Annotated in this window: 56 protein-coding genes and 1 other RNA gene (2 of these 57 cut by a window edge); 26 read left to right on the forward strand and 31 right to left on the reverse strand. The window is 66.1% G+C overall.

Annotated features, from left to right (window positions below; all coding sequences use genetic code 11):
• Both LC407_RS04590 and LC407_RS04595 read left to right on the forward strand, forming a co-directional pair.
• Positions 1-344, forward strand: partial view of an SDR family oxidoreductase gene (locus LC407_RS04590; protein ID WP_025878844.1) — the 3' end only. The gene continues 394 nt to the left of window position 1, outside the view; only the last 344 of its 738 coding nucleotides appear in the window; its start codon lies beyond the left edge, outside the window; the stop codon is at positions 342-344.
• Entirely contained in the window at positions 338-1,759 is a 1,422-nt protein-coding gene (locus LC407_RS04595) for an efflux transporter outer membrane subunit (protein WP_223482259.1), read from the forward strand. The genes LC407_RS04590 and LC407_RS04595 overlap by 7 nt, the downstream gene beginning before the upstream one ends.
• Before the next feature lie 41 nt (positions 1,760-1,800).
• On the opposite strand, the gene LC407_RS04600 is transcribed toward LC407_RS04595, so the two are convergent.
• Positions 1,801-2,178, reverse strand: a complete 378-nt coding sequence (locus LC407_RS04600; RefSeq protein WP_033830848.1) for a VOC family protein — start codon at positions 2,176-2,178, stop codon at positions 1,801-1,803.
• A gap of 141 nt (positions 2,179-2,319) precedes the next feature.
• Between LC407_RS04600 and LC407_RS04605 the strand changes: the two genes are divergently transcribed.
• Positions 2,320-2,583 carry a hypothetical protein gene (locus tag LC407_RS04605; protein WP_025878847.1) on the forward strand — a complete coding sequence of 88 codons (264 nt, stop codon included), beginning with the start codon at positions 2,320-2,322 and terminating at the stop codon, positions 2,581-2,583.
• An 18-nt stretch (positions 2,584-2,601) separates the two neighbouring features.
• Here the strand turns inward: LC407_RS04605 and LC407_RS04610 are convergent, their stop codons facing one another.
• The 11 genes from LC407_RS04610 to ssrA all read right to left on the reverse strand — a co-directional run bounded on the left by LC407_RS04610 (position 2,602) and on the right by ssrA (position 10,795).
• On the reverse strand, positions 2,602-3,456 hold the full coding sequence (locus tag LC407_RS04610; RefSeq protein ID WP_223482260.1) for an endonuclease/exonuclease/phosphatase family protein: 855 nt from the start codon (positions 3,454-3,456) through the stop codon (positions 2,602-2,604).
• Positions 3,457-3,591: 135 nt separating this feature from the next.
• On the reverse strand, positions 3,592-3,834 hold the full coding sequence (locus tag LC407_RS04615) for a hypothetical protein (protein ID WP_080149122.1): 243 nt from the start codon (positions 3,832-3,834) through the stop codon (positions 3,592-3,594).
• A 41-nt stretch (positions 3,835-3,875) separates the two neighbouring features.
• Positions 3,876-4,106: a hypothetical protein gene (locus LC407_RS04620; protein WP_080149121.1), complete on the reverse strand. Its 231-nt coding sequence runs from the start codon at positions 4,104-4,106 to the stop codon at positions 3,876-3,878.
• 88 nt (positions 4,107-4,194) lie between these two features.
• On the reverse strand, positions 4,195-4,899 hold the full coding sequence (locus LC407_RS04625) for a PA1136 family autoinducer-binding transcriptional regulator (RefSeq protein WP_025878851.1): 705 nt from the start codon (positions 4,897-4,899) through the stop codon (positions 4,195-4,197).
• 5 nt (positions 4,900-4,904) lie between these two features.
• Positions 4,905-5,777, reverse strand: a complete 873-nt coding sequence (hchA, locus tag LC407_RS04630; RefSeq protein WP_223482261.1) for a glyoxalase III HchA — start codon at positions 5,775-5,777, stop codon at positions 4,905-4,907.
• A gap of 78 nt (positions 5,778-5,855) precedes the next feature.
• Positions 5,856-6,836 (reverse strand): hypothetical protein, encoded by a 981-nt coding sequence (locus LC407_RS04635; protein ID WP_223482262.1) that lies wholly within the window; start codon positions 6,834-6,836, stop codon positions 5,856-5,858.
• Between the two features lie 65 nt (positions 6,837-6,901).
• The gene (locus tag LC407_RS04640; protein ID WP_223482263.1) at positions 6,902-8,905 is read right to left on the reverse strand and encodes an alpha/beta hydrolase; all 2,004 of its coding nucleotides are present in this window, start codon (positions 8,903-8,905) and stop codon (positions 6,902-6,904) included.
• A 116-nt stretch (positions 8,906-9,021) separates the two neighbouring features.
• Entirely contained in the window at positions 9,022-9,489 is a 468-nt protein-coding gene (locus tag LC407_RS04645) for a hypothetical protein (protein ID WP_223482264.1), read from the reverse strand.
• Between the two features lie 92 nt (positions 9,490-9,581).
• Positions 9,582-9,905, reverse strand: a complete 324-nt coding sequence (locus tag LC407_RS04650) for a HEAT repeat domain-containing protein (protein ID WP_132825360.1) — start codon at positions 9,903-9,905, stop codon at positions 9,582-9,584.
• 24 nt (positions 9,906-9,929) lie between these two features.
• Positions 9,930-10,283, reverse strand: coding sequence for a TM2 domain-containing protein (locus LC407_RS04655; protein WP_223482674.1), 354 nt, complete (start codon positions 10,281-10,283; stop codon positions 9,930-9,932).
• A gap of 119 nt (positions 10,284-10,402) precedes the next feature.
• Positions 10,403-10,795: a transfer-messenger RNA gene (gene ssrA / locus LC407_RS04660) on the reverse strand.
• 163 nt (positions 10,796-10,958) lie between these two features.
• On the opposite strand from ssrA, the gene LC407_RS04665 reads away from it, so the two are divergent.
• Both LC407_RS04665 and LC407_RS04670 read left to right on the forward strand, forming a co-directional pair.
• Positions 10,959-11,390 carry a GNAT family N-acetyltransferase gene (locus tag LC407_RS04665; protein ID WP_025878858.1) on the forward strand — a complete coding sequence of 144 codons (432 nt, stop codon included), beginning with the start codon at positions 10,959-10,961 and terminating at the stop codon, positions 11,388-11,390.
• A 141-nt stretch (positions 11,391-11,531) separates the two neighbouring features.
• On the forward strand, positions 11,532-12,104 hold the full coding sequence (locus LC407_RS04670) for a hypothetical protein (protein WP_223482265.1): 573 nt from the start codon (positions 11,532-11,534) through the stop codon (positions 12,102-12,104).
• A gap of 117 nt (positions 12,105-12,221) precedes the next feature.
• Here the strand turns inward: LC407_RS04670 and smpB are convergent, their stop codons facing one another.
• Positions 12,222-12,725, reverse strand: coding sequence for an SsrA-binding protein SmpB (smpB, locus tag LC407_RS04675; protein WP_025878861.1), 504 nt, complete (start codon positions 12,723-12,725; stop codon positions 12,222-12,224).
• A gap of 57 nt (positions 12,726-12,782) precedes the next feature.
• On the opposite strand from smpB, the gene LC407_RS04680 reads away from it, so the two are divergent.
• Positions 12,783-13,208 (forward strand): type II toxin-antitoxin system RatA family toxin, encoded by a 426-nt coding sequence (locus tag LC407_RS04680; RefSeq protein ID WP_080149115.1) that lies wholly within the window; start codon positions 12,783-12,785, stop codon positions 13,206-13,208.
• A gap of 3 nt (positions 13,209-13,211) precedes the next feature.
• Entirely contained in the window at positions 13,212-13,469 is a 258-nt protein-coding gene (locus LC407_RS04685; RefSeq protein ID WP_080149114.1) for an RnfH family protein, read from the forward strand.
• A gap of 35 nt (positions 13,470-13,504) precedes the next feature.
• On the opposite strand, the gene bamE is transcribed toward LC407_RS04685, so the two are convergent.
• Positions 13,505-13,900: an outer membrane protein assembly factor BamE gene (gene bamE / locus LC407_RS04690; RefSeq protein WP_049468453.1), complete on the reverse strand. Its 396-nt coding sequence runs from the start codon at positions 13,898-13,900 to the stop codon at positions 13,505-13,507.
• A 103-nt stretch (positions 13,901-14,003) separates the two neighbouring features.
• Here bamE and fur point away from each other — a divergent pair, with 103 nt between their 5' ends.
• The gene (fur, locus tag LC407_RS04695) at positions 14,004-14,411 is read left to right on the forward strand and encodes a ferric iron uptake transcriptional regulator (RefSeq protein ID WP_025878865.1); all 408 of its coding nucleotides are present in this window, start codon (positions 14,004-14,006) and stop codon (positions 14,409-14,411) included.
• A gap of 63 nt (positions 14,412-14,474) precedes the next feature.
• Here the strand turns inward: fur and LC407_RS04700 are convergent, their stop codons facing one another.
• Positions 14,475-15,725, reverse strand: a complete 1,251-nt coding sequence (locus LC407_RS04700; RefSeq protein WP_223482266.1) for an SGNH/GDSL hydrolase family protein — start codon at positions 15,723-15,725, stop codon at positions 14,475-14,477.
• A gap of 97 nt (positions 15,726-15,822) precedes the next feature.
• Between LC407_RS04700 and LC407_RS04705 the strand changes: the two genes are divergently transcribed.
• Complete coding sequence (locus tag LC407_RS04705; protein ID WP_025878867.1) at positions 15,823-16,740, forward strand: LysR family transcriptional regulator; 918 nt, start codon at positions 15,823-15,825, stop codon at positions 16,738-16,740.
• Between the two features lie 203 nt (positions 16,741-16,943).
• On the opposite strand, the gene recN is transcribed toward LC407_RS04705, so the two are convergent.
• Positions 16,944-18,605, reverse strand: a complete 1,662-nt coding sequence (recN, locus tag LC407_RS04710) for a DNA repair protein RecN (protein ID WP_059063844.1) — start codon at positions 18,603-18,605, stop codon at positions 16,944-16,946.
• Positions 18,606-18,720: 115 nt separating this feature from the next.
• Between recN and hrcA the strand changes: the two genes are divergently transcribed.
• The 4 genes from hrcA (at position 18,721) to dnaJ (ending at position 23,781) form a co-directional block, all read left to right on the forward strand.
• Positions 18,721-19,785 carry a heat-inducible transcriptional repressor HrcA gene (hrcA, locus tag LC407_RS04715; RefSeq protein WP_025878869.1) on the forward strand — a complete coding sequence of 355 codons (1,065 nt, stop codon included), beginning with the start codon at positions 18,721-18,723 and terminating at the stop codon, positions 19,783-19,785.
• 63 nt (positions 19,786-19,848) lie between these two features.
• On the forward strand, positions 19,849-20,364 hold the full coding sequence (grpE, locus tag LC407_RS04720; protein WP_025878870.1) for a nucleotide exchange factor GrpE: 516 nt from the start codon (positions 19,849-19,851) through the stop codon (positions 20,362-20,364).
• Positions 20,365-20,567: 203 nt separating this feature from the next.
• Positions 20,568-22,493 carry a molecular chaperone DnaK gene (dnaK, locus tag LC407_RS04725; RefSeq protein WP_025878871.1) on the forward strand — a complete coding sequence of 642 codons (1,926 nt, stop codon included), beginning with the start codon at positions 20,568-20,570 and terminating at the stop codon, positions 22,491-22,493.
• 154 nt (positions 22,494-22,647) lie between these two features.
• Positions 22,648-23,781 (forward strand): molecular chaperone DnaJ, encoded by a 1,134-nt coding sequence (dnaJ, locus tag LC407_RS04730; protein WP_025878872.1) that lies wholly within the window; start codon positions 22,648-22,650, stop codon positions 23,779-23,781.
• Between the two features lie 99 nt (positions 23,782-23,880).
• Here dnaJ and LC407_RS04735 read toward each other — a convergent pair whose 3' ends face one another.
• Positions 23,881-24,678: a helix-turn-helix transcriptional regulator gene (locus tag LC407_RS04735; protein WP_033830869.1), complete on the reverse strand. Its 798-nt coding sequence runs from the start codon at positions 24,676-24,678 to the stop codon at positions 23,881-23,883.
• Positions 24,679-24,751: 73 nt separating this feature from the next.
• On the opposite strand from LC407_RS04735, the gene LC407_RS04740 reads away from it, so the two are divergent.
• The 3 genes from LC407_RS04740 to LC407_RS04750 all read left to right on the forward strand — a co-directional run bounded on the left by LC407_RS04740 (position 24,752) and on the right by LC407_RS04750 (position 28,568).
• Positions 24,752-25,951, forward strand: coding sequence for an MFS transporter (locus LC407_RS04740; RefSeq protein WP_134832383.1), 1,200 nt, complete (start codon positions 24,752-24,754; stop codon positions 25,949-25,951).
• Positions 25,952-26,538: 587 nt separating this feature from the next.
• A complete protein-coding gene (pdxY, locus tag LC407_RS04745; RefSeq protein WP_180831289.1) occupies positions 26,539-27,447 on the forward strand; it encodes a pyridoxal kinase in 909 nt (302 codons plus the stop codon).
• Entirely contained in the window at positions 27,444-28,568 is a 1,125-nt protein-coding gene (locus tag LC407_RS04750; RefSeq protein WP_223482267.1) for a prephenate dehydrogenase, read from the forward strand. Before pdxY ends, LC407_RS04750 begins: the two co-directional genes overlap by 4 nt.
• A 168-nt stretch (positions 28,569-28,736) precedes the next feature.
• On the opposite strand, the gene LC407_RS04755 is transcribed toward LC407_RS04750, so the two are convergent.
• The 5 genes from LC407_RS04755 to LC407_RS04775 all read right to left on the reverse strand — a co-directional run bounded on the left by LC407_RS04755 (position 28,737) and on the right by LC407_RS04775 (position 32,900).
• Positions 28,737-28,931, reverse strand: a complete 195-nt coding sequence (locus LC407_RS04755; RefSeq protein ID WP_025875144.1) for a hypothetical protein — start codon at positions 28,929-28,931, stop codon at positions 28,737-28,739.
• Between the two features lie 68 nt (positions 28,932-28,999).
• Positions 29,000-30,778, reverse strand: a complete 1,779-nt coding sequence (locus tag LC407_RS04760) for an ABC transporter transmembrane domain-containing protein (RefSeq protein WP_223482268.1) — start codon at positions 30,776-30,778, stop codon at positions 29,000-29,002.
• Entirely contained in the window at positions 30,771-31,367 is a 597-nt protein-coding gene (locus LC407_RS04765) for a YigZ family protein (protein WP_223482269.1), read from the reverse strand. The genes LC407_RS04760 and LC407_RS04765 overlap by 8 nt, the downstream gene beginning before the upstream one ends.
• Positions 31,368-31,401: 34 nt before the next feature.
• On the reverse strand, positions 31,402-32,385 hold the full coding sequence (locus LC407_RS04770) for a hypothetical protein (protein ID WP_223482270.1): 984 nt from the start codon (positions 32,383-32,385) through the stop codon (positions 31,402-31,404).
• On the reverse strand, positions 32,382-32,900 hold the full coding sequence (locus LC407_RS04775) for an RNA polymerase sigma factor (RefSeq protein WP_229291374.1): 519 nt from the start codon (positions 32,898-32,900) through the stop codon (positions 32,382-32,384). Before LC407_RS04775 ends, LC407_RS04770 begins: the two co-directional genes overlap by 4 nt.
• 247 nt (positions 32,901-33,147) lie before the next feature.
• On the opposite strand from LC407_RS04775, the gene LC407_RS04780 reads away from it, so the two are divergent.
• Positions 33,148-35,994, forward strand: a complete 2,847-nt coding sequence (locus tag LC407_RS04780) for an EAL domain-containing protein (RefSeq protein ID WP_223482271.1) — start codon at positions 33,148-33,150, stop codon at positions 35,992-35,994.
• Positions 35,995-36,013: 19 nt separating this feature from the next.
• On the opposite strand, the gene LC407_RS04785 is transcribed toward LC407_RS04780, so the two are convergent.
• Together LC407_RS04785 and LC407_RS04790 are read right to left on the reverse strand one after the other, a co-directional pair.
• Complete coding sequence (locus LC407_RS04785; protein WP_025875132.1) at positions 36,014-36,607, reverse strand: TIGR00730 family Rossman fold protein; 594 nt, start codon at positions 36,605-36,607, stop codon at positions 36,014-36,016.
• Between the two features lie 194 nt (positions 36,608-36,801).
• Positions 36,802-38,298, reverse strand: a complete 1,497-nt coding sequence (locus LC407_RS04790) for an aminotransferase class III-fold pyridoxal phosphate-dependent enzyme (protein ID WP_223482272.1) — start codon at positions 38,296-38,298, stop codon at positions 36,802-36,804.
• A 210-nt stretch (positions 38,299-38,508) separates the two neighbouring features.
• Here LC407_RS04790 and queA point away from each other — a divergent pair, with 210 nt between their 5' ends.
• On the forward strand, positions 38,509-39,576 hold the full coding sequence (gene queA, locus LC407_RS04795; RefSeq protein WP_033830878.1) for a tRNA preQ1(34) S-adenosylmethionine ribosyltransferase-isomerase QueA: 1,068 nt from the start codon (positions 38,509-38,511) through the stop codon (positions 39,574-39,576).
• A 107-nt stretch (positions 39,577-39,683) separates the two neighbouring features.
• Here the strand turns inward: queA and LC407_RS04800 are convergent, their stop codons facing one another.
• Both LC407_RS04800 and LC407_RS04805 read right to left on the reverse strand, forming a co-directional pair.
• Entirely contained in the window at positions 39,684-40,025 is a 342-nt protein-coding gene (locus LC407_RS04800; protein ID WP_223482273.1) for a hypothetical protein, read from the reverse strand.
• Positions 40,022-41,095: a type VI immunity family protein gene (locus LC407_RS04805; protein ID WP_223482274.1), complete on the reverse strand. Its 1,074-nt coding sequence runs from the start codon at positions 41,093-41,095 to the stop codon at positions 40,022-40,024. The genes LC407_RS04800 and LC407_RS04805 overlap by 4 nt, the downstream gene beginning before the upstream one ends.
• A 165-nt stretch (positions 41,096-41,260) precedes the next feature.
• On the opposite strand from LC407_RS04805, the gene tgt reads away from it, so the two are divergent.
• The 5 genes from tgt to fabV all read left to right on the forward strand — a co-directional run bounded on the left by tgt (position 41,261) and on the right by fabV (position 47,716).
• Positions 41,261-42,391, forward strand: a complete 1,131-nt coding sequence (gene tgt / locus LC407_RS04810; RefSeq protein WP_025875126.1) for a tRNA guanosine(34) transglycosylase Tgt — start codon at positions 41,261-41,263, stop codon at positions 42,389-42,391.
• Between the two features lie 136 nt (positions 42,392-42,527).
• Complete coding sequence (gene yajC / locus LC407_RS04815; protein ID WP_025875124.1) at positions 42,528-42,872, forward strand: preprotein translocase subunit YajC; 345 nt, start codon at positions 42,528-42,530, stop codon at positions 42,870-42,872.
• 61 nt (positions 42,873-42,933) lie between these two features.
• A complete protein-coding gene (gene secD / locus LC407_RS04820; protein ID WP_059063857.1) occupies positions 42,934-44,790 on the forward strand; it encodes a protein translocase subunit SecD in 1,857 nt (618 codons plus the stop codon).
• Between the two features lie 15 nt (positions 44,791-44,805).
• Positions 44,806-45,786, forward strand: coding sequence for a protein translocase subunit SecF (secF, locus tag LC407_RS04825; RefSeq protein WP_025875120.1), 981 nt, complete (start codon positions 44,806-44,808; stop codon positions 45,784-45,786).
• Between the two features lie 670 nt (positions 45,787-46,456).
• The gene (fabV, locus tag LC407_RS04830; protein WP_025875119.1) at positions 46,457-47,716 is read left to right on the forward strand and encodes an enoyl-ACP reductase FabV; all 1,260 of its coding nucleotides are present in this window, start codon (positions 46,457-46,459) and stop codon (positions 47,714-47,716) included.
• Between the two features lie 118 nt (positions 47,717-47,834).
• Here fabV and LC407_RS04835 read toward each other — a convergent pair whose 3' ends face one another.
• The 3 genes from LC407_RS04835 to LC407_RS04845 all read right to left on the reverse strand — a co-directional run bounded on the left by LC407_RS04835 (position 47,835) and on the right by LC407_RS04845 (position 51,725).
• Positions 47,835-49,904: an EAL domain-containing protein gene (locus LC407_RS04835; RefSeq protein ID WP_032977927.1), complete on the reverse strand. Its 2,070-nt coding sequence runs from the start codon at positions 49,902-49,904 to the stop codon at positions 47,835-47,837.
• A 91-nt stretch (positions 49,905-49,995) separates the two neighbouring features.
• Positions 49,996-51,180, reverse strand: coding sequence for an NAD(P)/FAD-dependent oxidoreductase (locus tag LC407_RS04840; RefSeq protein WP_105163884.1), 1,185 nt, complete (start codon positions 51,178-51,180; stop codon positions 49,996-49,998).
• On the reverse strand, positions 51,177-51,725 hold the full coding sequence (locus LC407_RS04845; RefSeq protein WP_025875114.1) for a YaeQ family protein: 549 nt from the start codon (positions 51,723-51,725) through the stop codon (positions 51,177-51,179). The genes LC407_RS04840 and LC407_RS04845 overlap by 4 nt, the downstream gene beginning before the upstream one ends.
• Before the next feature lie 180 nt (positions 51,726-51,905).
• On the opposite strand from LC407_RS04845, the gene LC407_RS04850 reads away from it, so the two are divergent.
• Complete coding sequence (locus LC407_RS04850) at positions 51,906-52,775, forward strand: pseudouridine synthase (RefSeq protein WP_223482275.1); 870 nt, start codon at positions 51,906-51,908, stop codon at positions 52,773-52,775.
• 13 nt (positions 52,776-52,788) lie between these two features.
• On the opposite strand, the gene LC407_RS04855 is transcribed toward LC407_RS04850, so the two are convergent.
• Positions 52,789-53,277 (reverse strand): YaiI/YqxD family protein, encoded by a 489-nt coding sequence (locus tag LC407_RS04855; protein WP_025875110.1) that lies wholly within the window; start codon positions 53,275-53,277, stop codon positions 52,789-52,791.
• Positions 53,278-53,581: 304 nt separating this feature from the next.
• Here LC407_RS04855 and LC407_RS04860 point away from each other — a divergent pair, with 304 nt between their 5' ends.
• Complete coding sequence (locus tag LC407_RS04860; RefSeq protein WP_025875108.1) at positions 53,582-53,791, forward strand: cold-shock protein; 210 nt, start codon at positions 53,582-53,584, stop codon at positions 53,789-53,791.
• A gap of 78 nt (positions 53,792-53,869) precedes the next feature.
• Here the strand turns inward: LC407_RS04860 and LC407_RS04865 are convergent, their stop codons facing one another.
• Positions 53,870-54,289, reverse strand: coding sequence for a hypothetical protein (locus tag LC407_RS04865; RefSeq protein WP_025875106.1), 420 nt, complete (start codon positions 54,287-54,289; stop codon positions 53,870-53,872).
• 91 nt (positions 54,290-54,380) lie between these two features.
• Here LC407_RS04865 and LC407_RS04870 point away from each other — a divergent pair, with 91 nt between their 5' ends.
• Positions 54,381-55,059 carry the 5' portion of a glutathione S-transferase gene (locus tag LC407_RS04870; protein ID WP_025875105.1) on the forward strand. The gene runs 11 nt beyond the window's last position, so 679 of the gene's 690 nt are visible here — the first part of the coding sequence; its start codon is at positions 54,381-54,383; the stop codon falls past the right edge of the window.

The raw sequence follows: 55,059 nt of genomic DNA on the forward strand, positions 1-55,059 counted from the left end.
TCAAGCAGGCCAAGTCCGGCCGCATCGTCAACGTCTCCAGCATGCTCGGCTCGCAGACCCTGCATGCCGATCCGACCTCGGGCATCTACGACTTCAAGATCCCGGCCTACAACGCGTCCAAGGCCGCGGTGAACAGCTGGACCCTGGCCCTGGCCCATGAACTGCGCAGTACGCCGATCAAGGTCAACACCGTGCACCCCGGCTACGTGAAAACCGATATGAACGGTGGCAACGGCGAGATCGAAATCGCCGAGGGCGCGCGTTCCAGCGTGCAGATGGCGCTGATCGGCGAGTCCGGCGCCAGCGGCAGCTTCACCTACCTGGGCGAGGTGCTGCCATGGTGATCCGCACCCTGGCGATGGCCGTCTCCAGCCTGGTGCTGGCGGGCTGTGTCAGCGTCGGCCCCAACTACAAGGCACCGGTGCAGGAGCCCGTCGTCCTGCAGGGTGCACAGCAGCCGGTCTTCAGCACCGCCTCGCCGGTGGCCAGCTGGTGGGCGCAGTTCGATGACCCCGTGCTTGAAGAACTGGTGCACGGCGCGCTGTCGGACAACCTGGACCTGCGCGTGGCTGTCGCCCGTGTCAGCCAGGCCCGTGCCGTGTTTGTCGAGAGCCGCTTCGACCAGGCGCCACACGTTACCGCTGGCGGCAGCTACGACCGCCGCAAGCAACCCGATCCGCAGCTGGGTGGGCAGCGGGTGTTCAGTGAAAGCTACCAGCTCGGCTTCGATGCGGGCTGGGAGCTGGATCTGTTCGGCCGCAAGCGCCGTGCTGCAGAGGCTGCGCGTGCCGACCTGGACGCCGAGCAGGCCAACCTTGCCGACGCGCAGGTGCTGATCGCTGCCGAAGTGGCACGCAACTACTTCGAGTTGCGTGGCACCCAGAAGCGCATCGCGGTGGCCCAGCGCACCCTGGTCAACCTGCGCGATACGCAGCGGCTGACCGAGGCGCGCTGGGAACTGGGTGCCGGCAGCGAGCTGGACGTGCAGAGCAGCCGCGCACGGTTGAAAGCCATCGAGGCCGACATCCCCCTGTTGGAAGTGGCCGAGACGCAGTCGCGCAACCGGTTGGCTGTCCTGCTTGGCCAGCGCCCGGAAGTGCTGACCGCCATGCTGGCGCCGCACGAAGTGCCGGCGTTTGCCAAGGCACTGCCGCTGGGTGACACCCGCGAACTGCTGCGCCAGCGTGCCGACGTGCGCGTGGCCGAGCGTCGCCTGGCTGCCGCCACCGCGCGTGTCGGCGTGGCCACGGCCGATCTGTTCCCGCGGTTGTCGCTGTCCGGCTTCGTCGGCTTCCTTGGCGGCGATGCCAGTGGCCTGGTCAACGGCAACAACAAGGCATGGTCGCTGACCCCGTCGTTGAGCTGGGCGGCATTCGACTTCGGTACGGTCAGGGCACGCCTGCGTGCCAGCAAGGCCGAGGCCGAGGGCGTGGCCGCGCAGTACGAACAGGCGGTGCTGCTGGCGCTGGAGGACACCGAAAACGCGTTGACCCGCTACTCCAAGCAGCAGGCACGGTTGGCCATCGTTGTCGAGCAGGCGCAGGCGGCGCGGCGTGCCGAATCGCTGGCGCAGATCCGCTACCGCGAAGGGTCGGAGGACTTCCTGACCCTGCTGGACGCGCAGCGCACGCAACTGGTGGCCGATGATGCACTGGCGGCCGCCGAATCAGAGGTCAATGTCAGTGTCGTGGGTGTGTACAAGGCACTTGGTGGCTGGGGCCAGTCACCGCAGGCGCCGAGCGTGGCGCAGGCGCGCTGATCAACGGGGGACGGAAGCATCTGCTTCCGTCCCTTTTTTCATCACGGCCAGTGGTTGGCCGGAGCATCGTGATCACGCATGCGCACGATGCAGAATCGATGGCCGGTGGGCGCTTCCATCACCCACCAGCGTTTGACGAAACCGACCCGGCGGGCACCGAGTTTTTCCAGCCTTTCGGCTTCGGCGTCGATGTCGTCGCTTTCGATATCCAGATGCACCCGCGACGGGTGATCGACCCGCTGCACCTCCACGTTCAATCCCGCCGGCGCGCCCGTCAGATCGGCATACTCTGCGTCGCCTTCAGCACGGGCGGGCTCGGCCTGCAGGCCCAGCGCTGCGGCCCAGAAGCGCGCGCTGTCTGCGGCGGGTGTGTCCTGGCAATCGATGATGAACCCGGCCAGTCGGCTGCGATGGGTCATGCGTTGTCTCCGCTCAACGAGGATGCTGGCAGGGTAGCGCGTGGGCCGCCGTGGACGTTCTCGCCGCTGTGACGTTTCTGACTCTGCCGGAAGTGCCGCCCGCCGTGTAACTAGTGGGGAAAAACCACGGGAGGACAGGACATGGGTGAACAGAAGCAATCGGCGCAACGGACGCTGCTCGGTGATCCCGGCCTGCCGGGGGCCGGGCTGTCGGTCGGCGTGGTGGTGTTATTGGTACTGGCAGCGATGGCCGCGGTGATCGGCTTCGTGCGCCTGCCCGATTCAATGCTGGGTGTTGGCCTTGTCGGCATTGCGGTGTTCCTTGCCGTCGGCGCGCGCATCTGCCAGGCGCGCGACCAGCACCAGGCGCTGTACCGCCTGCTGGGCAAGCGACCGTCGCCGTAGCGAGGGTCGCTGCATTGTTCAGTGCTTCGGCCAGTCCAGCTCAACCACCAGCGGGAAGTGGTCGGAGGGCAGTACGCCGTCGATGCGGCGGTCATCGGTCAGGAAGCTGCGCGCGTGGAAGCCACGTACCAGCACCCAGTCCAGCTCGGCGGTCGCCGTTCCTGTGAAGTTGTGGAAGGTCAGGCGCGGACCCCGCGGCGACTTGACCTGGCGACGGGTGTCCTGAAGTACCCGGGTGAAGGCCTGATAGGTGCCGCCGCCGGGCTCGCTGTTGAAATCACCGGTCAGTACCACCGGCAGGTCGGAAGGCAGCGCGGCCACGCGCGTGGCAATCAGTTCGGCTCCCTTGATCCGACGCGGCTCGTCCTCGTCGCGGTAGGGAAGGTGGGTGTTCATGAAGTAGAAGCGACGGCCATCATCCAGGCGGCGGAACACGGCCCAGGTGACCATGCGCGGGAACAGGTTGCCCCAGCTGATGCTGCCTGCGACCTCGGGCGTATCGGACAGCCAGAAATTGCCTGACTCTTCCACCGCCAGCACCTTGCTGTCGTAGAACACGCCCATGTGTTCGTCGCCACTGCCACCGCGGCGGCCTTCGCCGAACCAGCGATAGTCGGGCAGGTGTTCGGCCAGGTAATTGGCCTGCTCCAGCACCAGCTCCTGGGTGCCGATCACCGCCGGGTGCGCCTGCTGGATCACCTTGACCATGGCATCGCGGCGGTCTTCCCAGCGCTTGCCAGGGTCGGTGTCGGCAGGCGTGCGTACGTTGAAGGACATCACCTTCAACGGCGCGGGCGATGCTGCCCAGCTGGCGGCGGGCAGTGCAAAAGCCAGAAGTGCGCAGAGCGCGGACGTGCGGAAGCGAGACAACATCGTGGAATCCCTCCATTCCATGAAAGCGGTTTCATGGAGGATGCCATGGAAGGCAAGTGCAGCGGTATGCCGGGATGGGCGGCTGCAAGGGCCGGGCGGACGGCGTGCGACCGCCCGGCTGATGCCGCTGGGCGATCAGGGGTCGTACATCATCCCGTTCTCGTCGCGGTTGTAGTGGTCGCTGGCCACGCGGGTGCCATCGTCATAGACCACGTACAGCGTGCAACGCTGGTGGATGCCGAAGCCGGCCCGGAAGGGCACGCACTCTTCCTGCAGCCCGACTTCTTCGGCGGCATTTGCCGGCGCTGAAGGCACCAGCGCGGCAAGCGCAACTACTGCAGCGAAGGAAAAAGCGGTCATTCGATTGTGCAACGTCATTGATCACACTCCTTGTAGTCGTAGTCGGTGTTCAATCCAGATCAGTCCGCCGGGAGGTACCACTGACCGTTCTGGTCGATCCAGTACACCCAGGTATAGGGATTTCCGTTCTCGTCGATGTCGTGGATCTCGCACCGCTGGTGATAGTGGGGGCCCATTTTCACTGGTACGCAGATGGCACCGCCCGAGGGGTCTGCGTGGGCGTCTCCCATCGCCGCCAAGCTGCCGACTACCAACACCAATGCGGCCATCGAGGCCAGTTGCAGTTTCATAAGCATCATCCTTGCTTTCTGCAATCGCGCACATGCGCCTGGCCTGTTTAACATGCGTCCGCAGTAGCCGGAAGTGCCGCGCCTGCGCTCAGTCCCCGATCTCACCGCGCCGGCTGGCCGCGCGCACTGCCTGCGCCGTGGTCGCCACGCCGAGCCGCTGGCGTGCTCTGCGCAGGTGGTTTTCCACCGTGCGTGTGGACAGCCCCAAAGTCGCAGCAATATCGGCCTGGCGACGACCAGCGGCAACCCAGCGCAGGACCTCACGCTCGCGGGCGCTGAGGGTGCCGGCAGGCACAACCGCCGGGGCGACAGACAGCCGATGCGCCATACGGAAGGCGGCGGTGCCAATCAGCTCCAGCAGCAACCGTGCCGATGGAGATGCGTCGATCGTGCGTCCTCCCCAGCTGACCGCCCCTTCCAGGCCGGTCGCACCGAACACCGGCACCTGCAGGCCGTGCAGTCCTTCGCCGCGCGGTTGCCGCACGACCTGATAGCGCTCGCCGCGCACGCCCTGCTGCTTGCTCCAGAAGAACGGCGCATCGCTGTCCAGCACATGGCGATTGACCGGGCACGCATGCAGGTAGTGCGCCACGCCACTGCTGGCGCCCTCGCCGAACCAATCGCCATCGATCCAGTACAGGCGCTGCGCGCCTCGGTCCAGATCGGTGCCGGTAGCGAACATCAGCGTGCGGTCATAACCCAGCGGCGCACCGACGCCGCGCAGTACGGTACCGATGGCTGCCAGCGAACGTGCACGTTCCAGCACCAGCAATGACTGCACGACGGTATCCATGCCGGTCAGCGTGCAGCCAACGCATCCAGCAGGGTGCGCGCAGCCAGCTTGCCCAGCGCATTGCCCGCCAGCGGGCTGTCGCCGGTCAACAGCAGGCGGTCCTGCATCACGCTGCCATCGATGCCCTCGTTGACGATCTGCACGCCCTGCTGGGCCAGGCGCTCACCGAAGAACCACGGCAGTTGACCAGGCATGTAGCCGATATCCGGGGTCTGCCGGTCCATCGCATCGGGGAAGGCGCAGATCCGATGACCGCGGAACAATGAACCGCCACCGGCTTCATCCACGCCAGCCGCCAGCAGCGCGGCAGGGCCGTGACAGAGGGTGATGATGTGACGTTGATTGTCCACCGCCCACTGCAGGGTGGCCTTCACCGCGCGGCTTTCCGGCAGGCCGATCAACGCACCGTGACCGCCGGGAATGAACACCGCGGCATAGTCCGAACCGGCATCGAGGGTGGCCGCCACGTCGTCCAGGTGCAGAGGCTGGCGGAAGCGGGGTTCGTAGTGTTCGTACAGGCCGCCGATCTCGCGGTCTTCGCGTGGGAACGCCCACCATTCAAACTTCACCGGGTTGCCCGACAGCGTCGCCACGTCGATCCCGAAGCCGGCCTTGTGCAGGTGATACATCGGAAGCAGCGTCTCCACCGGATGGTTGCCGGTCGAGAACAGGTGGCCGTTGGCGGTCGGCAGATAGCGTTCGTCGGCGGCGATCATCAGCACTTTCCAGCGTCCGTCACGGCGGGCATCGGGATAGTCCGCGCCGGACAGATCGGTGGTTGCCGAAGTGAACTGGGACAGCGAGTACGGCGACGGGAAAAACGCATCGCGCTCGGCCGGATCGGGGCTGGGCTGACGGCTGGGCTCTGACGTGTTCATGCGGACCTCCTGCGGAAGAGAGTGGTCACCTTAGCCAGAGCGATGCGTACGCACGATGAGGGATTTCCCCCAATGCGATCAGGCAGGGTGCGCTTGCTGAACCCGCTGGTAGGCGTCGTCCAGCATTGCCAGGAAAGCCTGTCGCTGCGCGGCATCAAGCACCACCGCGCGTTCGAACGCATCCACGCTCGCACTCCAGTCCGCCAGTGTGTCGTCGTTGTAGAGGGCCTGATGCCGTTCCCATGCTCCGCCTGCCTTCAGGTACAGCCACTTGTCGAACAGGTGCAGCGGGCTGCCGTTGTCCAGTCGCAGGGGGCGGGTGGTCCTGGTGTGGGCCAGCACGCTGCGCAGCGCAGGTGAATCGTGAAGCTGGCCTGCCCAGACGTGGTTGCCAAGATGTTGCTCGGCAAAGTGCAGGATCGCTTGGTGATCATCCTCCAACCCGGCCTCGTAGAGTGCCTGCGGCACCCGCAGGTGCCGGCGATCGAACAGCCACTTCAGTACCAGCGTTGCCGCCTGCGGGGTGGTGTTGTGTTCATTGCCAGGGTCGAAATCATGATGGCCGATGAACTCGCGGTCCTCATGCAGATTGAGCTGGATGGTGTCCACGCGCTGCCTGCGCTTGCAGAACCAGAGCTTGATGTCGACGTCCCCGGTAAGCGGCTTTTCAAAGTAGGCGGTGTCGCCGAATTCTTCCAAACGGCCGTTGAAGTACGCCAGGCAGTCCTGGAGCGTGGCTGATGGCTGCACGTATCCGTCCCAGAAGCCGTCGGGCTTTGGCGGATTGCCCTTGGGCCGGCGACTGAACAGGGTGGCGGACTTGAAGTGGCTCAGCAGGCTGCCACGCGCTCCGACGGTGGGCGGATAGAAGCGATCATTGATGATGTCGAAGGCAAAGTAGAACTCCATGTCGTGGAGCTTGTCCTTGACCGATTTCTGCCCCTGGTTCGCGCTGATCGTGGTCGGGGGCTTGCCGATACCGTGCTGCGCGAACCAGGCCTGCAGATGAGCATCCGAGCCCTTGCTGCCGAGCAGCTCGACCAGTGTTGAGATATGCATTCCATTGCCTCGTTGTCGGTGGCCCGGACGGGAAAGCGCGGGCCATGGTTGCTGTAAGTCGTGCGCTACTTCGCCGGCAGAGGATGAGCCTCCATGTCCTCATGCAGGATGCGGCGAAGTTCGACGATGGCCGGCGTGGCTTCCTGCACGCTGTGACCGGACACGATCACCTTTTCCGAGACGGCCTTCGGCAGATGCGAGCTCCAGTAGGGAACCAGTCCATCGTCGGTCTTTTCAAGCGGGCCTTCGGTCTGGGTCCGCGCGATGATCGAGTGGTAACGCACCTTCGGCGATATCGGCAGATCGGCCACGGCCTTGACGAAGGCATCGTCCTTGTCCAGGTTCTGGATGCTGTTCATCTGGTAGCCGTGCTTGTCATCGTTGCGCTCGACCTTGCCGTCGTTTGCCAATGTCGCGACATCCTCCAGCACGGTCAGCGGCAGGCGCACGAAGCGGCCGAGCCAGCGCCCCAGGCGCGTGCCGGCAACATCGGTGCCGCGATGGGGGGTAGCGATGAACACCACCCGTGAGATCTCCGGTTCCGGCTGGAATGTCAGCACCGGCGCGCCCTTCGTACGCAGCAGTTCGCGCTGCGCCGGAGTCATCTGCGCAGTCGCCAGCAGGGTGTCGACCAGATGGTCGCCGGAGGAGGACACCATCAGCCGCGAAATCACCCCGCCCATGCTGTGCGCGACCACCACCATGTCGTGCGATGCGAGCGCCTTGCCGGTTGGGTCGAAGTGCTGCAGTGCCTCATGCAGGATCCGCCGGATCTCATCGTGGCTGAGGGCGATCGGCATGTTGGTCGGGTAGTAGAACTGCCAGATCTGGAAGTCGCCGCGGATCTCATCGTCACGCATCAGTTCGTTGGCCACGTTGACCCACGCCTCCGGGCTGCTGGCCAGGCCATGGATCATCAGCAGCACGCGGCGGTCCGGATCGTACGGCTGCATCATGAACAGATGCGGCTTGTCGATGCCGCCCTTGCCGCCGAACAGCGTACGCAGCGATTGCCGGCTGAAGTTGGAGCGGGCCAGCCACAGCGCGTAACCGGCGGTGAAGTTCGCCGCCAGTGGCACCTGTTCGCCGTGCAGTTCCACCACCGCTACCTGGTAGGGGTCGTGGATCTCCAGTTCCGGCTCGTCGTCGTGCAGCACTTCCCACAGGTTGTTGCCGGAAAAACGCAGCAGCACGGTCATCGACGGCGACGGCATCTCGCTCCAGTCGCGCTCGGCCGTCGTTGCGGTACCAGCGGCGGCGGCCGCCAGGCCGGTGCTGGCCGGGTCTGCCATCACCGCCACCAGTTCGGCGCCGAAGCCATCGCGGCGATGCACGCTGCGCAGGGTGCCGGTGAAGGACATCGATGCGGCCGGTACCAGTTCCAGCGGCTCGCGGGTGTCCGCTGCCGGGCCATCGTCGGCAGGCGCCAGTACGAAGGTCCAGCGTCCCAGCTGGAACCGCCCGTTGTCGTTGCGCACCTGCTTGCTCGAATAGGCTTCGAACAGCAGCACGGCTGATTCCTGCACGGCCAGGTTGTAGTAGTCGCGCACCTGGGTCTGGCGGTCTTCGAAGCCACGCTGGTTGGCGGTGCGTTCGGTGAAGAACAGATATGCATAGGATTGCCGCGCGATCTGCATCCACGCATCCAGGCGCGGCTGGAAGGTCGGGTCAGGCGGGGCGGTCGCGGCCTTGCTGCGGGCCACCGACGCCGACTCGCGCTTCGGCGCCGGCATCGTCATCGCGTACTGCACCCACAGTTCGGCCAGCGCCGAGCGCTTGTCCTCCTCGCGGACGACGATGCTGCCCTCCATCGCCTCGATGCAGGGCAGGCCGGGTTTGGCACAGGCGCCCTCGTCCAGGCCGGCCACGCGCAGGGTCTCCATGGTGGCCGCGCTGAGCTTGCCGCTGGTGAGAATGTCACCGCGCTTGAGCGCGATGTACTGTCCTGGCGTGACCGTGCCCACCTGCACCGATGGGCCGAACTGGCGCAGCGTCGCGCACCCGCTCAGGGCGAGCAGGGCAACGAGGACGAAGGTGGTGCGGATGACGCCGATGCCTGTTCTTTCCATGTGAACTCCCTGCGCTGGCGCCACTCTAGCGGCAGGCGTGTCAACGCGGAAGCAGGCCTGCGGCAGCGCCGGACCGTGCCCGGCGAACCCCGCCTGTCAGCCGGTCTCCCCGCAGATCATCCCTCGATCAGGCAGGTCACCGCAGCCGAATAACCTTCGTAGTCGTCACCGGCACCCACATGCAGCGTGTGCGTGGCATCAATCTTCTTGAGGTAGGAAGGCGCTTCGGTTTCGGCCGCGTCGTTGACCGTCGTCACTCCCCAGGATCGGGCCAAACGCTGGTGATCGACGCCCTGCAGATACACATGCAGGCTCTTGTAGGGCTTGGAAATGCTCACATCCGCGCTGGCTACGGTGCCTCCGAACAGCGCCACCGGCTTGCCCTTGGGCTCGAACACGCTGCCGGGGTCGCGGCTCAGGCCGGCGGCATGGAATGCCTGCTCCACCTGCGCTTCGGTGAAATCGGAACCCGCCTTGCAGGCCAGCAGGGCTTCCAGCGCGGCGGTGCTGGTTGCCGGAGGTGCGGCAACAGCGGCGGTTGTCAAGGCCAGGCCCAGCATCAGGGCGATAAGCGGCTTGTTCATTGCAGATCCTTCTGTATGTCGCGGAGCAGCGTAGGCGCCGGCACCAAGTCCGGGAAGACAGGCTGAAGTGTGGGGCAGGGCAGCGTTGTCGGCTAGGCCCCCTCGCTGGGCTGCCAAGGGATTCCCCGATCAAGGGCATCCAAGGCCAGTTGCGCCCACTGGCGGACCTCTTCCAACGGATGCTGCAGCTCAGCCCGCAGGGTCGGGCTGACCGTGCTGTCGCCTGATTCGCCGAGCAGTTCCAGCAGCTTTCCGCGCGAGTAACCATCATCCACCGCCGGCAGCCGGGCAAGCAGGTGGGGCACCGCAATGGCCGCGGCCGGGCGGGGACCCCAGTAGGCGTCTTCATAGGTTGCCGGATCCTGATCCAGGATCTGGTCGAGCCAAGAGACAACGTCGATTCTGTCGAGATCCATGGCGGCCCCTCCCGTAGCCAAGGATTACACCATCTGCACGCCAGAGGCGTCGGTTTCCACTGTGATCATTTCCACCAGCGCCCATAGGCCGGTGAACAGCACGCCGATCAAGAGCCAGCCCAACAACAGCGTGATCAGTAGTTGGCAGATCGCGCGACCGTGGTAACCGGCGTAGAAGTTGTGGACGCCGAAAATGCCCAGGAACAAGGCGAGCAGGATGTAGATGGCACGGTTCCTGGCGATAGGCGGGGATTGCGATACCGGTGCCGCATAGACAGCGTCGATTGGCTGCTGAGTGGCCGGTGGGGCAGCTGCATCGCAGGTCGGGCAGATCGCCGTATCGCTGCGTGCCTTGCAGTTGCATTCGGAGCTGTTCATCAACGCCACGGTGCTTCTCCTTGTCGAGGCAGCGGTTCTGGACCTGATGCGGCCAACAAAAAAGCCAGACCCCAATCGACGGGAGATCTGGCTTTTCGTGCCCCGAAGGGCGGTACAAATGGTGGAGGTGGGCGGAATTGAACCGCCGTCCGAAGGCACTCCATCCCCAGCACTACATGCTTAGCTCACCGTTGAATCTCATCCCCGAGCAGCACGGTGTGCAAAGCGCACCCGGGAACCAGCCTGTTGTGTTCTTGTGCCGGACTGACAGGCAGCCGCCCAGCGCGATTCCATGATAATGACTCTACGCTGCGAGCATGGACACAAGCAGTTTCGAGGCTCCGCCTAAGTCGGCAGAAGGTCACGCACCGCAGTTTTTAGGCTGCGAGAGCGACCGGAGCGTAGTTGTCGTCGTTGGCAACTAGAGTTTTGCAGCTGGATTTACGAGGAAAGCTACCCCCTCGGCATGCGCCAGGCGACTTCACAACCCCCGTCGAAACCAATGCACCCCCGGTTTCTTCAAGTTCTGCAAGGTACGAGGCCTGTTCCGTGTCGCCACGGTCAGTACCTGCCCAACGCTGCGCATGCTACGCCAAAAAACCTGAACAGTCACCCGCTTCCGCAGGTCGCTTGCTAGCATCGGCGGTTCCGATAGTCGCCCAGGGAATGGAACGCATGCAGCTCGAAATCGCCGTGACCGACGCCCCCAGCCCGCAAGCACTGGAGTTGATTGCCGATGGCCTGGATCAGTTCAATCTGCAGGCGGCCGGCCATGCCGATCGACGCACCTTGGCCGTGCTGGCCACCGATCCGGCCAGCGGCGAAGTGGTGGGTGGCTTGAGCGGGCGCACCTCGCTGGGCCTGTTGTTCATCGACCTGTTCTACCTGCCGCCCGCACAGCGGGGTAATGGCCTGGGGTCGCAGATGCTTGCCGCTGCCGAAGAGGAAGCGCGCCGGCGCGGCTGCCGTTCCGCCGTGCTCTACACCATCAGCTTCCAGGCGCCGGACTTCTATGTGAAGCATGGCTGGACCGTATTCGGCCAGGTCCCGTGCGATCCACCGGGGACCAGTCGCGTGTTCCTCAGCAAGGATCTCCGCGCGGCGTGAATGGCAGGCGTCGGCCGGTCGCCACGTCAATCCGCAACATGTTGTAGAGCGTCCGTCATAGCGGATTGCTAACGTCGTGGGCACGAATTTGCGACACACTGGCTACGACCATTCCAGCCAGGACAGATACGGAGACGGCCGGTGACCGAAGCAATGCAACAGCGCAGCCTGCGTCAGCTGGTTGGCCCGGTAGGGGCCGATTACCAGCGGCGGGCACTGCCGCCCGGCTGGGTCTGGGCGGTGCTGGCGGTGTTGTTGGCTGCAACCTGGGCAACCGAGTTGCCGGCCACGGCTGCAGCTGCGCTGATCGCCAGTGCGGTGGTGGTGCATTGGCCTCGGCGTGGCCGCTTCCATTGGCTGGGCTGGCGGCTGCCGGCCCTGGCGGTACTGGCCGCACTCCTGTGGGGTCCGGATGTGCTGTCACAGTGGTTCGAACATGGCCTGGCCTTGACCCTGATGTCGCTGGCCAGTCTCAGTATTGGCGTGCACGTGTGGCAGTCGCGGCAACTGGCGCGGCAGCTGCAGGCCTCCGCCGACGCGCTGGACGACGCCCAGTTGCTGGCCCTGCTGCCCGTCGACGCCGCGCGGCTGGCGCAGCAGTGGCGTGCCGGTGATGATCGCCATGCCCCGGAGTTGTCGGTGGTGATGCACCTGGCGGTGATGCACGCGGCGCTGTCACCGCGTCTGTGCGGGCAGGGCATGCTGGCGGGTTGATTGGTCTTTCGCAGTGCCCGACGCGCGCGCAGATCTTGGACCTGATCAGGCTTGATCGAAGTCGCAATGAAAGCAGCCGAGCATGGCTCGGCTCCATACGAAGGCGGCTAGGCGTCCTTACGCGTCGCGGTTGCCGCGACGCATTACCCGCTGCTTCTCGATCGCCCAGTCACGATCCTTGGCGGCATCGCGCTTGTCGTGGGTCTGCTTGCCCTTGGCCAGCGCCACTTCCAGCTTGATCTTGTTCTTGCTCCAGTACATGGCGGTGGGCACGATCGTGTAGCCATCACGCTCGACCTTGCCAACCAGCTTGTCGATCTCGCTCCGGTGCAGCAGCAGCTTGCGCTCGCGCCGGTCGTTGGCCACCACGTGGGTGGAGGCCTGGATCAGCGGGGTGATCTGCGCGCCGATCAGGAAGATCTCGCCGTCCTTCACATAGGCGTAGGCGTCGACGATGTTGCCGCGGCCAGCGCGGATCGACTTCACTTCCCAGCCCTGCAGGGCCAGGCCGGCTTCGAAGCGGTCTTCGATGTGGTACTCGTGACGGGCACGCTTGTTCAACGCGATGGTCTTGTTGGCCGTCGCGCTCTTTGCTTTATCCTTGCCGGTGTTCTTGCTCATTTCCGTATTGTCTCCGATTCGGGCCCGCCCGGTCGATTGCCGAAGCGTCCTGTATTCATGCCTACTATCCGCCGCAGTGCCCTGGTCGAACATTCGGCCGCGCGCATGTTCGATCTGGTCAACGACGTCCAGGCCTATCCGCGCCGCTTCCGCTGGTGCTCCGACGCCCGCATCCTCGAGCAGGGCGAAGACCGGCTGGTCGCTCGCCTGGACCTGGGCCTGGGTTCGTTCAGCACCTGGTTCCAGACCGAAAACACCCTGCAACGCCCGCACAGCATCGACATGCAGCTGCGCGAGGGGCCGTTCAAGCAACTGCACGGCCGCTGGGAATTCCATGCCCTGGCCGAAGATGCCTGCAAGGTCACCCTCACCCTGGACTTCGAGCCGAGTTCACGCCTGCTGGGTCCGGCGCTGGCCATCGGCTTCCAGGGATTGGCCGATCGCATGGTCAACGATTTCGTCCGCGTCGCCGACGAGGACTGAACGATGATCGAGGTCGAGGTCGTGCTGGCTTGGCCACAGCGGGTGCTGTCGCGCCGGTTGCAGCTGGACGAAGGGACGACCGTGGCTGATGCGATAGCAACGGCCGGGCTCGAAGGCAGTGCCGACTGTCCGGCCGCCGCCGTGCATGGCGTACTGGCGCGACCGCAGCAGGTGCTGCTGGATGGCGATCGTGTCGAGCTGCTGCGCGTGCTGCAGGCCGACCCCAAGGACAACCGCCGGCGTCGCGCGCGCGGCGGGTGATTCCCAGGCCCGTCCCGGAGGACGGGCAGGGTGGCTCAGCGGCCGCCCTTCTTCTTCTTGTCCTTCGGCAGATTGCGGCCGAACTGGCGCACGGTCTGCTGGGCAAGGGCCTTGTCGTTGGCCGGGAAGTAATCGCCTTCCCAACGGGTGACCACATCATTTTCGAAGTACACGACGAAATTCTTCACGTCGGTACGGCCCAGGCGGTTCACGCGCTCGGTCGAGGTGTAGTCCCAGCGCTGGGCGTGGAACGGGTCCGGCACAGAGGGGGTGCCCAGCAGGGCGTTGACCTGCTGCTTGCTCTGCCCGACCTGCAGCTTGGCCACGGCATCTTCCCGGATCAGGTTGCCCTGGTAGATGGGTTGCTTGTAGATGATGCCGCACCCGGTGGTGGACAAGGCGACGGCGGCGACCAACAGGAGATTGCGCATCGGGACTGGCGGTTGGGGAAATCAATCCGATGATACACTCCCGGCGTGCCACCGCGACCCAATCCGAGGCAGCTGGCGCTAAATCGCCAATGAACGGAGACCTATGGAAACCCACGACCTGCGTAAAGTCGGCCTGAAGGTGACCCATCCGCGGATGCGGATCCTGGCGCTGCTCGAGCAGCGCAATGCCCAGCACCACATGACCGCCGAAGACATCTACCGCCAGCTGCTGGAGCATGGCGACGAGATCGGTCTGGCCACGGTGTACCGGGTGCTGACCCAGTTCGAGGCCGCCGGCCTCGTGCTCAAGCACAATTTCGAAGGCGGCCAGGCCGTCTACGAACTCGACCGCGGCGGCCACCACGACCACATGGTCGATGTGGACAGCGGCAAGATCATCGAGTTCGAAAGTACCGAGATCGAAGACCTGCAGCGCAAGATCGCGGCCGATCACGGCTACGAGCTGGAAGAGCACTCGCTGGTGCTGTACGTGCGCAAGAAGCGCAAGTAATCCCCGCAGCCAGCTGATTGCGACGAAACCCCGGGCATGCCCGGGGTTTTTGTTTGTCTGGCCTCAGCGTCGCGGTAGATCCACGCCCTGCGTGGATGGCCCCATCAGGACGTCCAGATCCACCGCCTCGGCCATCGCCCGGTTCCCCGCATCGCCCGGGTGCAGGTGGTCACCGGAGTCGTAGGCAGCCGCCATCCTTGAGGGATCGGCCGGATCGCGCAGGGCCGCGTCGAGGTCGATCACCGCGTCGAACGGGCTGTCCGTGCGCAGCCAGGCGTTGAGCTGCTGGCGCAGGGCGTCCTTGTCCGCGGCGTAGTAGTCGTCCAACGGGGTGCCGGGCAGGGCGCCGGCAAACGGGGTCAGGGTCGTGCCGAGGATGCGCAGGCCGCGTGCGTGGGCGCGCTGGGCCAGGTCGCGGTAGCCGGCCTGCAGCTCGGCCAGGCTGGGCCGGGCCTGCGCTCGGGCAAAGGCCGTGCCCGGCCAGCTGATGTCGTTGATGCCGATCAGCACGATCACACTGGCGACACCGGGCTGGTCGAGCACGTCACGCTGGAAACGCTTGCGGGCCGATTCGCCCATGCCATCGCGCAGCAGGCGACCGCCGGATATGCCGGCATTGACCACCGCTACACCTTCTGGTGCCAGCCGCGCGGCGAGGTGATCGGTCCAGCGCTGGTCCTGGTCGAGGCTGGCGGTGGCGCCATCGGTGATTGAATCGCCGATCACCACCACGCTGCGCGCGATGGCCGGGGCCTCGACGTCGATAGCCGACAGGAGCAGGCGGGCCGTGGTGCTGCTGGCGTCCCGCAGCGCGGGCCCTTGATGCTGGTCGCCCGGCGCAATCCAACTGATCTGCCGTCCTTCCCAATGGAAGGTCTGCAGCGGCGTGCGGTCGGGCAGGTAAACGCTGACCTGCACCGCCTGCCGATCAGCGGTGGGAAGGGGGAGCGGATCGCTCAGGCGGTCCTGCCCGGGCGCAATCACGACCCCGGGCTGGCCGTCGAAGCGCAGCGGCTGCGGCGTGTCCCCCGTATGGGCGGCGATGCTGGCAGCGCCGATCCGCAAAGGTTGGGTGCCGTATACATTGCTCAGCCGGACCCGCAGGCGCGACCCGCCCAGGCTGACGCGAGCGCTCTGGCGAAAGGTCTGGTCCTGCAGTTGGCCGGGAATGAGGGTAGGAAACAGGAAATCGCCGCCCCACACCGGCTGCGGGCTGGCTTGCCAGCTGGCCACCCAGTGCGGGGCAGGTGACGCGGCGGCGGCGCCGGACAGGGCAAGCAGGGCGGTAGAGGTCAGTTGGCTCAGGCGATTCATCGGGATGACCCGGTGGGAGGGACGGTCATGGTGCGTCCAGGGTCATCTGTGAACTAGACTGCGCATGGACAATCATCTGTGAATCGAATTCATTAGCATGGCACGCACCGACATCAACCGATCCGGCGAACTGGAAGTGTTCGTACGGGTGATCGAAACCGGCGGCTTTTCCGCCGCCGCCCGCAGCCTGGAGATGACACCGTCGGCGGTCAGCAAGCTGGTTGCGCGGCTGGAACAACGGCTGGGCACGCGTCTGCTGCAGCGCTCCACCCGCCAGTTGCAGCTGACCCCGGAGGGCTGCGCGTTCTATGAGCGCGGCCTGCGGGTGCTGGCCGATCTGGAAGAGGCCGAACGCTGTGCCAGCGCCCACGCCGAGCCGCGCGGGCGGCTGCGGGTCAATGCCAACGTGCCGTTCGGCCAGCATTTCCTGCTGCCGCTGCTACCGGAATTCCTGCAGCGTCATCCGCAGGTCGGTGTGGACCTGACGCTGACCGACGAGGTGATCGATCTGCTGGAGCAGCGCACGGACGTGGCGGTGCGGGCCGGTCCGTTGAAGAGTTCCAGCCTGGTCGCGCGCCGGCTGGGGGCGACGCGGATGATGATCGTGGCGGCACCGGCCTATGCGGCACGACACGGACTGCCGGCCAATGCCGATGCGCTGCTGGCGCACAACCGGTTGGATATCGGCCATGCACGGTCGGTGCAGGGCTGGCCGCTGCTGCAGGATGGCCAGCAGCAGCGGGTACTGCCGAGCGGAAATGCGCGCGCCAGCAATGGCGACGCGCTGCGTCAGCTGGTGCTGGGTGGGCTGGGCCTGGCCCGGCTGGCGGCGTTCCAGGTGCAGGCCGACATCGCGGCAGGCCGGTTGCTGCCGGTGCTGGAGGACGCCAACCCGGGCGACCTGGAAGAGGTGCACGCGGTGTTCCTGGGGCAGGGGGGCTACCTGCCGCTGCGGGTGCGCGCGTTCCTTGATTTCCTGGTGGAGAACGTCGACCTGACGCAGCCGCGGGGGTAGTGCCGGCCGCTGGCCGGCAGCGTCATGACCTTCGTCCACGTGCGTCGGGTTGCCGGCCAGCGGCCGGCACTACCAGGTCCTCGTCCACGTGCGTCGGGTTGCCGGCCAGCGGCCGGCACTACCAGGCGTCAGGCCTGCAGTAGATCCACGCCATGCGTGGATGAATGCCCGCGATTCACGCGCGCCAACAGGCGTGCAGGGGCCTACACCTGCAGCAGCTTGCGCGCGGCGGCGCGGGCTTCCTTGCTCACTTCCACGCCACCCAGCATGCGCGCCAGCTCTTCCTCGCGGGCCTTTGCGTCGAGCTTCTCCACCGCGCTCTGGGTCATGCCTTCCACCGGTGCCTTGCTGACCCGGTAATGGGCGTGGCCCTTGGAGGCGACCTGCGGCAGATGGGTCACGCACAATACTTGGCGCTTTTCGCCGAGGGCGCGCAGCTTCTGGCCGACGATATCGGCCACCGCGCCACCGATGCCGGAGTCGACTTCGTCGAACACCATGGTCGGCACTGCATCCAGGTCGAGCGCGGCTACTTCGATGGCCAGCGAAATACGTGACAGCTCGCCACCGGAAGCGACCTTGCGCAGCGCACGCGGTGGCTGGCCGGCATTGGCTGCCACCAGGAACTCGACGCGCTCGGCGCCCTGCGGGTCCGGCTTGCCGTTGTCCTGCGGCTCCAGCTCGATCAGGAACTGGCCGCCGCCCATGCCCAGCTCGGCGATGATGCCGGTGGTGGTGGCCGACAGCTCGGCAGCAGCGGTGCGACGGCTGGTGGTCAGTGCTGCAGCCTCGACACGCCAGGCCGCTGCGGCCTTCTCAATTTCGCCGGCCAGACGCTGCAGGCGCTCGTCGGCGCCGCGCAGCTGTTCCACTTCGGCGTGCATGCGCTCACGCTGCGCACCCAGCTCATCCATCGGCACGCGGTGCTTGCGGGCCAGGTCGTGCAGGCGGCCGAGGCGGCGCTCGTTCTCCTCGAACTGGTCTGGATCGGCGTCCAGGTCGTCATGCACCCGGTCGAGCAGGGCCAGCGCCTCGTGCAGCTGGATGGAGGCGCTGTCGATCAGGGCATCGACGTCGCCCAGGCGCGGGTCATGTTCGGCCACCCTGGCCAGTTCATGCCGCACCTGCTGCAGCTGATCCAGCGCCGAGTGGCCTTCGTCGCCGTTGAGCTGGTCCGAAGCTGCCTGGCAGGCGGCCAACAGGGCGCTGGCATGCGCCTGACGGCGATGGCTGGCGCCGAGCGCGGTGATCGACTCCGGCTCCAGATCCTCACGGTCCAGTTCGCGCAGCTGATGTTCGAGGAAGCCGATGCGGTCACTCACGTCGCCCTGTTGCGACAGTGCGAGGGATTCATCGACCAGCGCCTGCCAGGTGGCGGCAGCGCGGCGCACCTGGCGGCGTTCGCTTTCGTTGCGGGCATAGGCGTCCAGCAGGGCCAGCTGCGACGGGCGCGTCAGCAGGGCCTGCTGCTCATGCTGGCCATGGATCTCCACCAGCAGGCCGGCGAGGTCGGCCAGCTGCGCCAGGGTGACCGGGCGGCCGTTGATCCACGAGCGCGAGCCGCCGTCGGCGCGGATCACGCGGCGCAGCTGGCATTGGTCTTCATCGTCCAGCTCATTGCTGGCCAGCCACTGGCGGGCGGCCTGCAGCTGGTCCAGCGCGAATTCGGCCGACAGTTCGGCCCGGGCCGCGCCATGGCGGACCACGCCGCTGTCAGCGCGCAGGCCAGACAGGAAGCCCAGGGCGTCGACCATCAGCGATTTGCCCGCGCCGGTCTCGCCTGAAACCACGGTCATGCCCGGCCCGAACTCCAGTTCGGTGGCGCGGACGACGGCGAAATCCTTGATTGAAAGATGTCTGAGCATGGGTAAGGGGGTGTCTGCAGCCGCGCAACGCTAGCACGCGCGGCGGGGTCGTCCAATGACTTGCCAAGGGGATGCGTCGCCATTATCTAATGTCCCTGTCTCACAGGTTGATTCCATGCACGGTTCTCCCGACCAACTTGCCCCGCGCGCGCGGCACCTGCTGCGCACGCTGATCGCGCGCTACATCCAGGATGGCGAGCCCGTGGGTTCGCAGACGCTGGCGCGCGTGGCCGGCCTGGAGGTCAGTCCGGCCACCATCCGCAACATCCTCGGTGACCTGGAAGACCTGGGCCTGCTGGCCTCGCCGCATACGTCGGCGGGCCGGATTCCGACCGCCCATGGCTACCGGGTGTTCGTCGACAGCCTGTTGCAGATGCAGCCGCCGGGCGAAGGGGAGCTGGCCCGACTGCGTCAGGAGCTGGCCGGAGGCGGCAGTACCCAGGCGCTGCTCGGCAGTGCGTCGGAGCTGCTGTCGGCGATGAGCCACTTCGTTGGCGTGGTCAGCGCGCCGCGCCGCGAGCAGTTCGCCTTCCGCCAGATCGATTTCGTGGCGCTGGACGGGCGCCGGGTGCTGGCGATCCTGGTGTTTGCCGACAATGAAGTGCAGAACCGGGTGATCGAGACCCGCCAGGACTTCGCACCGGGGCAGCTGGAGCAGGTGGCCAACTACCTCAATGCCCACTTTGCCGGGCTGCCCCTGGCCGAGATCCGTACCCGCCTGCTGCTGGAGCTGCGCGACGCCCGTTCCGAGCTGGAACAGGTGCTGGCGCACAGCGTCGAGCTGGCCGAGCAGGCCCTGCAGCCGCCGGCCGACGACATGCTGGTGGCCGGCCAGACGCGTCTGATGGGGGTGCAGGACCTGTCCGACCTGGAGCGCCTGCGCGAGCTGTTCGAGCTGTTTTCCAGCAAGCGCGAGATCCTGCAGCTGCTGGAGCGGACCATCCAGGCCCCCGGCGTGCGCATCTTCATCGGCGAGGAAACCGGCGTGGTACCCCTGCAGGGCGTCTCGCTGGTCACCGCGCCGTACACCGCCAACGGCCAGGTACTGGGCGTGCTGGGCGTGATCGGGCCGAAGCGGATGGCTTACGACCGCATGATTCCGCTGGTCCAGGCCACCGCCGATGTGCTCGGCGCGGCCTTTTCGCCGGGCGGGCGAACTCCGGGTGCATCGGACGCTTGAAACGCAGCATCCCGCCCACACTAGGGTGGGTGGAGGCGGAGAGTGACCGCCAGGGACCCAGACATGAATCAAGATCAGCCAGACATCGCCGCCCAGCAGGCCGCCGCCGACGCAGCTGCCGCCGAGGGCGTCAACGAACAGATCGAACAGCTCCGTGCCGAAGTGGAGCAGGTCAAGGCCGAAGCGCTGCGTGAGCGCGCCGACCTCGACAACCAGCGCAAGCGCGTGGCCCGCGACATCGAACAGGCGCGCAAGTTCGCCAACGAGAAGCTGCTGGGCGAACTGCTGCCGGTATTCGACAGCCTCGATGCCGGCCTCAAGGCCGCCGGCGACGATGCCCATCCGCTTCGCGAGGGCCTGGAGCTGACCTACAAGCAGCTGCTGAAGGTCGCTGGTGACAACGGCCTGGTGCTGCTGGACCCGACCGGGCAGCCGTTCAACCCGGAACACCACCAGGCGATCAGCCAGGTCGCTGCCCCCGGCGCCGCCCCGGGCAGCGTGGTGACCGTGTTCCAGAAGGGCTACCTGCTCAACGAGCGCCTGCTGCGGCCGGCGCTGGTGGTGGTTGCCGCCGATTGACCGCGGGCGCCGGGCCTGGCCTGGCGCGGGTTTTCCCGCCGCGACCGGGGCATCGGCACGACCGACGCTGAACGTGTTGGGCGAACGGAAACACAGCGTTCGGGGGATGGCTTGAATGTTCCACGAGCCTCCCCCACATCCCATTCATCCACCGGCCGAACGGCCGGACTGACAAAAACAACATCCTTCAAGGAGTCTCCCCCATGGGCAAGATCATTGGTATCGACCTCGGCACCACCAACTCGTGCGTGGCGATCATGGACGGCGGCAAGGCCCGCGTCATCGAAAATTCGGAAGGCGATCGCACCACCCCGTCGATCGTCGCCTACACCAAGGACGGCGAAGTCCTGGTCGGTGCCTCGGCCAAGCGCCAGGCCGTGACCAACCCGAAGAACACCTTCTACGCGGTGAAGCGCCTGATCGGCCGCAAGTTCACCGACGCCGAAGTGCAGAAGGACATCGCGCACGTCCCGTACAGCATCCTGGCCCATGACAATGGCGATGCCTGGGTGGCCACCAGCGATGCCAAGAAGATGGCACCGCAGGAAATCTCGGCCAAGGTGCTGGAGAAGATGAAGAAGACCGCCGAGGACTTCCTCGGTGAGAAGGTCACCGAAGCGGTCATCACCGTGCCGGCCTACTTCAACGACAGCCAGCGCCAGGCAACCAAGGACGCTGGCCGCATCGCCGGCCTGGACGTCAAGCGCATCATCAACGAGCCGACCGCGGCCGCGCTGGCCTATGGCCTGGACAAGGGCGACAACAAGGATCGCAAGATCGTTGTGTACGACCTGGGCGGCGGCACCTTCGACGTCTCGGTGATCGAGATCGCCAATGTCGACGGCGAGAAGCAGTTCGAAGTGCTGGCCACCAACGGCGACACCTTCCTGGGTGGCGAAGACTTCGACAACCGCGTCATCGAGTACCTGGTTGAAGAGTTCAACAAGGACCAGGGCATCGACCTGCGCAAGGATCCGCTGGCCCTGCAGCGCCTGAAGGATGCTGCCGAGCGCGCCAAGATCGAGCTGTCCAGCGCCCAGCAGACCGAAGTGAACCTGCCGTACGTCACCGCTGACGCGTCGGGTCCGAAGCACCTGAACATCAAGCTGACCCGCGCCAAGCTGGAGTCGCTGGTGGAAGAGCTGATCAGGAAGTCGATCGAGCCGTGCCGCGTTGCGTTGAATGACGCCGGCCTGCGTTCGAGCGACATCAGCGAAGTGATCCTGGTCGGCGGCCAGACCCGCATGCCGAAGGTGCAGCAGGCTGTCACCGAGTTCTTCGGCAAGGAACCGCGCAAGGACGTCAACCCGGACGAAGCCGTGGCACTGGGTGCTGCGATCCAGGGCGGCGTGCTTGGCGGCGACGTCAAGGATGTGCTGCTGCTGGACGTGACCCCGCTGTCGCTGGGCATCGAAACCATGGGCGGTGTGTTCACCAAGATCATCGAAAAGAACACCACCATCCCGACCAAGGCCTCGCAGGTGTTCTCCACCGCCGAGGACAACCAGTCGGCCGTGACCGTGCACGTGCTGCAGGGTGAGCGCGAACAGGCCCGCTTCAACAAGTCGCTGGCCAAGTTCGACCTGTCCGGCATCGAGCCGGCCCCGCGCGGCCTGCCGCAGGTGGAAGTGTCCTTCGACATCGACGCCAACGGCATCCTGCACGTGTCGGCCAAGGACAAGAAGACCAACAAGGAACAGAAGGTCGAGATCAAGGCCGGTTCGGGTCTGTCCGAGGAAGAGATCGCACGCATGGTCGCCGACGCGGAAGCCAACCGCGAAGAAGACAAGAAGTTCCAGGAGCTGGTGCAGGCCCGCAACCAGGCCGATGCCCTGATCCACGGCACCCGCAGCGCGATCACCGAGCACGGCAGCAAGGTTGGTGGCGAAGTGATCGGCAAGGTGGAAGCGGCCCTGGCCGATCTGGAAACCGCGATGAAGGGTGACGACAAGGCGCAGATCGAAGCCAAGTCGAAGGTGCTGGAAGAAGCTGGCCAGTCGCTGTTCGCTGCGGCTTCGGCCGACCAGGGCGGTGCAGCCCCGGGTGCCGACGCCGGCAATGCGGGCAAGGCGCAGGATGACGTGGTGGACGCCGAGTTCACCGAAGTCAAGGACGACAAGAAGTCCTGATCCGGACCGACACGGGACGCTGGTTTCCAGCGTCCCGTTGTCGTACCAGGGTCCTGACCGCCCTCTGGCGTGTCGGGGCGCCCGACGCAAGAGCGGACCTGGTTCCGCTCTTCCGCTTTGACGAATCCCGACTTTCCGGAATGCGATCCACGATATGAGCAAGCGCGATTACTACGAAGTGCTGGGCGTTGCCCGCACCGCCACCGACGAAGAACTGAAGAAGTCCTACCGCCGTTGCGCGATGAAGTTCCACCCGGACCGCAACCCGGGCGATGCGGCGGCCGAAGCCTCCTTCAAGGAGTGCAAGGAAGCCTACGAAGTCCTGTCCGACGGCAACAAGCGCCGCATGTACGACAGCCATGGCCATGCCGCGTTCGAACACGGCATGGGCGGTGGTGGCGGTGGTCCGGGCGGCCCGGACATGAACGATATTTTCGGCGACATCTTCGGCAACATCTTTGGTGGTGCCGGCGGTGGTGGCCCGCGCCAGGCGCGTCGCGGCGCCGACATCGGTTACGTGATGGAGCTGGACCTGGAAGAAGCGGTGCGTGGCGTCGAGCGCCGCATCGAGATTCCGACCCTGGCCGAATGCGGCGACTGCGATGGCAGCGGCTCGGAAGACGGCAAGGTCGAGACCTGCAACGTCTGCCATGGTCGTGGCCAGGTGCGCATCCAGCGCGGCATCTTCGCCATGCAGCAGGCCTGCCACAACTGTGGTGGCCGTGGCCAGATCATCGCCAAGCCCTGCAAGACCTGCCACGGCAACGGCCGTGTCGAAGAAGACAAGGTGCTGTCGGTGAAGGTGCCGGCGGGCGTGGATACCGGCGACCGCATCCGCCTGGCGGGTGAGGGCGAGGCCGGCCCTGCGGGGACGCCACCGGGCGATCTGTACGTGGAAGTGCGCGTGCGCGAGCACCACATCTTCCAGCGCGACGGTGACGACCTGCACTGCGAAGTGCCGATCCGCATTTCGCAGGCCGCACTGGGCGATACCGTGCGCGTGGCCACCCTCGGTGGTGAAGCGGAAATCCGTATCCCGGCCGAGACCCAGACCGGCAAGCTGTTCCGCCTGCGCGGCAAGGGCGTGCGTTCGGTGCGCAGCCGCAGCGAGGGTGACCTGTACTGCCGCGTGGTAGTGGAGACGCCGGTCAACCTCACCAGCGACCAGCGCAAGCTGCTGGAGCAGTTCGAAGCCACCTTCAACGGCGAGGATGCGCGCAAGCATTCGCCGAAGTCGGCGACCTTCATCGACGGCGTCAAGGGCTTCTGGGATCGGATGACGTCCTGATCCCTTGAGGGAAATGTTGAACGACAGCGCCGGGCCATGCCCGGCGTTTTCGTTTCCGGCGCAGCAGATCCGCACCATGCGTGGACGCGGTGCGACGGATCAACGGAAGAATGCCGCCGGCGTCTGCCCCAGCTGCCGTTTGAACATGCTGGTGAATGCACTGGGGCTGTCGTAGCCCATCGCCAGCGCAACATCGATCACCTTCTCGCCGCGGGCCAGCCGTTCCATCGCGGCCAGCAGGCGCGCCTGCTGCCGCCACTGGCCGAAGGTCATGCCCAGTTCGCTGGCGAAGTGGCGCTGGATGGTTTTCACGTCGATCGCCAACGCCTGCGCCCAGTCCTGCAGGGTCGCCTCGTCGCCGGGATGTTTCTGGATGTGCTGGCAGATCCTGTGCAGGCGCGGGTCGACGGGCTCGGGCAGGTGCAACGGCAGTACGTCCATGCGGCGCAGTTCGTCGAGCATCAGCCGCACCACGCGGCCATCGCGGCTGTCTTCTTCATGCGGCCCGTCGATCAGGATGGCTGCCTGCAGCAGTTCGCGCAGCAGGGGGGCCACCTGCACGGCGAAGGGCTCGGCGGGGAGCTGCGGGGCGAATGACGGTTCGATGTACAGGCTGCGCATGTGCACCTCGGCGATGCAGTCGACCGCATGCGCCATGCCCGCCGGCATCCAGATGGCGCGGGTGGAGGGCACCACCCAGCGGCCGACCTCCGAGCGCACCACCATCAGCCCGGACATGGAATAGACCAGCTGGTGCCGCCGGTGCTTGTGCGCCGCGATGTGGGTGCCGGCGCGGTAGTCGCGTGCGCGGCAGGTGACCGGGCGATGCACCGGCACCTCGTTCCACGGCGCGGTTTCGCGGATGGGGCAGGGGGTGTCCTTTTTGCGATAGGCCATGACCAGAACGCGGCAGAAGGGAGCGGGTGGCCACCGTAGCATGCACGGCTCGCCCCCATCCTGACCGTGCGCAATGTCGACTCTGGCTTCTCCCGCCGTATCCGCCCGCCCCGTATCGCCCGGAGTGCTGGCGGCAATCTCCAGCTCGCACATGGTCAACGACATGATGCAGTCGCTGATCCTGGCCATCTATCCGGTGATCAAGGGCGGCTTCAATCTCAGCTTCACCCAGATCGGCCTGATCACGCTGACCTACCAGCTCACCGCCTCGATCTTCCAGCCGCTGGTCGGCCTTGCCACCGACCGGCGGCCGGCCCCGTACTCGCTGCCGATCGGCATGGCCTCGACCTTGTGCGGCATGCTGCTGCTCGGCTTTGCGCCCAACTACGCGATGGTGCTGCTTGCCGCCGCGCTGGTCGGTATCGGTTCGGCCATCTTCCATCCGGAAGCCTCGCGCATCGCACGCCTCGCCTCCGGCGGCCGTCATGGCCTGGCGCAGTCGGTATTCCAGGTGGGAGGCAACTTCGGCACGGCGCTGGGGCCGCTGATCGCCGCAGCGGTGATCGTGCCCTATGGCCAGCATGCCGCATCGTGGTTTGCCGGTGCAGCGTTGATCGGCATTGCCCTGCTGACCTATGTCGGTCGCTGGTACTCGCTGCATCTGGGCGCGCCCCGGCCAGCAGCACACGGTGTGACTGCCGCGCGCCATCCGCCGCGCACGATCGCCCGGGTGCTGGCCATCCTGCTGGTGCTGATCTTCAGCAAGTACTTCTACATGGCCAGCATCGGCAGCTACTTCACCTTCTACCTGATGCATCATTTCGGCATTCCGGTGGCGCAGGCGCAGCTGCATCTGTTCGCCTTCCTGGTGGCGTCCGCCGCGGGTGGATTCTTCGGCGGTCCGCTGGGCGATCGTATCGGTCGCAAGCCGATCATCTGGGCCTCGATCCTGGGCGTGGCACCGTTCGCGCTGATGCTGCCGCATGCCGACCTGCTGTGGACGACGGTGCTGGCGGTGCTGATCGGCTTCGTGCTGTCTTCGGCCTTCTCGGCGATCGTGGTCTATGCGCAGGAAATGATGCCGCACCGCATTGGCATGGTGTCCGGGTTGTTTTTTGGCTTTGCCTTCGGCATGGGCGGCCTCGGCGCAGCGGTGCTCGGTCTGCTGGCTGACAAGACCAGCATCGAATTCGTCTACCAGCTGACCGCGTTCCTGCCGTTGCTGGGCATCGTCGCGGCCTGGCTGCCGCCGTCCAGGCCTACTGCGCACTGAGGGGTGTTCTTCGGCAGGGCTGCGCCCTGCACCTGCAGATGCTTCAAGCCAAGGCAACGGCCGAAGCAAAAGCAGGTTCCCTGTGGGTAGGCGGGGTGGGTCCGGTTGCGGGGGACGCTGCAAGTACGTCCCTGTAAGCTCGGTCGCGCCATCCATGGCGCTCACGCCCCCGCAACCGGACCCACCCCGCCTTCGACGGATTTCCGCAATCTGTCGGGATGGCATGGCTTGCTCTTGGTGGGTGTCGACCTTGGTCGACACGTCGTGGATGCTCTTCGATTCGAATTCGAAATATTCGATTCCGATGGAGATTCATCCACGCATGTCGTGGATCCATCACCATCCGTCACCGGGAAACTGTCGGGGGCGGGGCGGTATGGGGCTGCAGGACCGTTGGCGCCATGGATGGCGCCATCGAGCCCCCATGGATGGGTTTACGGCGTGTCCTGCAGCCCCATACCGCCCCGCCAAACCAGAGAATAGCCAGAGCCGGCTGTTGCTGTTGCCTCGGCTTTGGCTGTGGCTGTTGCCTCTGCAGGTGCAGGGCGCAGCCCTGCCGAAAACCCCCTTGGGCGTAGAATGCGGGCATGAGCGAATCCCTCGACAACCACCTGGTCCACGGCCGCCGCCAGCGGCCCGACGGCCCTTCGCCGATCGATGTCATTTCGGTCCAATCACAACTGGTCTACGGCCATGCCGGCAACAGCGCCGCGCTGCCCCCGATGCGTGCGCTCGGCGTGCGCGTGGCCTCGATCCCGACCACGCTGCTGAGCAATGCGCCGTTCTACGAGACCACCCGTGGCCGTGTGCTGCCCAGCGACTGGTTTGCCGATCTGCTGCTCGGCACGCATGAACGGGGTCTTCCGCAGCGGGCGAAGATGCTGGTCTCCGGTTACTTCGGCAGCGCTGCCAACGGTACGGCCTTTGCTGATTGGCTGGACGAGATCCTGCCGGCATGTCCGCAGCTGCGCTACTGCCTGGACCCGGTGATCGGCGATACCCACACTGGCCCCTACGTGGAGCCGGGACTGGAAGCAATCTTCGCTGAGCGCCTGCTGCCGCATGCATGGCTGGTTACCCCGAATGCCTTCGAACTCGGTCGCCTGACCGGCATGCCGGCGCTGGCCGAAGCCGATGCCATTGCTGCTTCGCGCGCGCTGCTGGCACGGGGGCCGCAGTGGGTGCTGGCACACAGCGTCGGCGGCAATCCGGGCGAGCTGGTGACGCTGGCTGTGGGGCGCGAGGAAACCTGGCGCTGGACCTCGCCGCTGCTGCCGGTGGATGTGGCAGGCACCGGCGATGTGCTGATGTCGCTGATGGTGTCCTTCCTGTTGCGTGGTGAGCCGATGCAGATGGCCATCTCGCGGGCCATCGCCGGCACCCATGCGGCGCTGGAGGCGACCCTGGCCCACGGCTTCGAAGAGTTCGACGTGATCGCGGCCGCACCGGCGGCACTGGCCGACGGCATGCGCTTCCGCGCCGAACGGCTGGCATGAGCGATCTGCACGAACGCACGCCGCGCACGGTCGGCATCGTCGGCAGTGCCGGCGCCTATGGACGCTGGCTGACCCGGTTCTTCGAACAGCACATGCAGGTGCGTGTGATCGGCCACGATCCGGCCGATCCGGGTTCGCATGCGCCGGAGCAGTTGCTGGAACAGGCCGACGTGTTGGTGTTCTCCGCACCGATCCGGCACACGTCCACGTTGATCGCCGAGTACGCGCGCCTGTCGGCGGGCCGCGAGCAGGAACGCTTGTGGCTGGATGTGACCTCGGTGAAGGAAGCGCCGGTGCAGGCGATGCTGGCCTCGTGCGCCGAAGTGGTGGGCCTGCATCCGATGACGGCGCCGCCCAAGGCGCCGACCCTGAAGGGCCGGGTGATGGTGGTCTGCGAGGCCAGGCTGCTGCATTGGCGGCCCTGGGTCGACGCGTTGTGCCTGTCACTGCAGGCCGAATGCGTACGCGCCACCCCGCAGCACCATGACCAGATGATGGCGCTGGTGCAGGCGATGGTGCATGCGACCCACTTGGCCCAGGCAGGTGTGCTGCGCGAGTACCAGCCGCAGCTGGGCACGCTGGCGGCGATGCTGCCGTATCGATCGGCCTCGTTCGAACTGGATACCGCGATCATCTCGCGCATCCTGTCGTTGAATCCGGCGATCTACGAAGACATCCAGTTCGGCAATCCCTATGTGGCGCCGATGCTGCAACGCCTGATCGGCCAGCTGCAGACGCTGCAGGTACAGGTGGGGCAGGGCGACGACGCTGCGCGGGGCGCGTTCCGCGATCACCTGCTGGAGGCCAACAGGAGTGCCTTCGGCGATCAGGCCCTGGCTGCGGGCAACTACACCTTCGAGCGCGTCGGCTATCTGCTGGCCGACCTGACGGAGCGCAATGCACTGTCGGTGCATCTGCCTGAAGACCGCGCCGGTTCGTTGCGTGAGCTGCTGAACGTGTTCGAGCAGCATGGCATCAGCCTCGCCTCGATCCACTCCTCGCGCACGCCTGCTGGCGAAGTGCATTTCCGCATCGGTTTCGTGGCCGGCAGTGAGCCAGGGGCTATAGCGGCAGCCGCGGCCGAAGTGGATGCCAGCGGGATCGGCCGGGTGCTGGCGTAACGCCATTCATCCACAGGGCGTGTGGATGGCTTCTGCGCAAACATGTGGATAACCGGCGGCAGGCCTTGGCGTGCAAGGCTGTCAAGATGGTTGGTCAAAAAATGACCAACCTTTTTTCTGGCCTGAACAGCAGTAGAGCCGGGGCATGCCCGGCTCCGCGGTGGATCGCTAGATCGACAACCTGACCTCACCGCCGCTGGTGGTGAACTCGCGGCCGTTGCGTACCAGCTGGCGTCCGTCATCAAGCTCATAACGCGGCGTCGCTTCGGAGCCATGCCCACTGCCGCTGGCCTCGGGCTTGAACTCGATGATGATGTGGCTTTCGCCATTGCTGTCGACAGCAGGGAACTGACGGAACGACATGCTTGGCCTCCTTCAGTGGTTCTTCGCTACGCCACCAGAGTGATCCGGCCGGTGTTAGCCGGCCGTCATCAATCGATGAACTGCAGGCGTGCAAGCTCCGCATACAGGCCGCCTTCAGCCAGCAGCTGCGTATGCGTGCCTTCGGCCACGATACGGCCATGGTCCATCACCACGATGCGGTCGGCCTTCAGCACGGTCGCCAGCCGGTGGGCGATGACTACCGTGGTGCGCCCCGCCATCAAGCGTTCCAGCGCCTGCTGCACGCCATGTTCGCTCTGTGCATCCAGCGCGCTGGTGGCTTCGTCGAGCAGCAGGATCGGTGCGTCCTTCAGCAAGGCACGGGCGATCGCCACGCGCTGCTGCTGGCCACCGGACAGGCGGGCACCGCGCTCGCCCAGTTCGCTGTCGTAGCCCTCTGGCAGCGCACGCAGGAAGGCGTCGGCCTCGGCGGCACGGGCTGCGTCCTCCACCTCGGCGTCACTGGCCTCCAGCCGACCATAGCGGATGTTGTCGCGCGCACTGGAGGCGAACAATGTCGGTTGCTGCGGCACCAGCGCCAGCTGCGCGCGAAGCTCGGCCGGATCGACCTCGCGCACATCGATGCCGTCCACGCAGATGCGGCCGCTTGCCGGATCGTGGAAGCGCAGCAGCAACGACAGCACCGTGCTCTTGCCGGCGCCTGACGGGCCGACCAGGGCGACGGTTTCACCCGGCCGCACGTGCAGGTTGAAATGGTCCAGCGCGGGCTGGTCCGGTCGCTGCGGGTAGTTGAACACCACGTCGTCGAAACGGATCTCGCCACGCAGCGGCTGTGGCAGCGCACGCGGCTTGGCCGGCGCACGGATCTCGATGTCTTCCTGCAGCAGCTCGCCGATGCGGCCCATGCCGCCGGATGCGCGCTGCAGTTCGTTCCACACTTCGGCCAGCGCACCGACCGAACCACCACCGATCAGTGCGTACAGCACGAACTGGCCCAACGTACCGGCGCTGAGCCGCCCGTCGATGACGTCGTGCGCGCCCAGCCACAACACCCCGACAATCGCACCGAACACCAGCAGGATGGCGCTGGCGGTCACCAGCGACTGCGCGCCGATGCGCCGGCGCGCGGCACGGATCGCATCGCCCAGCGCATGGTCGAAACGGCCGCGTTCATAGGGCTCGCGCGCATGCGCTTGCACGGTGCGCACCGCGCCCAGCGTTTCGCTGGCCAGGCTGTTGGCATCGGCAATGCGGTCCTGGCTGCTGCGCGCGATGGTACGCAGCTTGCGCGCGCCGATGATGATCGGCAGCACTGCCAGCGGGATGCCGAGCAGCGACCAGGCGGCCAGCCGCGGACTGGTGACAAACAGCATCGCCAGGCTGCCGACCACGGTGACACTGCTGCGCAGCGCCACGGACATGGTCGAGCCGACCACGCTGCGCAGCAGTTCGCTGTCGGCGGTCAGGCGCGAAACCAGCTCGCCGCTGCGGCTGCGGTCGTGGAAGCCGGCGCCGAGCTGGATCAGGTGCGCGTACAGCCGGCTGCGCAGATCCGCCACGACCTTCTCGCCGAGCAGCGAAACAAAGTAGAAGCGCGCCGCCGTCGCCAACGCCAGCACCACAGCGACCAGCATCAGCAATGCAAAGGCACGGTTGATCTGGCCCCCGCTGCTGAAGCCGTGGTCGATCATCTGCTTCACCGCCGGCGGCAGGCTCAGGGTCGCCGCTGAAGAAACGGCCAGGGCCAGCAGCCAGGCGCTGAACAATCCGCTGTGGCGGCGCACGAACGGCCACAGTGTGCGCAGGCTGCCGAGGCGGCGCAGCGGCGGGGAGGCCGGGTCGGTCGCCGGTGCGTCCTTGTCAGTCATCGAGGCGGTCATCTTGGATACGGATACGATCACGGGTGGCGTCGCGCAGGCGGATTTTCAATGCGTCGACCTGCTCTGCGGGCAATTCCACCCGCAATCTCACGCCATTGGCATCGAACTGTTCATCGCGCTTTTCGGCCGCGTGGGCCGGCAGGGCCGCATGCAGCGCGCCCAGGTCCTCGAATCCAGCCACCAGCTGCAGCCGCGCCATCGCCACCAGTGGCAGGCGCGGCGCGGTGCGCAGGCATTCGGCAGCGGCGCCGCCGTAAGCCCGGACCAGGCCACCGGCGCCCAGCTTGATGCCGCCGAACCAGCGGGTGACCACCACCATCACCCGGTCGAATCCCTGGCCATCGATGGCGGCCAGGATCGGGCGGCCCGCGGTGCCGGCGGGCTCGCCGTCATCGCTGGAGCGATAGTCCTGGCCGTGCCGGTAGGCCCAGCAGTTGTGGGTCGCATCGGCTACCGATACGTCCTGCAGAAATGCCATCGCCGCAGACGCGCTCTCGATCGGCGCGGCATGCGCGATGAAGCGGCTGTGCTTGACGTCCAGGGTGTGGTTGACCGGTTGGGCGAGGGTGTCGGGCATTCCCTTCATTCTACGGGCTTGCCGCCGACGTGCCTCAGTCGTCCAGCAACGGTCGCACATCCTTTGGCAGGCGCGCCTCTGGATAGGTCTGCAGATAACGCTCCAGGCTCGCCCGGGCCAGGTCGCGCTGGCCGGCGTCGCGGCGCTCGCGGATCTTCTGCAGCCATTGCCGGCGTGGCAGCCGGGCATCGGCCTGCACTTCGGCCTGTACCGCGTCCGCGCTGAGGTTCGCGTCGCTTGCGCGGCGCATGACGCCAGGCGCGGTTCTGCCGGCCGCGTCCTGCTTGGCCGCGGTGAGCGCGACGCGGTCTTCGGCCGTGGCCTGTGCGGAGGATATTGATTCGGCCGCCGCCGCAGTGGCCTTGCGCGCCCTCATCGCCGCGGCAGGGGCCGCAGGCGCAGGTGCCGAATAGGCTTCGGCCGCGGGGGGCGCTGCCGCTGGCATCGGAGGCGGCGCAAACGCTGTGTCGGCTGCCGGCGCAGGTGGCGGTGCCGGCGCCATCATCGGAGCAGGTGCCTGCCGGGGTGCGGCAGGCGCGGGTTTCACCACCTCCGCGATGGTCGGTGCCGGTGCCGGTGCTGCCTTGGCCGCCGCAGGTGCCGGTGCTGCGGCCGGTGCAGGTACCGGTGCGGCTTCGGTGGCCGCGACATCGGCGGCCGCGCTGTCGTAGGCCGTGCCTTCGGCGCTCGCATCGGCCGCCATTTCCTGTGTAGCCGGCGCGGTGGCAACTGCCTCGGCAGGGGCCGAGGGCGGCTCTGGACGCATCTGCCAGGCGATGCCAACGGCGAACACCGCCGATGCGGCCACGCCGAATACGGCCGGCCAGCGGCGGCGCGGGCGCAGCGTGCGCGGTGCCACCGGCGCTGGGGCCGCCTCGCGTGCTGGCGTCTCCACGGCCGCACGCGCAGCGGCGAGGATCGCCGCATCCAGTGCCGGCGGAGGGCCCTGTTCGGTGCGGCGCCCAAGCAGGCGTGCCAGTTCGCGTTCTTCCGGCGTCAGTGCATCGTCTCGGTTCATGCGTTCAGTCCCGCACGCAGCTTGTCCATCGCATAGCGCAGCCGCGATTTCACGGTTTCCCGGCCAACGCCGGTGATCTGGCCGATCTCCTCCAGGCTCAGTTCCTGTTCCAGCCGCAGCTGCAGCACTTCGCGCTGTTCTGCGGGCAATTCTTCCATCGCCAGCTGGATGCGGCGACGTTGCTCGAATTCGGACAGTTCCGCTTCCGGTGTCTGCCCATCTTCCAGCGCGGCCAAGCGCAGATCGGCATCGGCCGGTGCAGGGGGGCGATGGCGGGCGGCGCGCCAGTGGTCGTTCAGGCGGTTGTGGGCGATGCGGAACAGCCAAGTGCTGAAGGCGGCATCGGCCTGCCAGCCTGCACGCGCGCTGATCACCCGCTGCCAGACGTCCTGGAACATCTCCTCGGCCAGCGCGGTGTCGCGCAGCTGCCGCAGCAGGAAGCCGAACAGGCGCTTGCGATGACGGGCATACAGGCTTTCGAACGCGTGCACTTCACCGGCGGCCCAGGCCAGCATCAAGGCTTCATCGGTTGGCAGGGCGCTGGCATCCACGCCGTACAGGGTAAGCCCTGCAGGCGGTGGCGCATAGCCAGCGATGGGGTGGGACAGGGCGACAGTCACGGCAGGAACCGGGAGGGGATCGAAAGGAAAAACGCCCGAGGGCACGTTTCGGGGTTGCCGGGCTTCCATTGCCCCCCGGGTGGCGCGTTATGCTCGGTAATTCAGGGGAGGCGGCGCTCAGGCGGCGCCAAGAGAACGTCATTTGTCCACCGAAGCCGACCGCGCGCTGGAAGCGTCAAACAACGAGCCTGTGCTGAGCGCAGCGCTGGTGCGCGCGCTGCATGCGCTGCTGCCGGAAACGGCGATCGTGCGCGTCGGCTGGGACGATCCGCAGCTCGGCAGCGGGCAGGGCGGTTGGCCGATCGGCGGTGGCGAGGAGGACATCTGGCAGCCGCTGGCCGACCATGCTGAAGGCCGCCACGGCTGGGAATACGACGGCGCCCGGCTGCTGCTGTCGGTACGCGGCGCGACGCCTTCCCCGGCCTGGTGGGGGCTGGCCCGGCAGGCCATGGAGCTGGCCCTGCAGCGGGGCCGCCAGGCGGGGCAGATCAAGGCGCTGGAAGAAGCTGAGCGGTTACAGCAGGCCCTGTTCCAGATTGCCGACCTGGCCGGTGCCGACCTGGAAATGAGCGAGATGCTGCGCCACGTGCATGGCGTGCTGGGCACGCTGATGTATGCGCAGAACTGCTACATCGTCGAGTATGACGATGCCCGCCGGCAGATCCGCTTCCTGTACTTCGCCGACCAGGTCGATGATTTCGTCGCCGATCCTGCCCAGGGCTACGACATCGACCAGATGCCGCGCAGCCTGACAGTAGCGCTGCTGCGGCATGGCCGGCCGTTGAGCGGGCCTTCGCGCGAACTGCTGGCGCGGGTAGACCAGGAGCACGACCCGCAGCGCGGTCCGGAGAGCCTGGACTGGCTGGGCGTGCCGATGCTGCGCGATGGCCGGGTGTGTGGTGCGATCGTGGTGCAGAGCTACGAGCATGCCGACCGCTACGGCGAGGCCGAACGGGCCCTGCTGGGTTTTGTCGCCCAGCACGTGCAGACCGCCATGGACCGCCGCCAGGCGCAGGTGCGGCTGGAGCAGCAGGTGGAACGCCGCACGCAGGAACTGCAGCGCGCCAATCTCAGCCTGCAGGATGAAGTGGCCGAGCGCCGCCGCGCCGAGCAGTTGCAGACCGCGCTGTACAACATCGCCGAAATGGCGATGTCGGCCGACAGCCTGGCGCAGTTCTACGGGCAGGTGCACGGCGTGGTCGGGCGCTTGCTGGATGCGCGCAATTTCTATATCGCGCTGGTCAATGCCGAGGGCGATGGGCTGGATTTCGTCTATTCGGTCGACGAGCACAACGCGAGTCGTGCACCGCGCGCGTTCAGTCGTGGCCTGACCGAGTACGTAGTCCGCCATCGTCGGCCCCTGCTGGCCTCGCGTGCGCAGATCGATGCGCTGCTGGAAACCGGCGAGGTGCGCGAATCCGGCGCACGTTCGCAGTGCTGGCTCGGCGTGCCGTTGCTGCGCGACGACGAAGTGGTCGGTGCGATCGTGGTGCAGAGTTACACCGAGCAGATCGCCTTCAGCGTGCATGACCAGCGCCTGCTGATCTTCGTTGCGCAGAACATCGGCACCGGTCTTGCGCGCCAGCGCGACCAGCAACGACTGCGCTCGGCGCATGCCGAGCTGGAAAAGCGGGTGGAGGAGCGCACCCGCGAGCTGGGCGAGGTGAACGAAAAACTGCTGGGCCAGATCGGCGAGCGCCTGCGCGCCGAGCAGCGACTGACCCACCAGGCGATGCACGACGCGCTGACCGGACTGCCCAATCGCCTGCACCTGCTGGACAGGCTGCAGGATGCGCTGGCGCTGGCCCGGCGCGAAGGTGGCCCGGTGTTCGCGGTGCTGTTCCTGGACCTTGACCGCTTCAAGCTGGTCAACGACAGCATCGGTCACGCCGCCGGCGATCGCATGCTGGTGGAAGTAGCCAAGCGCATCGTGTCCATGGCCGGCGACAACGATGTGGTGGCGCGCCTGGGCGGTGATGAGTTCGCCGTGCTGCTGCACTGTCCGGAGGGCCTGGCGCAGGCGCTGGATTTCGGCCAGCGGCTGTTGCTGGCGCTGCAGGAATCGATGTGGATCGCCGGTCGCGAGCTGTTCCCCTCCGGCAGCCTGGGCATCGCCTTGTGGAACCCGCGCTATCGCACCGGCGAGGAACTGCTGCGCGACGCCGATGCGGCGATGTACCGGGCCAAGGCCCAGGGCCACGACCGCTGCTCGATCTTCGATGAGGAAATGCGCGAGCAGGCGCTGCGCAGCCTGGATCTCGAGGCCGACCTGCGGCGGGCGATCAACAACCGTGATTTCGTGCCGTTCTACCAGCCGATCGTGCGCCTCTCCGACGGCGAGGTGGTCGGCCACGAGGCCCTGCTGCGCTGGAAGCACGAGCGCCGTGGACTGCTGCTGCCGGGCGCGTTCCTGGAACTGGGTGAGGAAAGTGGCCTGATCGAACAGGTCGACTGGCTGATCTATGAGCAGGTCATTGCCGGCCTTGCCGACGGCGGGCGTGGCTATGTGTCGGTCAACGTGTCGCCACGGCATTTCCGCTCCGCCGAGTTCAGCGGGCGCCTGTATGGCCTGCTGGAGGCGAGCAACGCGGACCCGCGGCGGCTGCGCCTGGAGATCACCGAGGTGGCGCTGCTCGACGACGGTCCACACACGCTACGCATCCTGAAGGGCCTGCGTGAACGTGGCATCCAGGTGCAGCTGGACGATTTCGGCACGGGCTTCTCGGCGCTGTCCTACCTGCACCGTTTCCCGATCAGCACGTTGAAGATCGACCAGAGCTTCATCGCCGGCCTGCACGGCCCGGAGGCACAGAGCACGCGCGCGCTGGTCGAAGGCGTGCTGTCGCTGGCACGCACGCTGGGCATCGAGACGATCGGCGAAGGCATCGAGACCGAGGCGCAGCGTGCCACGCTGTTCGAGCTCGGCTGCGACTACGGCCAGGGCTACCTGCTGGGCCGGCCGGCACCGTGGACGCGCGCGGCAGCCTGAGCCACCGCGCACGTAGTCCTCAACGCAGCGCCGCGCGGCGCTTCTCGTCGATCCACTTCGAGGCCTGGGCCGGCTGGTAGTTCTTCATCCAGGCCAGCATCTCCTCGATGTCCGAGCCGTACCACAGGTCCTGGCGCTGCTCGGGGTGCAGGAAGCGCTCTTCCACCATGCGATCGATCATGCCGATCAGCGGCGCATAGAAGCCGTCCACATCGAGGAACGCGCAGGGCTTGTTGCCGATGCCGAGCTGGCGCCAGGTCAGCATCTCGAAGATCTCTTCCATGGTGCCGAAGCCGCCGGGCAGGGCGACGAAGCCATCGGACAGATCGAACATGCGCGACTTGCGCTCATGCATCGAACCGACGATCTCCAGTTCGGTCAGGCCGCGATGGGCCACTTCCCAGTCGGCCAGCTGGCGCGGAATCACGCCGGTGACCTCACCGCCGGCGGCGAGCACGGCATTGGCCACGGTACCCATCAGGCCGACATTGCCGCCGCCGTACACCAGGCGCATGCCGTCGCGGGCGATGCGATCGCCCAGCGCGATGGCGCGTTCGGTGTAGACCGGCTTGCTGCCAGCGTTGGAACCGCAGTACACACAGATCGACTTCATGGATCTTCCTGTCTTGGCCGGAAACGAAAACGCCCCGCGGTCAACCAGTGAAGCCGGTCGCAGGGCGGGGTGTCCGGGCAATTATGAGGCTTTGCCGTTGTTCTCTGTAGCGCCGGGCTTTGCCCGGCGATATTTCGTTCAGATCAGGGCCAGCCCTTCAGCCGGGCAGCGCCCGGCTCTACGAGGGTCTGGGATTACGCAGCGGCCGCCTGTTCGCGGCGCGGCCCTTCACGCAGCGCACGGCCCACCATGCCTACCAGCAGGTCCAGCTCGCTGCTGTCCATGCCGAAGTGCGGGGTGAAGCGCAGCGAGTTCTCGCCACCATGGATCACGTTGATGCCGTGCTGGCGCAGCCATTCCTCGGTGGAATTGGCGCCATAGCACTTGAACTGCGGGGCCAGTTCGCAGGAGAACAGCAGGCCGGTGCCCTGCACCTTGGTGATCAGGCCGCCCAGTTCGTTCTTCAGCTGCTCCAGCTTGCGCACGGCCTCGGCACCGCGCTCGGCGATGTTGGCGCGGACCTGCGGGGTCAACTGGGCCAGGGTGGCGCAGGCCACGTCCAGCGCACGCGGATTGCTGGTCATGGTGTTGCCGTAGATGCCCTTGCGGTACAGCTGCGCGGCGTGCTCGGTCACGGCCAGCACCGAAAGCGGATACTGCGCGGCGTTCAGTGCCTTGGAGTAGGTTTCCATGTCCGGCGCGTCCAGGCCTTCGAAGCCCGGATAGTCGACCACCGACAGCACGCCATGGGCGCGCAGGCCGGCCTGGATCGAGTCCAGCAGCAGCAGGCTGCCGTGGGCGCGGGTCAGTTCGCGGGCCAGTGCATAGAACGCCGGCGGCACGGAGCGGCCCGGGTCACCTTCGCCCATCACCGGCTCCAGGAACACCGCTTCGATGAACCAGTTGTTGTGCGCGGCATCCTCGAACACCTTGCGCAGGCCGGCCTCGTCGTACGGGGCGACGGTGATCACCGACTCCTCGCCACGGTAGCTGGCCAGATGCTGCATGTAGGTCTTGCGGCTGGAATCGGAATACAGCGCCGGTCGGTCGGTGCGGCCGTGGAAGCTGCCCTTGATGACTACGCGCTTGATTGCCGCACCGGCATGGCGGGCACCCGGGTCGGTCTGCAGCTTGGCGTTGACGTCGGCGATGCGCGCGGCCAGGCCAACCGCTTCAGAGCCGGAATTCAGGCACATGAAGCGCGTGAACGGGCAGCCGCCACGACGGTGGCCGATCTCGGCCCGCAGCGCGGTGATGAAGCGCTGCTGGGACAGGCTGGGGGTCATGATGTTGGCCATCACCTGCGGCCGTGACATCGCCTGCATGACGGCGTCCGGGGTGTGGCCGAAGCCCAGCATGCCGTAGCCGCCGGCGTCGTACAGCACCGCGCCTTTCAGGGTGACCACCCACGGACCGCGCGCGGCCAGCGCCACGTACGGGGTCACCGCATCATCGGCGTAGAAATTGACGAAGCCGTCCTGCATGGCATCGATCTGCGCCTGCTCATCCTGCGCCAGCAGCGGCCCCAGCTCAGCCTGCACGCGCGCGAATTCGGCAGCAGCGGCATCGACCGCGGCGACCAGCTGCGGGTGGTTGGCGGCGAGGGCGGTCAGGGTTGCGTCATCCAGGCCGTTGGTGAGGCGGGTGCCGGGCTGGGTGCGGAGGGGGGCGAGGCGTTCGATGAAGCTCATTGCAGATCTCCTGAAACGTTGGGTCGCACGGGCCTTCAAAAGCAAAACGCGCGTCTTCACGCGCGCTTGGGGCGGGCTCGTGCAGCGGACTTCCTCGTCGATGCTAGCACTTGTTTTTTTGCGCGATAACCCCGCAAAAGACTGCTGCATAGCAGCATTTTGCGCGACGTTCGGCCTCGCTCGTGCCGGCTCGCAGACGCTGGACGTACAATGCGCGCCATTGTCGACCTGTTGCCGTCCACTGCCTTGAAGAAGTCCGATTTCCATTACGAACTGCCGGCCGAACTGATCGCCCAGGCCCCCTTGGCCGAACGCTCGGCGAGCCGCCTTCTGCTGGTGCCACCGGCGCCGACCGCCTTCACCGACCTGCAGGTGCGCGACCTGCCATCGCTGCTGCAACCGGGCGACCTGCTGGTGTTCAACGACACCCGGGTGATTCCGGCGCGCCTGTTCGGGCAGAAGGCCAGCGGTGGCCGCGTGGAGATCCTGATCGAGCGGCTGCTCGGCGGCCAGCAGGCCCGGGCCCAGGTCGGTGCCAGCAAGTCGCCGAAGGCCGGCAGCCGCATTGCCCTGGATGCCGGTGGCGAAGCCGAAGTGCTGGGCCGCGATGGCGAGTTCTACGTGCTGCAGTTCCATGTGCCGGAATCGCTGGAGCAGTGGCTGCTGCACGCTGGCCGGCTGCCGTTGCCGCCCTACATCCAGCGCGAGCCCGGCGTGGACGACCGCGAGCGCTACCAGACCGTGTTCGCGCGCGAAGTGGGCGCCGTGGCGGCACCGACCGCAGGCCTGCACTTCGATGAGGCGCTGCTGGCAGCACTGAAGGACAAGGGCGTGGATTTCGGCCACGTCACCCTGCACGTGGGCGCAGGCACGTTCCAGCCGGTGCGCGCCGACGACCTGAAGGACCACGTCATGCACCGCGAGTGGCTGAACGTCGGTGCCGAGCTGGTCCAGCAGGTGCGACGCACGCGTGCGGCCGGTGGCCGGGTGATCGGCGTCGGCACGACCGTGGTGCGCGCGCTGGAAAGTGCGATGCGTGAGGGGGAATTGCTGCCGTTCGCGGGCGAAACGCAGATCTTCATCACCCCCGGCTACCGGATCCGCAGCGTCGACGCGATGGTGACCAATTTCCATCTGCCCGAAAGCACGCTGCTGATGATGATCTCGGCGTTTGCCGGCAAGGAGCGCGTGTTCGAGGCTTATCAGCACGCGATCGAGCAGCGCTACCGCTTCTTCAGCTACGGCGACGCGATGCTGCTGTTCCCGCAGGCGGGTTGACGCGCTGATCTCTGCTTGCTTGTGGTGGGTGCGCACCGTTGGTGCGCACTTGCAGATGTCTGGAGGCCAGGAAAGCCACGCATGGCGTGGCTCTACTGCCGCTGGAATCAGTAGATCAAGGTCCTTGCACCAGCTTCTACCGCCTTCCGCCATCCATCCAGATCGGCGTGGAAGGAAAGGGCGAGGAAGCACTGGCCGCTGGGCAGGGTTATCCAGCAACTGTCCGATACGATGCCACCGCTGCTCACGGTGAGCTCGCCAGCAGAGTCCAGCAGCGCATCGAATTGTCTTGCCGCGCGGGCCGTTCTGTCAGCCTCGAAGTAGATAACTTCCACTCCGGCTACGGGATTGATGCCCGGGGCGATTCGATCGGCTCGTTGCTCGATTCTTCCCCCCAGAATTCTTTCCAGGTTTTTTCGGTCGTTGTTTATTTGCTCGCCTTTGCTCATTCGTATGTGCGTGGATGCTGCCGAGCAAGCCTTGCTTCGTGGATCGGAATCTCTGAAGCATCGACTTCAAATCGACGCATCCACTGATCGGCGAGCCGGCCGATCAGCCTCGGCTCTGCGGACTTTGGGTTGAAATGGAGATTTCCGACCGACGCAGGTCGGAGGCCCCGGAGTTGATGGTCGAGCAGTACATATTCAGGGGGTCGAGGATCTTCTGCATCAGCGTAGGCGAGGGGTCTTGCTCCAGCCTGGATCAAGACACCACTGCCATACCCTTGGAGCCTGAAATATGGCTCGGAAAGAGCGCTGCGGAGCTGATCAAACCCTCCAGCCGCCGCTAGCCGGGCGTCATCCAGTAGGGTCAACCAGCTCACCGTCTTGAACTTGAGATGCTTGAGTTCCGCCCGGTTCGCCAGGAGGGCAGCGATCCCCGCGTCCAGGCCTGGAAGGCGCTGGGCCAGCACTGCTTCAATGGGCTCATTGCGCTCTCGGCGCACTGGGCTCAGATTCAAGGCGTAGCCCGCATGCCCATGTGCGGCCCTCAACCAATGTGCACATTTGATCGCAAATTCAATGAACTGGCATTTCTCTCCTGAGAAATGGCCGGTCGGGACAGACAACTCGAGGACACTCATGTCGTCGCCCATCCGGGATTGCCAGCCGCGCTTACCGTAAACAAGGAACTGCCAAGCTCCAGCGTCCTCGGCGTTGGCGCCGCTGGTATAGCAGAAGCTCAGGTGGTCATCTTCCGACATGGTTCCGATCATGTCGCGCAAGGGCTGGCTGTTCTTGACGCGCTGCTTCGGCATGCCGCGCGGTGGTTTCTCGCGCCACAGCCATGACAGTGCATCCCCAGCGAGCTCGCGGAACGCGTCGAAGCAGAGGCACAGGCGCTCTCTGGTTGCGGCAGTGTGTGCGTCCTTGAAGTACAGCGTCAGGCGCAGGCACATCACGGCGCCCACATAGTTCCGGGGGCCGCGCGGAAGAAGCAGGTCGCCAGGAAATTCGAAAGCCGCCAGCGCCTCCGGAGACCACGGCAGTTCGACTGGAATCTGGTGCGAGGAGGGCATGAATGAAGTCTCAGCTTTCTGGCGAGCTACCCTAGGAAATCGGCTTCCAACCGCCAAGGCCAAATGCGTCAGCAAGGCGGGCGGGTTAATGCAGTTCAGACATGAATGGCCGGTGGGCCCGGTTTTGGGAGACAATAGACAACTATTTGCCCGAACGACCGCTCCATGTCCCGATTGCAGTTCCAGCTCCAGACCCGTGATGGCCGCGCCCGCCGTGGCCGCCTGACCTTCCCGCGTGGCACGGTGGAAACGCCGGCCTTCATGCCGGTGGGGACCTATGGCTCGGTCAAGGGGATCCTGCCGGACCAGGTGCGTGCGCTGGGCGCCGAGATCATCCTCGGCAACACCTTCCACCTGTACCTGCGGCCGGGCCTGGACATCATCGCCGACCACGGCGGCCTGCACGGCTTCTGCCGCTGGGATGGCCCGATCCTGACCGACTCCGGCGGCTTCCAGGTGTTCTCGCTGGCCCACCGCCGCAAGATCACCGAGCAGGGCGTGACCTTCGCCTCGCCGACCGACGGTGCCCGGGTGTTCCTGGGCCCGGAGGAGAGCATGAAGATCCAGAAGGTGCTCGATTCGGACGTGGTGATGATCTTCGACGAGTGCACGCCGTACCCGGCCACCGAGGACGTCGCCCGCCGGTCGATGGAACTGAGCCTGCGCTGGGCCCAGCGCAGCCGCAACGCGCATGACGAACTGGGCAACGATGCGGCCCTGTTCGGCATTGTCCAGGGCGGGGTGCACACCGACCTGCGCAGCCGTTCGGCCGAGGCCCTGCAGGGGATCGGCTTCGACGGCTATGCCATTGGCGGCCTGGCCGTGGGCGAACCGGAAGACGAGCGCAACGCCATGCTCGACCATCTGGACCCGGAGCTGCCGGCCGACCGTCCGCGCTACCTGATGGGCGTTGGCCGCCCTGAAGACCTGGTCGAGGGTGTCGCCCGTGGCGTGGACATGTTCGATTGCGTGATGCCGACCCGCAATGCGCGCAACGGCCACTATTTCACCTCGTTCGGCACCGTCCGCATCCGCAATTCGCAGTACGCGCGGGACATGGACCCGATCGAGCCGGGCTGTGGCTGCGTGGCCTGTGCCGGCGGCTATACGCGCTCGTACCTGCGCCATCTGGACCGCTGCAACGAGATGCTGGCGCCGATGCTGGGCACCCAGCACAACCTCTTCTATTACGAAAAACTGATGGCCGACATCCGCGCGGCCATCGAGGCGGGAACCTTCCTGGCCTTCCGCGAGTCCTTCTACGCAGCACGCGGGGCGGTAGCGCCGCCCCTGTAAACCCGCAGCACCCCCTGCCAAACGGCCCAAGGACGAACGCCCGGGGCCGTGGCATACTTCAAGGCTGACCCAGATCCGCGGTCGACACCTCGTGCCCGTGAAACGGCCGAAGCGCCGCCCAACCAAAGGACCAACGATGAACCTGCTTGCCTTCCTGATTCCCGCCGCCCACGCCCAGGCCGCTGGCGGCCAACCGCAGGGCATGGGCCTGACCACGCTGCTGTTCCCGATCATCCTGATCGCCATCATGTACTTCCTGATGATCCGCCCGCAGATGAAGCGGCAGAAGGAGCACAAGGCCATGCTGGAGAAGATCAAGCGCGGCGACGAAGTGCTGACCAACGGCGGCATCGCCGGCAAGGTCACCGATATCGGCGACAACTTCGTCACCGTCGAAGTGGCCGAGAACGTGCGCATCCGCGTGCAGAAGGGCGCTGTCGGCAGCGTGCTGCCGACCGGCACCCTGGATTCGGCCAAGTAAGCCACTCCCTTTCTGAAGCACAACCGCGGCGCCGGGGATGGCGCCGCGCGGGACCCAAGCAATGCTCGAATTTCCACGCTGGAAGTACGTCGTCATCGTGATCGTACTGGCGCTCAGCACGCTGTACGCTCTGCCCAACATGTACCAGAAGGACCCGGCCATCCAGATCACCGCCAACCGTGGCGGGCAGATCGACGATGCGCTGCGCGACCGTGTGCTGGCCGACCTGAAGAAGGCCGGTGTCACCACGATCGGTGCAGAGAAGGAAGGGGACAGCCTGATCGTCCGCCTGTCGGACCTGAAGTCGCAGTCTGCCGCCAGCGATACGCTGCGTGACAGCGTGGGCGAGAACTACACGGTTGCCCTGAACCTGGCCTCGACCGTGCCGGACTGGCTGGCCAAGCTCGGCGGCCGCCCGATGGTGCTGGGCCTGGACCTGCAGGGCGGCGTGCACTTCGTGCTGCAGGTCGACCAGAAAGCCGCGCTGGACAAGCGCCTGGACGCCTACACCGAGGACGTGCGCAGCACCCTGCGTGATGCGCGCATCGCCTACCAGTCGGTCGAGCGTCGTGCCGACAACACCATCGTCGCCAACCTGAGCCCGTCGGCCGGCGAAGACGCCGGTACCCGTGCCCGCGCCGCGCTGGCCAAGGCGCAGCCGACCCTCGGCTATGACGTCAGTGGCAACCGCATCACGGTCTCCATTCCGGAAGCGGAAATCACGCAGATCGCCAACGGCGCCATCGAGCAGAACATCAACACCCTGCGCAACCGCGTGAACCAGCTCGGCGTGTCCGAGCCGATCATCCAGCGCCAGGGTGCTGATCGCGTGGTGGTGCAGCTGCCGGGCGTGCAGGACACGGCCGAAGCCAAGCGCATGATCGGTGCCACCGCCACCCTGGAATACCGGGCTGTGGTGGAAGGCAACGCGCAGGACGCCATCGCGTCGGGTCGTATTCCGCCGGAAGCGAAGGTCTACCAGCGCCGTGACAACGGCGGCCCGGTGCTGCTGAACAAGCGCGTGATCGTCACCGGTGACCAGATGGTCGCCGCGCAGGCGGTGACCGACTCCACCAGCGGCACCCCGGCAGTCAGCGTGACGCTGAACAACGTCGGTGGCCAGCGCATGTTCGACTTCACCAGCGCGAACGTGAACAAGCCGATGGCGGTGGTCTACACCGAGCGCGTGCCGACCGTGACCGTCGTCGACGGTGAGGAAGTGCGTGGCTTCAAGGTCAACGAGGAAGTGATCTCGGTGGCCAACATCAACGGCGTGTTCGGCAAGAACTTCCAGACCACCGGTCTGCAGAAGAAGGAAGCCGAGGACCTGGCCAAGCTGCTGAAGTCGGGCTCGCTGGCTGCGCCGATGGACTTCGTCGAAGAGCGCGTGGTCGGACCGAGCCTGGGCGCGGAGAACGTCAAGAACGGCATCACCGCGGTGGTCTATGCGTTCATGTTCACCCTGGTGTTCTTCACCATCTATTACCGCATGTTCGGCCTCATTACTTCGATCGCGATGCTGTTCAACCTGCTGATCGTGGTGGCAGTGATGTCGCTGTTCGGCGCGACCATGACCCTGCCGGGCTTCGCCGGTCTGGCGTTGTCGGTCGGTCTGTCGGTCGACGCCAACGTGCTGATCAACGAGCGTATCCGTGAAGAGCTGCGTGCCGGCGTGCCGGGCAAGACCGCGATCGTGACCGGTTACGAGCGCGCGTCGGGCACCATCCTCGACGCCAACCTGACCGGCCTGATCGTCGGTGTGGCGCTGTTCGCATTCGGTACCGGTCCGCTGAAGGGCTTCGCGCTGACCATGATCATCGGTATTTTCGCTTCCATGTTCACCGCGATCACCGTATCGCGTGCACTGGCGACGCTGATCTACGGCCGTCGCAAGAAGCTCCAGAACGTGGCCATCTGACGGGACGACACGCACATGAAACTGTTTCCGCTGCACATCCTCCCGAACGATACCAAGATCGACTTCATGCGCTGGCGCCATGTCGCGATGGTCGTCACGATCATCGTGTTCCTGGCCTCGATCGGCATCATCGGCTTCAAGGGCTTCAACTACGCTCTGGACTTCACCGGTGGCACCCTGATCGAAGCCCGCTTCGAACACGCGGTGGATGTCGAGGACGTCCGCAGCAAACTTGAGCAGAACGGCTTCGATGGCGCCCAGGTACAGAGCGTCGGTGGCAACACCGACCTGCTGATCCGCCTGGCCCCGCACGGTGAGCACGCTCCGGGTACCGGCGGCGCTTCGGCCGAGGACAAGGCGACTGCCGCGGCCGTGGTCAAGGCGGTCTCTTCGGCTGACAACCAGGCCACCGTGCTGCGTAACGAGTTCGTTGGCCCGCAGATCGGCAAGGACCTGGCGATGAATGGCCTGTACGCCACCATCTTCATGCTGGCCGGCTTCCTGATCTACATCGCGGTGCGTTTCGAATGGAAGTTCGCGGTCACCGCGAGCATCGTGGCGATGTTCGACCTGATCGTGACGGTGGCCTACGTGTCGCTGCTCGGCCGTGAGTTCGACCTGACCGTGCTGGCCGGCCTGCTGTCGGTGATGGGCTTTGCGATCAACGACATCATCGTGGTGTTCGACCGCGTCCGCGAAAACTTCCGCAGCCTGCGCGTGGAGCCGATGGAAGTGCTGAACCGTTCGATCAACCAGACGCTGTCGCGTACGGTGATCACCGCGGTGATGTTCTTCCTGTCCGCACTGGCCCTGTACCTGTACGGTGGCAGCTCGATGGAAGGCCTGGCCGAGACGCACATGATCGGTGCGGTGATCGTGGTGCTGTCCTCGATCCTGGTGGCGGTGCCGATGCTGACCGTAGGTGCCCTGCGCGTGACCAAGCAGGACCTGCTGCCCAAGGCCAAGGACGTCGAGGCCCTGGCGCGCCGTCCGTAAGCCTCTGCTGCACGCAGTACACAGAGAACCCCGCGCAAGCGGGGTTTTTTGTTGGCAGGGCTGCGCCCTGCACCCGCCGAGGCAAGAGCAACGTCAACGTCCAAAGCGGGTATCCGTGGTTTGGCGGGGCGGTGTCGGAGTGCGGGGACGCCGCAAGTACGTCCCTGTAGGCTTGGCAGCCGCATCCATGCGGCTGACACCCCGCACTCCGACACCGCCCCACCTCCGACAGATTCCTGCGGCTGTTGGTAGGCGTCGACCTTGGTCGACACATCTGTCGGATATCGAATGAACTCATCCGTGTCGACCAAGGTCGACACCTACCAGGGCCGGACGCTGTTCCAACAGATCGCGGGAAACTGTCGAAGGCGCGGTGGGTCCGGTTGAGGGGGCGTGAGCCGCATGGATGCGGCGACCGAGCTTACATGGACGTACTTGCAGCGTCCCCCTCAACCGGACCCACCCCGCCAACCCACAGGAACCCGGCTTCTGCCGTCGACGTTGCCTCTGCGGGTGCAGGGTGCAACCCTGCAGAACAAACTCCACCCTACGCCGCCGTCGGTTGTGCAATCTTCCCCCGCGCACTACGATCCTGCGGTTCGCGCGCACGCGCGCGCCACGTATTCCTGCTGAGCGCCCCGCGCGCCGCACCTGCCAACCCGAGGTCTTCATGGTCATCAAACCGCGCGTCCGCGGCTTCATCTGCGTCACCACCCACCCGACCGGCTGCGACGCCGCCGTCAAGCAGCAGATCGACTACATCCGTGCGCGCCCGCCGATCCAGAACGGCCCCAAGCGCGTGCTGGTGATCGGCGCCTCGACCGGCTACGGCCTGGCCGCGCGCATCACTGCCGCCTTCGGCAGTGGCGCGGCAACCCTGGGCATCTTCTTCGAGCGCCCGGGCAGTGAAACCAAGCCGGGCACGGCGGGCTGGTACAACTCGGCGGCGTTCCACAAGTACGCCGACGAAGCGGGTCTGTATGCCAAGAGCATCAACGGCGATGCGTTCTCCGATGAGGTGAAGGCCAAGACCATCGAGATGATCAAGGCCGATCTCGGCCAGGTCGACCAGGTGGTCTACAGCCTGGCCGCACCGCGCCGCAAGCATCCCAAGACGGGAGAGATCATCAGCTCCACGCTGAAGCCGATCGGCGAGCCGATCACCCTGCGTGGCCTGGATACCGACAAGGAAGTGCTGACCGAAACCCATCTGCAGCCGGCCACCCCGGAAGAAATCGCCGGCACCGTCGCGGTGATGGGCGGCGAGGACTGGCAGATGTGGATCGACGCGCTGGCCGATGCCGGCGTGCTGGCCAACGGCTGCACCACCACGGCCTTCACCTATGTGGGCGAAGAGATCACCCAGGCGATCTACTGGAACGGCTCCATCGGTGCTGCCAAGAAGGATCTGGACGACAAGGTTCTGGGGCTGCGTGAGAAGCTGGCCAGGATCGGCGGGGATGCGCGCGTGTCGGTGTTGAAGGCGGTCGTGACCCAGGCCAGCTCGGCCATTCCGACCATGCCGCTGTACCTGTCGCTGCTGTTCAAGGTGATGAAGGAAAAGGGCACCCACGAAGGCTGCATCGAGCAGCTCGACGTGCTGTACGACATCCTGTACGGCGCCAAGGCCGATGGCGTGGCGGTCGATCGCCTGCGCCACGACCTGGTCGATGGCGATGGCCATACCGTTGCGCTGATCGATGAGGAAGGCCGCCTGCGCGCCGACTACAAGGAAATGGCCGCTGACGTGCAGGGCAAGGTGCTGGCGCTGTGGCCGCAGGTGACCAACGAGAACCTGTACGAGATCAGCGACCTGGCCGGCTACAAGGCCGATTTCCTGCGCCTGTTCGGTTTCGGCGTCGAAGGTGTCGACTACGAAGCCGACGTCAACCCGGACGTGAAGATCGACAACCTGGTCGATCTGACCTGATCAGCGGAAAAGGCCGGCGCAAGCCGGCCTTCTTCATGGGTAGCGCCGGGCCATGCCCGGCGAGCGCAGCGGTCTGCAGGCCACCCGCCGGGCATGGCCCGGCGCTACCGGTGAGGTGTCAGCCGAACTCGAAGTTCATCGCCGGCGCTGCCGGGCCGACGAAATCGCCCTGCACGTAGTCCACGCCGGCACTGAACAGCAGTGTCATCGAGTTGGCGTCGCTGACGAACTCGGCGATGGTGCGGATGCCCGCTTCCTGCGCGCGTGCGGTTATCTGGCTGACCCGGTCGATGTTCTCGCGGGTGGCGGCCAGGTCGCTGGTGAAGCCGCGATCAAGCTTGAGGAACTGCGGCTGGAAGTGGGCCAGCAGCTGGAACGAGTCCAGGCCCGAGCCGAACTGCTCCAGGCCGATCCGGCAACCGAGCGGTGCCACTTCCGCCAGGAACTGCTGGGCACTGCGCAGGTGGGTGAACACCTTCGATTCCGGTGCATGCAGCCACAGGCGTTCGCCCGGCACGCCGTGCGCCTGCAGCTGCTGGCGCAGCGTGGCGATCATCTTCGGATCATCGAACGATTCCGGCGTGACCTTCACCAGCACCTGGGTGGGATGACCCTCGCGGGCACGCGCGCCCAGCACCGCGATTGCCTGCGAGACGACCCAGCGGTTGATGTCCGCCAGCAGGCCATGTTCTTCGGCAATGCCGAGGAAGGCGGTCGGGCTCAGCAGTTCTCCGTTGTGTTCCAGCCGCAGGTAGGCTTCATACAGCTCCAGCGACTCGCCCTGAAGGTTCAGCACCGGCTGGTAATGCAACTGGAAGCCATCGCCTGCCAGGGCTTCGCGGATACGTGCGACCCAGCGCTGCACGCGCTCTTCCTCCACGCGATCAACAGCGGCCGGGTCGAAGATGCGGCAGGTATTGCCGAGGGCGGCTGCGGCCTGCGTGCATTCGCTGGCGCGCGCCAGCACCTGGCCGATGCTGGCGATCTTCTCGCCCACCTGCACCCCGCCAATGCTGACGGTCACCGTGGCCGAGCGCGCGCCGATGCTGAAGACGTGTGCGGCGTAGGCTTCGCGGATGCGCTCGGCCAGTGCCACGGTCTGCGCATAGGGGCCGGACTGCAGTACGGCGAAACTGTGTTCGCCGAAACGGGCCAGCTGCGCATCGTCGCCAACAACGTCGGCCAGCAGGGCGGCGAGGGCGCCGATCAGGGCGTCGGCCGAGGCCAGTCCGATATCCGGGAGCAGGCGCGCGTAATGGTCCGGCTCGACCATCAGCAGGCCGAACTGGCCTTCGCTGCGCCCGGCCTGGGCAACCGCGTCCTCGACCTGCAGCATGAAGGTGGGGCGGTTGAGCAGGCCGGTGACCTGGTCGCGCTGGCGCAGGTCCTCGACCTCGCGCGCCAGCTCCGGGTCGAATTCCATGCGCCGGCGGAACACCACCTGCAGGCAGGATTCGCCCTCGTAGGTGGCTGCGGTGAATTCCATCGTCGCCGGGAAGGCGCTGCCGTCCTGGTGGCGGGCATCCAGCTGGTACTGCGGCGGCGGTGCTTCGCCGCGGCTGAGTGACTTCAGCAGCTGCTTGAAATCATCCACGTGCTGGGCGGCAACCATGTCCAGCAGCGAGATGCCTTCGACCTCCTCGAAATCCTCGTAACCGAACATTTCCAGGTAGGCATCGTTGGCGCGGATATGCATGCCTTCGTGGACATAGGCAATCGGCTCGCGCGAAGAGGCGATCAGCGCGTCGCAGCGACGCTCGGTCTCGCGCATCTGCGCTTCGATCCGGCGCAGGCCGCGGCGCGCCTGCAGGTCGACCCACTGGTCGCGGACCACCGCCAGCAGGTGTTCGGCGCGCTGGCGCAGGGCGAGGGCGCGCACTCCGTTGCTGCTGGCCTGTACCAGTTCGTCCTCGTCGATGCGTTCGGCCAGCAGCACCAGCGGGATGTCCTTGCCGCTGGCGGCGATGTGCTGGGCCACCAGTGGCAGCGGAATGCTCTGCGAGGGCGCAGCCAGCACCAGGTCGATCGCCTGGCTGGCCAGCACCTGCGACAGCTCGGCCGAGTCCTGCGGGCGCCATGGGCGCACGGCGATGCCGCTGTTGCGCAGGGTGCTGACGATGGCTTCGGCGTTCTCGCCGCTGTCATCGACGATCAGCAGGCGGATGGTGATGTCGTTCGCGTTCTGCATGCACTGCTCCCCAATCTGCAAATCTAGATACACGATGCGTGGCGGCGCGTCCATGCGCGCAACGGTTGCGTGCATGGAACGGCGATGCGGTTCACACCACGCCGCCGGCCGCGTGCCCGCTGGCCCAGGCCCACTGGAAGTTGTAGCCGCCCAGCCAGCCGGTCACGTCCAGCACCTCGCCGACGAAATGCAGGCCGGGTACGCGCTTGGATTCCAGCGTCGAGGAAGAGACCTCGTTGGTATCGACGCCGCCCAGGGTGACTTCGGCGGTGCGGTAGCCCTCGGTGCCGCTGGCCACCAGTGGGAACGCTGAAAGCACCTGTGCGGCCTTGCGCAGGTCCGGCTCGTCCAGCTGGCGTACCGGGCGGTCGGGCAGCCAGTGCTCGCACAGGCGCTGCGCCAGCCGCTTGGGCAGCACATCGCCCAGCACCGTGCGCAGTTCCGCGGCGGGGCGTTCGCGTTTCATCTGGCGCAGCCATTCGGCGGCATCCTGGCCGGGCAGCAGATCCAGCGACAGCGCGTCGCCGGGCTGCCAGAACGAGGAAATCTGCAGGATGGCCGGGCCACTGACGCCACGATGGGTCAGCAGCATGAAGTTGCGGAAGCGGGCGCCGTTGCTGCTGGCCTCGACCGGCAGCGCGACGCCGCTGAGCTCGGCCAGGCGCTCCTGGTGGGTGCCGCTGAGGGTCAACGGCACCAGGCCGGCGCGGGTGGGCAGCACCTGGTGGCCGAACTGGCGCGCGATCTCATAGCCGAACCCGGTTGCACCCAGGCTGGGAATGGACAGGCCGCCGGTGGCGACCACCAGCGAGGCGCAATGGAACAGGCCGTGCGTGGTGTGCACGCGGAAGCCGTCAGTGCCGTGCTCGATGCGCTCCACGCTGCACTGCGTGCGGATCTGCACGCCGGCCTGCTGGCATTCGTCCACCAGCATCTTCACGATCTGCTTGGACGAGACATCGCAGAACAGCTGGCCCAGTTCCTTCTCGTGATAGGCGATGCCGTGGCGCTCGACCATCTCGATGAAGTGGTAGGGCGAGTAACGCGCCAGTGCCGACTTGCAGAAATGCGGATTGGCCGACAGGAAGTTGGCCGGGGTGGTGCCGGTGTTGGTGAAGTTGCAGCGGCCACCGCCGGACATCAGGATCTTCTTGCCGATCTTGTTGGCGTGGTCGATCACCTGCACATGCCGGCCTCGCTGGCCCGCCGTGATCGCGGTCATCAGCCCGGCAGCGCCGGCACCGATCACCAGTACGTCGCAGCGGATCGTGCTCATGCCTTGGCGCGCTTTCGCCAGTTGGGGATCACGTCCAGCTGCATCTGATCGTTGAGCAGCTGCACTTCGGCGTCCTGGATCAGCACGCTCCAGCGCATCGCACGCTGGATCTGCTGGCCCCACAGATCGACGAAGCCGCCGTCCAGGTCGACCACCGACAGGTTGTCGAAGCGGGCCAGGCCCTTGCCCTGCTTCTGCCACCAGATGTCCGATGCATTGCCACCGTAGTTGACCACCTGCACCTGCCGGCTGCGGTTGCTGGCCTTGCGGATGCGCGACTCGTCCGGATGGCCGAGGTCGATCCACTGCAGGATGTCGCCGGTGTAGTCGTGTTCCCACAGGTCCGGCTCGTCGTCGGTGCTCAGGCCGCGGCCGAATTCCAGGCGGTCGCCAGCGTTCAGCGCGAAGGCGAGCAGGCGCACCATCAGGCGTTCGTCGGTTTCGGACGGATGCTGGGCCAGGGTCAGGTTGTGGGTCGCGTAGTAGCCGCGATCCATGTCGCTGATCTGCAGTTCGGCCTTGCGGATGGTGGCGGTGAGGGCCATGAAGATCCAGAGGGGTAAAGACCGTCAATGATAGAGGTTTGCCCCGGGGGTGTCCGGTATGGGGGTGTCGGCAGGGCCTGATCGGTGGCACGCTGGCCGCCCTGATGCTTCTGGCGTGTCCTGTCGTATGTCCCTTTCACGTCCGCGCCGTCTGCAGAGCGATGGCGCCCCGATCGCGCCATGACCACGCCCAGCCGACTGCAGCTGCCGCCCGGTGACTGGAATTCCCTGCTGGACGGCCTGTGCGCGCGCTTCCCGCGCATCGACCGGCTGCAATGGGAGAGTCGCTTCGCACGCGGGCGGATACAGGACGCACAGGGCAGGGCGCTGGCACCGGACATGCCGTGGCAGGTGGGGCTGGAGATCCGCTACTTCCGTGAAGTGGCCGATGAGCCGGTGATTCCCTTCGAAGAGAACATCCTTCATCACGACGCGCACCTGCTGGTGGCCGACAAGCCGCACTTCCTGCCGACCGCGCCGGCCGGCGCATTTGTGCGCCAGACCCTGCTGGCACGCCTGGTCGAGCGCACCGGCAACGCCGATCTGGTGCCGTTGCACCGGCTGGACCGGCTGACGGCCGGCCTGGTGCTGTTTTCCACCCAGCCGCAAACGCGCGACGCGTACCAGAGGCTGTTTCGTGAGCGCCGCATCGAGAAGACCTACGAGGCGCTGGCGCCGGCCATGCCGGACCTGCGGTTTCCGCTGGAGCGGCATAGCCGGCTGCAGCCGGGGGAACCGTTCTTCCGTATGGCTGAAGTTCCCGGCGAGCCGAATGCGCTGACCCGTGTCGAGGTCATTGATGCGCAGGGCCCGGTCTGGCGCTACCGGCTTGCGCCCGAGTCCGGGCGCAAGCATCAGCTGCGCGTCCATATGGCCGTGCTCGGGGCGCCGATCCTGGGGGACGAGCTCTATCCGCAGCTGCACGTGCGGCCAGAGGGTGCGGCCGAGCCGCCGTTGCAGCTGCTGGCGCAGGTGTTGGCCTTCGATGATCCGTTGACCGGCCAGCGACGCAGCTTCCGCAGCACGCGCACCTTGTGCGTTCCCGGCTGACGCACAGCCGGATTCACCTGCCCGGTCGTCGCGCCAGCCAGCGGTCCAGCTCGGCAGCGAACAACTGGCGGTCGCGCGCGCCGAGCGGCGGTGGCCCGCCGGTCTGGACGCCGGCGCCACGCAGTTCTTCCATGAAATTGCGCATCGACAGCCGCTCGGCCATGTTGTTGGGGGTGTACAGCTGGCCGCGCGGGTTCAGGGCCACGCCCTTCTTCTCCAGCACCAGGGCCGCCAAGGGGATGTCCTGGGTGACCACCAGGTCGCCGGCAGCCATCCGTTCGACAATGGCGCTGTCAGCCACATCCAGTCCCTGCGGAACCTGGATGGAGCGCAGCCAGCGCGAAGGCGGGGTGCGGATCCACTGGTTGGCGACCAGGGTCAGCTCCACGCCGACCCGTTCAGCTGCGCGGAACAGGATGTCGCGGATGACAACAGGGCAGGCGTCTGCGTCCACCCAGATGCGGGGGAGCAGGGGTTCAGCTCGGGTTTCAGCTTCAGTCATTTACCCAGTGTAGGGTAGGAAAAACCTGAATGGGGACCCGGGTTTAGCCTCGATCTGGTGCAACCCCTTGCCCTGTCTAGGGGCTGGCCGTTTGACGCTGAATATCATGGCTATCGCTTTTTGCTCAAAACACGCGTATCGTCTGGCCCACTGTGTTTGCTAGGGTCACCGTGAATCGTGGCCTGGTGCAGTTGATCTCACGATCCGCTCATCGATCCGCTTTACCAACGCCTGCAACTCAGTCTCGGCCCCGATACCCGGTGGCTGCGATTTTTTTCAACATGTGTTTCAGGAGTTAGTAAATATGTCTGATCGTCAGACCGGCACTGTCAAGTGGTTCAACGACGCCAAGGGCTTCGGCTTCATCACCCCGGAAAGCGGCCCGGACCTGTTCGTGCATTTCCGCGCGATCCAGGGCACCGGCTTCAAGACCCTGCAGGAAGGCCAGAAGGTTACCTTCGTCGCCGTCCAGGGCCAGAAGGGTATGCAGGCTGACCAGGTGCAGGCGGTCTAATCCGTCTGCTACCGTTTGGTAGCCAGAACGCCGGGAGCGAAAGCTCCCGGCGTTTTTCGTTTGCGTCGCACGACGGGTTCAACCCGCAGCCAGCGCCCGCTCCAGCAGCTGGGTTATTTCCTGGTACTCGGCGCGTTCGGCTGCCGGAATGCGCGACAGGATCTCGCGCAGGACATCAACCACCTCCGGACCCACCGGCACTTCCATCCATTGCAGGTGATAGGCCGCCAGTATCCGGCTGTCGTCATCGCTGGAATGGAGCTGACTGAACAGCAGCGGCAAGGCTTCGGGCCTCATGCATTCACCCAGCGCGTCGGTGCAGCGTTGCTGCCAGAACGCGGGCTGCGCTGCGATCATCTTCTGCAGGCGCTGCCAATCGTGCGCTTCGAATCTGCGCAGGACGCCCTTGGCGACGTGTTCGCAGATGTACTGCGTCCAGTTGTGGTCCTCGGATTGCCCGAGGTAACCAAGCAGTGCATCGAACGGCGGGGTGTCCATGCTGGCAGGCCTTCCACGGCCGGGCAGGGTAGCAGACACCTGCGTGCACCAGGCCGCGCTACCATCGGGCACCTTTCTGCGGAAGCCGCCCATGCGCATCGTCCATCATCTGGAAAATTCCCGTTCGCTTCGCGTGCTGTGGATGCTGGAAGAGCTGGGGCTGGACTACGAACTGCGCCGCTACCCGCGCGACCCGAAGACCCTGCTGGCGCCGCCGGAACTGCGCCAGGTGCATCCGCTGGGCAAGGCGCCGGTGCTGCAGGATGGCGACCTCATCCTGGCCGAATCCGGCGCCATCCTCGACTACCTGGTTGACCGCTACGACGTGCATCGCCAGCTGTCGCCGTCGCCGGTACCGGCCGAAGGCAAAGAGCGCATCGATTACCGCTACTGGCTGCACTATGCCGAAGGTTCGGCCATGCCGCCGATGCTGCTGACCCTGGTGATCAGCCGCATCCGCAGCGCGCCGATGCCGTTCTTCGCGCGGCCGATCGCCCGCAGCATCGCCGACAAGGCCGAGCGCGGTTTCATCGGCCCGCAGCGACGCCTGCATCTGGACTGGATGGAACGGCGCCTGGCCGAAAGCCCATGGTTTGCAGGCGAACGCTTCACTGCTGCGGACATCCAGATGAGCTTCCCGATCCAGGCGGCGGCCGCACGCGGCGGCGGGCTGGACGACAAGCCGGCGTTGCGTGGCTTCCTCAAGCGCATCGGTGAGCGTCCGGCCTACCGGCGCGCCGAGGCGCACGGCGGGGCATTGCAGGCCTTGC

Origin of the sequence: Stenotrophomonas sp. OVS01A (genome assembly GCF_019969775.1) — a bacterium.
In the GTDB taxonomy this organism is placed as follows: Bacteria; Pseudomonadota; Gammaproteobacteria; order Xanthomonadales; family Xanthomonadaceae; genus Stenotrophomonas; species Stenotrophomonas indicatrix.

Coding starts and splice junctions, on each gene's coding strand:
- LC407_RS04595 (WP_223482259.1), top strand. CDS start 338: ATGGTGATCCGCACCCTGGCGATGGCCGTCTCCAGCCTGGTGCTGGCG.
- LC407_RS04600 (WP_033830848.1), bottom strand. CDS start 2,178: ATGACCCATCGCAGCCGACTGGCCGGGTTCATCATCGATTGCCAGGAC.
- LC407_RS04605 (WP_025878847.1), top strand. CDS start 2,320: ATGGGTGAACAGAAGCAATCGGCGCAACGGACGCTGCTCGGTGATCCC.
- LC407_RS04610 (WP_223482260.1), bottom strand. CDS start 3,456: ATGTTGTCTCGCTTCCGCACGTCCGCGCTCTGCGCACTTCTGGCTTTT.
- LC407_RS04615 (WP_080149122.1), bottom strand. CDS start 3,834: ATGACGTTGCACAATCGAATGACCGCTTTTTCCTTCGCTGCAGTAGTT.
- LC407_RS04620 (WP_080149121.1), bottom strand. CDS start 4,106: ATGAAACTGCAACTGGCCTCGATGGCCGCATTGGTGTTGGTAGTCGGC.
- LC407_RS04625 (WP_025878851.1), bottom strand. CDS start 4,899: ATGGATACCGTCGTGCAGTCATTGCTGGTGCTGGAACGTGCACGTTCG.
- hchA (WP_223482261.1), bottom strand. CDS start 5,777: ATGAACACGTCAGAGCCCAGCCGTCAGCCCAGCCCCGATCCGGCCGAG.
- LC407_RS04635 (WP_223482262.1), bottom strand. CDS start 6,836: ATGCATATCTCAACACTGGTCGAGCTGCTCGGCAGCAAGGGCTCGGAT.
- LC407_RS04640 (WP_223482263.1), bottom strand. CDS start 8,905: ATGGAAAGAACAGGCATCGGCGTCATCCGCACCACCTTCGTCCTCGTT.
- LC407_RS04645 (WP_223482264.1), bottom strand. CDS start 9,489: ATGAACAAGCCGCTTATCGCCCTGATGCTGGGCCTGGCCTTGACAACC.
- LC407_RS04650 (WP_132825360.1), bottom strand. CDS start 9,905: ATGGATCTCGACAGAATCGACGTTGTCTCTTGGCTCGACCAGATCCTG.
- LC407_RS04655 (WP_223482674.1), bottom strand. CDS start 10,283: ATGAACAGCTCCGAATGCAACTGCAAGGCACGCAGCGATACGGCGATC.
- LC407_RS04665 (WP_025878858.1), top strand. CDS start 10,959: ATGCAGCTCGAAATCGCCGTGACCGACGCCCCCAGCCCGCAAGCACTG.
- smpB (WP_025878861.1), bottom strand. CDS start 12,725: ATGAGCAAGAACACCGGCAAGGATAAAGCAAAGAGCGCGACGGCCAAC.
- LC407_RS04680 (WP_080149115.1), top strand. CDS start 12,783: ATGCCTACTATCCGCCGCAGTGCCCTGGTCGAACATTCGGCCGCGCGC.
- LC407_RS04685 (WP_080149114.1), top strand. CDS start 13,212: ATGATCGAGGTCGAGGTCGTGCTGGCTTGGCCACAGCGGGTGCTGTCG.
- bamE (WP_049468453.1), bottom strand. CDS start 13,900: ATGCGCAATCTCCTGTTGGTCGCCGCCGTCGCCTTGTCCACCACCGGG.
- fur (WP_025878865.1), top strand. CDS start 14,004: ATGGAAACCCACGACCTGCGTAAAGTCGGCCTGAAGGTGACCCATCCG.
- LC407_RS04700 (WP_223482266.1), bottom strand. CDS start 15,725: ATGAATCGCCTGAGCCAACTGACCTCTACCGCCCTGCTTGCCCTGTCC.
- LC407_RS04705 (WP_025878867.1), top strand. CDS start 15,823: ATGGCACGCACCGACATCAACCGATCCGGCGAACTGGAAGTGTTCGTA.
- recN (WP_059063844.1), bottom strand. CDS start 18,605: ATGCTCAGACATCTTTCAATCAAGGATTTCGCCGTCGTCCGCGCCACC.
- hrcA (WP_025878869.1), top strand. CDS start 18,721: ATGCACGGTTCTCCCGACCAACTTGCCCCGCGCGCGCGGCACCTGCTG.
- grpE (WP_025878870.1), top strand. CDS start 19,849: ATGAATCAAGATCAGCCAGACATCGCCGCCCAGCAGGCCGCCGCCGAC.
- dnaK (WP_025878871.1), top strand. CDS start 20,568: ATGGGCAAGATCATTGGTATCGACCTCGGCACCACCAACTCGTGCGTG.
- dnaJ (WP_025878872.1), top strand. CDS start 22,648: ATGAGCAAGCGCGATTACTACGAAGTGCTGGGCGTTGCCCGCACCGCC.
- LC407_RS04735 (WP_033830869.1), bottom strand. CDS start 24,678: ATGGCCTATCGCAAAAAGGACACCCCCTGCCCCATCCGCGAAACCGCG.
- LC407_RS04740 (WP_134832383.1), top strand. CDS start 24,752: ATGTCGACTCTGGCTTCTCCCGCCGTATCCGCCCGCCCCGTATCGCCC.
- pdxY (WP_180831289.1), top strand. CDS start 26,539: ATGAGCGAATCCCTCGACAACCACCTGGTCCACGGCCGCCGCCAGCGG.
- LC407_RS04750 (WP_223482267.1), top strand. CDS start 27,444: ATGAGCGATCTGCACGAACGCACGCCGCGCACGGTCGGCATCGTCGGC.
- LC407_RS04755 (WP_025875144.1), bottom strand. CDS start 28,931: ATGTCGTTCCGTCAGTTCCCTGCTGTCGACAGCAATGGCGAAAGCCAC.
- LC407_RS04760 (WP_223482268.1), bottom strand. CDS start 30,778: ATGACTGACAAGGACGCACCGGCGACCGACCCGGCCTCCCCGCCGCTG.
- LC407_RS04765 (WP_223482269.1), bottom strand. CDS start 31,367: ATGCCCGACACCCTCGCCCAACCGGTCAACCACACCCTGGACGTCAAG.
- LC407_RS04770 (WP_223482270.1), bottom strand. CDS start 32,385: ATGAACCGAGACGATGCACTGACGCCGGAAGAACGCGAACTGGCACGC.
- LC407_RS04775 (WP_229291374.1), bottom strand. CDS start 32,900: ATGCTGGCCTGGGCCGCCGGTGAAGTGCACGCGTTCGAAAGCCTGTAT.
- LC407_RS04785 (WP_025875132.1), bottom strand. CDS start 36,607: ATGAAGTCGATCTGTGTGTACTGCGGTTCCAACGCTGGCAGCAAGCCG.
- LC407_RS04790 (WP_223482272.1), bottom strand. CDS start 38,298: ATGAGCTTCATCGAACGCCTCGCCCCCCTCCGCACCCAGCCCGGCACC.
- queA (WP_033830878.1), top strand. CDS start 38,509: ATGCGCGCCATTGTCGACCTGTTGCCGTCCACTGCCTTGAAGAAGTCC.
- LC407_RS04800 (WP_223482273.1), bottom strand. CDS start 40,025: ATGAGCAAAGGCGAGCAAATAAACAACGACCGAAAAAACCTGGAAAGA.
- LC407_RS04805 (WP_223482274.1), bottom strand. CDS start 41,095: ATGCCCTCCTCGCACCAGATTCCAGTCGAACTGCCGTGGTCTCCGGAG.
- tgt (WP_025875126.1), top strand. CDS start 41,261: ATGTCCCGATTGCAGTTCCAGCTCCAGACCCGTGATGGCCGCGCCCGC.
- yajC (WP_025875124.1), top strand. CDS start 42,528: ATGAACCTGCTTGCCTTCCTGATTCCCGCCGCCCACGCCCAGGCCGCT.
- secD (WP_059063857.1), top strand. CDS start 42,934: ATGCTCGAATTTCCACGCTGGAAGTACGTCGTCATCGTGATCGTACTG.
- secF (WP_025875120.1), top strand. CDS start 44,806: ATGAAACTGTTTCCGCTGCACATCCTCCCGAACGATACCAAGATCGAC.
- fabV (WP_025875119.1), top strand. CDS start 46,457: ATGGTCATCAAACCGCGCGTCCGCGGCTTCATCTGCGTCACCACCCAC.
- LC407_RS04835 (WP_032977927.1), bottom strand. CDS start 49,904: ATGCAGAACGCGAACGACATCACCATCCGCCTGCTGATCGTCGATGAC.
- LC407_RS04840 (WP_105163884.1), bottom strand. CDS start 51,180: ATGAGCACGATCCGCTGCGACGTACTGGTGATCGGTGCCGGCGCTGCC.
- LC407_RS04845 (WP_025875114.1), bottom strand. CDS start 51,725: ATGGCCCTCACCGCCACCATCCGCAAGGCCGAACTGCAGATCAGCGAC.
- LC407_RS04850 (WP_223482275.1), top strand. CDS start 51,906: ATGACCACGCCCAGCCGACTGCAGCTGCCGCCCGGTGACTGGAATTCC.
- LC407_RS04855 (WP_025875110.1), bottom strand. CDS start 53,277: ATGACTGAAGCTGAAACCCGAGCTGAACCCCTGCTCCCCCGCATCTGG.
- LC407_RS04860 (WP_025875108.1), top strand. CDS start 53,582: ATGTCTGATCGTCAGACCGGCACTGTCAAGTGGTTCAACGACGCCAAG.
- LC407_RS04865 (WP_025875106.1), bottom strand. CDS start 54,289: ATGGACACCCCGCCGTTCGATGCACTGCTTGGTTACCTCGGGCAATCC.